At 53.5% G+C, this 50,977-nt stretch carries 52 protein-coding genes and 1 pseudogene; 18 read left to right on the top strand and 35 right to left on the bottom strand.

All coding sequences use genetic code 11. The features are described 5' to 3' along the window. Positions 1-238: pseudogene (locus ACYVRB_RS09260) on the bottom strand (hypothetical protein); the annotation flags it as partial. Between the two features lie 274 nt (positions 239-512). Here ACYVRB_RS09260 and ACYVRB_RS09265 point away from each other — a divergent pair. From ACYVRB_RS09265 to ACYVRB_RS09285, 5 genes are all read left to right on the top strand, one after another. After that, on the top strand, positions 513-845 hold the full coding sequence (locus ACYVRB_RS09265; protein WP_461214984.1) for a helix-turn-helix domain-containing protein: 333 nt from the start codon (positions 513-515) through the stop codon (positions 843-845). Beyond that, on the top strand, positions 846-1,256 hold the full coding sequence (locus ACYVRB_RS09270) for a hypothetical protein (protein ID WP_407893435.1): 411 nt from the start codon (positions 846-848) through the stop codon (positions 1,254-1,256). Between the two features lie 86 nt (positions 1,257-1,342). Further along, positions 1,343-1,744, top strand: a complete 402-nt coding sequence (locus tag ACYVRB_RS09275; protein WP_461214985.1) for a DUF4429 domain-containing protein — start codon at positions 1,343-1,345, stop codon at positions 1,742-1,744. Between the two features lie 69 nt (positions 1,745-1,813). Further along, a complete protein-coding gene (locus tag ACYVRB_RS09280) occupies positions 1,814-2,524 on the top strand; it encodes an Ltp family lipoprotein (protein WP_461214986.1) in 711 nt (236 codons plus the stop codon). Positions 2,525-2,695: 171 nt separating this feature from the next. Then, positions 2,696-3,910 (top strand): tyrosine-type recombinase/integrase, encoded by a 1,215-nt coding sequence (locus tag ACYVRB_RS09285; RefSeq protein ID WP_461214988.1) that lies wholly within the window; start codon positions 2,696-2,698, stop codon positions 3,908-3,910. Positions 3,911-3,986: 76 nt separating this feature from the next. On the opposite strand, the gene ACYVRB_RS09290 is transcribed toward ACYVRB_RS09285, so the two are convergent. The 5 genes from ACYVRB_RS09290 to ACYVRB_RS09310 form a co-directional block, all read right to left on the bottom strand. Next, positions 3,987-4,292: a hypothetical protein gene (locus ACYVRB_RS09290; RefSeq protein ID WP_461214990.1), complete on the bottom strand. Its 306-nt coding sequence runs from the start codon at positions 4,290-4,292 to the stop codon at positions 3,987-3,989. Between the two features lie 82 nt (positions 4,293-4,374). Beyond that, positions 4,375-5,238 (bottom strand): L-serine ammonia-lyase, iron-sulfur-dependent, subunit alpha, encoded by an 864-nt coding sequence (sdaAA, locus tag ACYVRB_RS09295; RefSeq protein ID WP_461214991.1) that lies wholly within the window; start codon positions 5,236-5,238, stop codon positions 4,375-4,377. A 15-nt stretch (positions 5,239-5,253) separates the two neighbouring features. Continuing rightward, positions 5,254-5,919: an L-serine ammonia-lyase, iron-sulfur-dependent subunit beta gene (gene sdaAB / locus ACYVRB_RS09300; protein ID WP_461214993.1), complete on the bottom strand. Its 666-nt coding sequence runs from the start codon at positions 5,917-5,919 to the stop codon at positions 5,254-5,256. 100 nt (positions 5,920-6,019) lie between these two features. After that, the gene (locus ACYVRB_RS09305; RefSeq protein WP_461214995.1) at positions 6,020-7,429 is read right to left on the bottom strand and encodes a C69 family dipeptidase; all 1,410 of its coding nucleotides are present in this window, start codon (positions 7,427-7,429) and stop codon (positions 6,020-6,022) included. Positions 7,430-7,517: 88 nt separating this feature from the next. Further along, complete coding sequence (locus tag ACYVRB_RS09310) at positions 7,518-9,335, bottom strand: OPT/YSL family transporter (protein WP_461214997.1); 1,818 nt, start codon at positions 9,333-9,335, stop codon at positions 7,518-7,520. A 269-nt stretch (positions 9,336-9,604) separates the two neighbouring features. Here ACYVRB_RS09310 and ACYVRB_RS09315 point away from each other — a divergent pair, with 269 nt between their 5' ends. Both ACYVRB_RS09315 and ACYVRB_RS09320 read left to right on the top strand, forming a co-directional pair. After that, entirely contained in the window at positions 9,605-10,015 is a 411-nt protein-coding gene (locus tag ACYVRB_RS09315) for a peptide deformylase (RefSeq protein WP_461214999.1), read from the top strand. An 18-nt stretch (positions 10,016-10,033) separates the two neighbouring features. Next, a complete protein-coding gene (locus ACYVRB_RS09320) occupies positions 10,034-10,570 on the top strand; it encodes a GNAT family N-acetyltransferase (protein ID WP_461215001.1) in 537 nt (178 codons plus the stop codon). Positions 10,571-10,643: 73 nt separating this feature from the next. On the opposite strand, the gene ACYVRB_RS09325 is transcribed toward ACYVRB_RS09320, so the two are convergent. The 7 genes from ACYVRB_RS09325 to ACYVRB_RS09355 all read right to left on the bottom strand — a co-directional run bounded on the left by ACYVRB_RS09325 (position 10,644) and on the right by ACYVRB_RS09355 (position 17,546). Next, positions 10,644-11,330 carry a Tim44 domain-containing protein gene (locus ACYVRB_RS09325; protein ID WP_461215003.1) on the bottom strand — a complete coding sequence of 229 codons (687 nt, stop codon included), beginning with the start codon at positions 11,328-11,330 and terminating at the stop codon, positions 10,644-10,646. A gap of 1 nt (position 11,331) precedes the next feature. After that, positions 11,332-12,318 carry a linear amide C-N hydrolase gene (locus ACYVRB_RS09330; protein ID WP_461215005.1) on the bottom strand — a complete coding sequence of 329 codons (987 nt, stop codon included), beginning with the start codon at positions 12,316-12,318 and terminating at the stop codon, positions 11,332-11,334. Beyond that, positions 12,318-12,653, bottom strand: a complete 336-nt coding sequence (locus ACYVRB_RS09335) for a thioredoxin family protein (protein ID WP_461215007.1) — start codon at positions 12,651-12,653, stop codon at positions 12,318-12,320. The genes ACYVRB_RS09330 and ACYVRB_RS09335 overlap by 1 nt, the downstream gene beginning before the upstream one ends. Before the next feature lie 264 nt (positions 12,654-12,917). After that, the gene (locus ACYVRB_RS09340; RefSeq protein ID WP_461215009.1) at positions 12,918-14,018 is read right to left on the bottom strand and encodes a cysteine desulfurase family protein; all 1,101 of its coding nucleotides are present in this window, start codon (positions 14,016-14,018) and stop codon (positions 12,918-12,920) included. Between the two features lie 11 nt (positions 14,019-14,029). Continuing rightward, positions 14,030-15,118, bottom strand: a complete 1,089-nt coding sequence (nadA, locus tag ACYVRB_RS09345) for a quinolinate synthase NadA (RefSeq protein WP_461215010.1) — start codon at positions 15,116-15,118, stop codon at positions 14,030-14,032. A 2-nt stretch (positions 15,119-15,120) separates the two neighbouring features. Next, entirely contained in the window at positions 15,121-16,575 is a 1,455-nt protein-coding gene (nadB, locus tag ACYVRB_RS09350) for an L-aspartate oxidase (protein ID WP_461215011.1), read from the bottom strand. Positions 16,576-16,853: 278 nt separating this feature from the next. After that, the gene (locus tag ACYVRB_RS09355; RefSeq protein WP_461215013.1) at positions 16,854-17,546 is read right to left on the bottom strand and encodes a 2,3-diphosphoglycerate-dependent phosphoglycerate mutase; all 693 of its coding nucleotides are present in this window, start codon (positions 17,544-17,546) and stop codon (positions 16,854-16,856) included. 126 nt (positions 17,547-17,672) lie between these two features. On the opposite strand from ACYVRB_RS09355, the gene ACYVRB_RS09360 reads away from it, so the two are divergent. Further along, positions 17,673-17,876 carry a hypothetical protein gene (locus ACYVRB_RS09360; protein WP_461215015.1) on the top strand — a complete coding sequence of 68 codons (204 nt, stop codon included), beginning with the start codon at positions 17,673-17,675 and terminating at the stop codon, positions 17,874-17,876. A 198-nt stretch (positions 17,877-18,074) separates the two neighbouring features. After that, positions 18,075-19,307 (top strand): L-lactate MFS transporter, encoded by a 1,233-nt coding sequence (locus tag ACYVRB_RS09365; protein ID WP_461215017.1) that lies wholly within the window; start codon positions 18,075-18,077, stop codon positions 19,305-19,307. A 65-nt stretch (positions 19,308-19,372) separates the two neighbouring features. On the opposite strand, the gene ACYVRB_RS09370 is transcribed toward ACYVRB_RS09365, so the two are convergent. The 10 genes from ACYVRB_RS09370 to ACYVRB_RS09415 all read right to left on the bottom strand — a co-directional run bounded on the left by ACYVRB_RS09370 (position 19,373) and on the right by ACYVRB_RS09415 (position 31,002). Continuing rightward, on the bottom strand, positions 19,373-20,341 hold the full coding sequence (locus tag ACYVRB_RS09370) for an AI-2E family transporter (protein ID WP_461215067.1): 969 nt from the start codon (positions 20,339-20,341) through the stop codon (positions 19,373-19,375). Positions 20,342-20,481: 140 nt separating this feature from the next. Beyond that, a complete protein-coding gene (locus tag ACYVRB_RS09375; protein ID WP_461215019.1) occupies positions 20,482-21,177 on the bottom strand; it encodes a class A sortase in 696 nt (231 codons plus the stop codon). Between the two features lie 33 nt (positions 21,178-21,210). Next, a complete protein-coding gene (locus ACYVRB_RS09380) occupies positions 21,211-21,915 on the bottom strand; it encodes a sortase family protein (protein WP_461215021.1) in 705 nt (234 codons plus the stop codon). Positions 21,916-22,005: 90 nt separating this feature from the next. Then, positions 22,006-22,734, bottom strand: coding sequence for a DNA/RNA nuclease SfsA (sfsA, locus tag ACYVRB_RS09385; protein ID WP_461215022.1), 729 nt, complete (start codon positions 22,732-22,734; stop codon positions 22,006-22,008). Between the two features lie 53 nt (positions 22,735-22,787). After that, a complete protein-coding gene (locus ACYVRB_RS09390) occupies positions 22,788-23,249 on the bottom strand; it encodes a universal stress protein (protein WP_461215024.1) in 462 nt (153 codons plus the stop codon). Positions 23,250-23,327: 78 nt separating this feature from the next. Then, positions 23,328-24,587, bottom strand: a complete 1,260-nt coding sequence (locus ACYVRB_RS09395) for a carboxylate--amine ligase (RefSeq protein ID WP_461215026.1) — start codon at positions 24,585-24,587, stop codon at positions 23,328-23,330. A 771-nt stretch (positions 24,588-25,358) separates the two neighbouring features. Then, on the bottom strand, positions 25,359-26,399 hold the full coding sequence (locus tag ACYVRB_RS09400) for a PTS transporter subunit IIC (RefSeq protein ID WP_461215028.1): 1,041 nt from the start codon (positions 26,397-26,399) through the stop codon (positions 25,359-25,361). Positions 26,400-26,403: 4 nt separating this feature from the next. Continuing rightward, entirely contained in the window at positions 26,404-27,396 is a 993-nt protein-coding gene (locus ACYVRB_RS09405; RefSeq protein WP_461215029.1) for a D-2-hydroxyacid dehydrogenase, read from the bottom strand. A gap of 1,589 nt (positions 27,397-28,985) precedes the next feature. After that, on the bottom strand, positions 28,986-30,077 hold the full coding sequence (locus ACYVRB_RS09410; RefSeq protein WP_461215031.1) for a metallophosphoesterase family protein: 1,092 nt from the start codon (positions 30,075-30,077) through the stop codon (positions 28,986-28,988). Positions 30,078-30,096: 19 nt separating this feature from the next. Beyond that, the gene (locus ACYVRB_RS09415) at positions 30,097-31,002 is read right to left on the bottom strand and encodes a 1,4-dihydroxy-2-naphthoate polyprenyltransferase (protein WP_461215033.1); all 906 of its coding nucleotides are present in this window, start codon (positions 31,000-31,002) and stop codon (positions 30,097-30,099) included. Between the two features lie 71 nt (positions 31,003-31,073). On the opposite strand from ACYVRB_RS09415, the gene ACYVRB_RS09420 reads away from it, so the two are divergent. Next, entirely contained in the window at positions 31,074-32,027 is a 954-nt protein-coding gene (locus ACYVRB_RS09420) for a polyprenyl synthetase family protein (protein ID WP_461215035.1), read from the top strand. Here ACYVRB_RS09420 and cydC read toward each other — a convergent pair. The 5 genes from cydC to ACYVRB_RS09445 all read right to left on the bottom strand — a co-directional run bounded on the left by cydC (position 31,995) and on the right by ACYVRB_RS09445 (position 39,306). Next, on the bottom strand, positions 31,995-33,746 hold the full coding sequence (gene cydC, locus ACYVRB_RS09425) for a thiol reductant ABC exporter subunit CydC (RefSeq protein ID WP_461215037.1): 1,752 nt from the start codon (positions 33,744-33,746) through the stop codon (positions 31,995-31,997). The two genes, ACYVRB_RS09420 and cydC, sit on opposite strands and share 33 nt — an antisense overlap. Then, positions 33,733-35,466, bottom strand: a complete 1,734-nt coding sequence (gene cydD / locus ACYVRB_RS09430; protein ID WP_461215039.1) for a thiol reductant ABC exporter subunit CydD — start codon at positions 35,464-35,466, stop codon at positions 33,733-33,735. Before cydD ends, cydC begins: the two co-directional genes overlap by 14 nt. A gap of 27 nt (positions 35,467-35,493) precedes the next feature. Beyond that, positions 35,494-36,492, bottom strand: coding sequence for a cytochrome d ubiquinol oxidase subunit II (gene cydB, locus ACYVRB_RS09435; RefSeq protein WP_461215040.1), 999 nt, complete (start codon positions 36,490-36,492; stop codon positions 35,494-35,496). Next, positions 36,489-37,907 (bottom strand): cytochrome ubiquinol oxidase subunit I, encoded by a 1,419-nt coding sequence (locus ACYVRB_RS09440; protein ID WP_461215042.1) that lies wholly within the window; start codon positions 37,905-37,907, stop codon positions 36,489-36,491. The genes cydB and ACYVRB_RS09440 overlap by 4 nt, the downstream gene beginning before the upstream one ends. A 97-nt stretch (positions 37,908-38,004) precedes the next feature. Further along, entirely contained in the window at positions 38,005-39,306 is a 1,302-nt protein-coding gene (locus ACYVRB_RS09445) for a thymidine phosphorylase (protein WP_461215043.1), read from the bottom strand. A gap of 51 nt (positions 39,307-39,357) precedes the next feature. Between ACYVRB_RS09445 and add the strand changes: the two genes are divergently transcribed. Continuing rightward, positions 39,358-40,380: an adenosine deaminase gene (gene add, locus ACYVRB_RS09450; RefSeq protein ID WP_461215045.1), complete on the top strand. Its 1,023-nt coding sequence runs from the start codon at positions 39,358-39,360 to the stop codon at positions 40,378-40,380. A 59-nt stretch (positions 40,381-40,439) separates the two neighbouring features. On the opposite strand, the gene ACYVRB_RS09455 is transcribed toward add, so the two are convergent. After that, entirely contained in the window at positions 40,440-41,606 is a 1,167-nt protein-coding gene (locus tag ACYVRB_RS09455; protein ID WP_461215047.1) for a GNAT family N-acetyltransferase, read from the bottom strand. Positions 41,607-41,793: 187 nt separating this feature from the next. Between ACYVRB_RS09455 and ACYVRB_RS09460 the strand changes: the two genes are divergently transcribed. After that, positions 41,794-42,039, top strand: a complete 246-nt coding sequence (locus tag ACYVRB_RS09460) for a hypothetical protein (protein ID WP_461215048.1) — start codon at positions 41,794-41,796, stop codon at positions 42,037-42,039. On the opposite strand, the gene ACYVRB_RS09465 is transcribed toward ACYVRB_RS09460, so the two are convergent. Then, positions 42,020-42,508 carry a hypothetical protein gene (locus ACYVRB_RS09465; protein WP_461215050.1) on the bottom strand — a complete coding sequence of 163 codons (489 nt, stop codon included), beginning with the start codon at positions 42,506-42,508 and terminating at the stop codon, positions 42,020-42,022. The two genes, ACYVRB_RS09460 and ACYVRB_RS09465, sit on opposite strands and share 20 nt — an antisense overlap. A 132-nt stretch (positions 42,509-42,640) precedes the next feature. Between ACYVRB_RS09465 and ACYVRB_RS09470 the strand changes: the two genes are divergently transcribed. Next, positions 42,641-42,814 carry a hypothetical protein gene (locus ACYVRB_RS09470; RefSeq protein ID WP_461215052.1) on the top strand — a complete coding sequence of 58 codons (174 nt, stop codon included), beginning with the start codon at positions 42,641-42,643 and terminating at the stop codon, positions 42,812-42,814. Between the two features lie 29 nt (positions 42,815-42,843). Here ACYVRB_RS09470 and ACYVRB_RS09475 read toward each other — a convergent pair whose 3' ends face one another. The 3 genes from ACYVRB_RS09475 to ACYVRB_RS09485 all read right to left on the bottom strand — a co-directional run bounded on the left by ACYVRB_RS09475 (position 42,844) and on the right by ACYVRB_RS09485 (position 44,918). Beyond that, complete coding sequence (locus ACYVRB_RS09475) at positions 42,844-43,743, bottom strand: DMT family transporter (RefSeq protein ID WP_461215053.1); 900 nt, start codon at positions 43,741-43,743, stop codon at positions 42,844-42,846. Beyond that, positions 43,733-44,305, bottom strand: a complete 573-nt coding sequence (locus ACYVRB_RS09480) for a DNA-3-methyladenine glycosylase I (protein ID WP_461215054.1) — start codon at positions 44,303-44,305, stop codon at positions 43,733-43,735. The genes ACYVRB_RS09475 and ACYVRB_RS09480 overlap by 11 nt, the downstream gene beginning before the upstream one ends. A gap of 166 nt (positions 44,306-44,471) precedes the next feature. Next, a complete protein-coding gene (locus tag ACYVRB_RS09485) occupies positions 44,472-44,918 on the bottom strand; it encodes a universal stress protein (RefSeq protein WP_461215055.1) in 447 nt (148 codons plus the stop codon). Positions 44,919-45,227: 309 nt separating this feature from the next. Here ACYVRB_RS09485 and ACYVRB_RS09490 point away from each other — a divergent pair, with 309 nt between their 5' ends. The 4 genes from ACYVRB_RS09490 (at position 45,228) to ACYVRB_RS09505 (ending at position 47,680) form a co-directional block, all read left to right on the top strand. After that, positions 45,228-45,629 carry a helix-turn-helix domain-containing protein gene (locus tag ACYVRB_RS09490; RefSeq protein WP_461215056.1) on the top strand — a complete coding sequence of 134 codons (402 nt, stop codon included), beginning with the start codon at positions 45,228-45,230 and terminating at the stop codon, positions 45,627-45,629. 112 nt (positions 45,630-45,741) lie between these two features. After that, positions 45,742-46,530 carry a tyrosine-protein phosphatase gene (locus ACYVRB_RS09495; RefSeq protein ID WP_461215057.1) on the top strand — a complete coding sequence of 263 codons (789 nt, stop codon included), beginning with the start codon at positions 45,742-45,744 and terminating at the stop codon, positions 46,528-46,530. Between the two features lie 100 nt (positions 46,531-46,630). Next, positions 46,631-46,996 carry a hypothetical protein gene (locus ACYVRB_RS09500; RefSeq protein ID WP_461215058.1) on the top strand — a complete coding sequence of 122 codons (366 nt, stop codon included), beginning with the start codon at positions 46,631-46,633 and terminating at the stop codon, positions 46,994-46,996. Between the two features lie 108 nt (positions 46,997-47,104). Continuing rightward, entirely contained in the window at positions 47,105-47,680 is a 576-nt protein-coding gene (locus tag ACYVRB_RS09505) for a class I SAM-dependent methyltransferase (RefSeq protein ID WP_461215059.1), read from the top strand. 170 nt (positions 47,681-47,850) lie between these two features. On the opposite strand, the gene ACYVRB_RS09510 is transcribed toward ACYVRB_RS09505, so the two are convergent. Both ACYVRB_RS09510 and ACYVRB_RS09515 read right to left on the bottom strand, forming a co-directional pair. Continuing rightward, positions 47,851-48,483, bottom strand: coding sequence for a type 1 glutamine amidotransferase (locus ACYVRB_RS09510; RefSeq protein ID WP_461215061.1), 633 nt, complete (start codon positions 48,481-48,483; stop codon positions 47,851-47,853). Next, positions 48,480-49,232, bottom strand: coding sequence for a TIGR02452 family protein (locus tag ACYVRB_RS09515; RefSeq protein WP_461215063.1), 753 nt, complete (start codon positions 49,230-49,232; stop codon positions 48,480-48,482). The genes ACYVRB_RS09510 and ACYVRB_RS09515 overlap by 4 nt, the downstream gene beginning before the upstream one ends. 212 nt (positions 49,233-49,444) lie before the next feature. Between ACYVRB_RS09515 and ACYVRB_RS09520 the strand changes: the two genes are divergently transcribed. Then, complete coding sequence (locus ACYVRB_RS09520; RefSeq protein ID WP_461215065.1) at positions 49,445-50,812, top strand: hemolysin family protein; 1,368 nt, start codon at positions 49,445-49,447, stop codon at positions 50,810-50,812. Positions 50,813-50,977: the final 165 nt, after the last annotated feature.

The following is a 50,977-nucleotide window of genomic DNA, read 5'->3' on the forward strand; positions in this document are numbered from 1 at the left end:
GTGATGGTTTTCGTCGACTCAACCTTAGCATATAGGCGCACCCAATGGGTGAAACACCAAAGCAGCGCAGTCCCGTGTGAATCATGGGATTGCGCTGCTTTTTTGAAATTCTATGAATAATCCAGGTTAACAATTGACGGAGATACTGGCTTGACCAGCCGAAGTGGTCAGCCACTTCTTTTTGGCTCATTTCTTTGTCAATGAGCCGCTTCTTGAAACGTTTCTCAATCAGCGTCATTCCTTGGTTCACCTACTTCCTTTTGTTAATTAAAGATTTCAGCTATTAAAGTGTTGACCTTTTTTAATCCTTAGGATAAAATCAGGGCATAGTTAAAGAACCGCGACCGCATCCTACTTTTACTCGTCTGCCAACGATTACAGGAAGTGGATTGCTTTTCTTTAACAACTTAACAACCAAGCTGATGACTAAACTATAATCTTCAGGATTATTATTGTCAATACTTTAATCTCTAAGATTATTTGTCAACAGCAGTTTTGGGAGGACAAACGCCGTGACACTGCTGTTTGAGAACACAAAAAAATATGCAAAATTACGCGGACTTAGCTTACAAGAAGTTGCGCTAAGAGCCGGATTAAGTATCAATGCCATCTACAAGTGGAACAAGACTGACTACACGCCATCAAAGCCTTCAATTCTTGCTACGGCAAAGGTCTTAGATGTCACCTATGCTGATTTAACAGGTGAAGCTGATGAAATCGAGCCAAGACAAATCGACTTGAAAGCAGCCTCTGACGATCCTGACACCATCATGTCTTGGAATGGCCGGCCTATTCCACCGGAAGAAATGGAAATGATTCGCCGTATCCTTGATGGAGGTAAGTAGATGGCTGTTAGTCTTGACCCTTTGTTGTCCTTTGCCTTCGACCATCACATAAACGTCGATGCTGGCACGCATGCACCTGATTGGATTCCGTTGGCTATTCCGTCACAAAGACTAGTTTTCATGAACCTTGGCTGGGCTCGAAAACAGGAAATTCCATTGCAGTTTGCGCATGAATTTAGCCACGTACTCGCAGATGGTACTGATAATGCTCAATACACACGCACACCAACAGACCCTGAGGAGGCTGCGGCCACCCGTGGGGCGATTGATATTTTGATGGAGTGCTATGTACCAAGCGATACGCCTCAATCAATGTTTAACATCGCCGACTTCGTTAATGAGTTTATGATTCCGATGGGTTACGAAGAAAATGTTTGGCGCGCCGCGAAACGACTTTTACCCGCAGAATAGAAAAAGCCCCCTCATCCGCGGGCACGGACAAAGGGGCTGGGTAATATGCTATCACCAAATATATATTACCATGTGGGGGAATTATTATGTTTGGAAAAAGGGATGAAAATGCACCAGAAAACACAAATATTTATCCACCGGTTGAAGGTGAAAAATCTTTCCAATTTCAAAAGAATGTGATCCGAGTTGATGATCACTTCGTTCGTATCACTCGTGGTGGAACTCTTTCAAATCTCATTTTGCAAGGACTTGACGGTGAGAAGTCAATCCGGCTTTCTACGCTTACGGGCTTTCAAATTAAGGAGCCGGGTGTGACCGTTGGGTACTTTCAGTTTGTTTACCCTGGCTCGACAGATACTAAGGCTGGCATATTCGATGCCGTCAAAGATGAGAATACTGTTACCTTCTTGAAAAAAGAGAAACCACAAGTTTTAGAGCTACGCAAGATCATTGAGCAAGCTATCGTCGACGAAGATCGTCGTAATTAACCATATAACAATACGCCCAGACCGGAACGGCGTTAAAAGCTGGGGAAAATTGAATTTGGGGGAATTATTATGGCTAAGAAACAGCTCGGAACAAAAGCTCCGAAAGTAAAGAAACCATTTTATAAGCGCGTCTGGTTTTGGGTTATCGTTGTCTTTTTTGTAATTGTCGGGGTGAACGGGATTGGGGGCTCCGGCGATGATGATTCCAGTTCCAAAGAATCCACTTCATCATCAAAAGTAGCAAAAAAATCATCGTCTTCAAAAAAATCAAGTTCATCAAATAGCGAAGCAAAAGCAACATCATCGTCTAAGAAGCCGAACGTTCCAGTAGACTATCTCAACGCGCTATTGCAAGCCAAGGGATATTCTTCAAAGATGCACATGTCAAAACAAGGAATCTATGATCAGCTTACATCCGAATATGGTGGTAACTTCGATGCGAAGGCTGCCCAGTATGCTGTTGACAACTTGAAAGCGAACTATAACGAGAACGCAATGAAAAAGGGACAAGACTACGGTGACAGCGAGTACATGTCCAAGCAAGGCATCTACGATCAGCTTTCCTCAGCTAGCGGTGAAAAGTTTACCGCAGCCGAAGCACAATATGCAGTCGACCATATTAAAGTTGACTACAACAAAAACGCGTTAGAAAAAGCTAAGAGCTATCAATCCGAACAGCAGATGTCCACTGCGGATATTCAGCAACAACTTTCTTCGTCATACGGTGAGAAATTCACTGCCGCAGAAGCGCAATATGCAGTGCAAAACTTGAATAAATAAAAATGAAAAAGCGCCCACCCCTCAACTTTGGCCGGTAGAGGGTGGACGCAATGGCAAAAAACTTACAACAGGTGTGTGCTCTTTGTGTACTCATTTTACACCTGAAAGGAGGTGATGCCCACCCTCTTGTCCTAAATTGCGTGTGCGAGCGCGAACGAAAGGACAATACAAATGACAAAATATACAAGTTACACCAAGAAAAACAACTCAAAGAAGTTTTGGCAGGTCAAGGGATACTTGGGCACAAATCAGAAAACCGGCGAAGAAAAATATTTCAACCGCCGGGGCTTCTCAACGAAGCTTGATGCTAAGGACGCTTATGAGGCCGCACAAGCCGAATTCAAGGCGCAAACGACCATCGTGAAGAAGATTACCCGTGTGCGCTTCAGCGACGTCTACGAGCAATGGTGGCCGCTGTACAAACCGAACGTCGAGCCCAGCACTTCATCTAAGGTGAAGAAGCAGTTCGAGAATCACATCCTCCCCGAACTCGGCGAGTACTTCGTCGACGCAATCACCATCATGGATGCTGAGAAGTGGACGCTAGACGTCGCCAAGCGCTTCGTGCGCTGGGATGACTTCAAGGCACGCGCCTCGCAGATCATGCGGTTCGCCGTTCGTTGCGGTTACATCCAAACTAACCCATTCGACTACATCCAGAATCCCCGCAAAGGCAAGGTGGCGAAGAAGACAATCAAGCAGAACTGGTTTGACCTCGAGGAGCTGCGGACCTTTATGGAAACTCTGCGCGCCATGTCCCAAGAAGATGTCTCACCGAATCAGCAATGGGCGATGAGCCATGCCTTTTTGTCGGTCACCGCGTCGACTGGAATGCGCCGCAGCGAAGTGCGCGCGCTTAAGTGGTCGGATATCAACTGGGAGACTGGCGAACTCAAGGTGCAGCGTGCCGTCAAATACTCGGATGAGCTCGGCGAGTACATCGGTGCCACCAAAACTGTGAGCGGCATGCGCCAGCTCCTGCTTGACGGCGATGCCATCGATGCCTTGCGGACGTGGCAAGCCGATCAGCTTCAATGGCGCCAAGATCAGGGACAGCAGATGATCACCAAGGAGAATTGGATTTTTACGTCTCAGGACGATCCAACGAACCTCATGTCTGGCGATGATCCTACTCGTTGGATGACGACGGTCTGTAAGACTGCCGGCGTACATCGAATCTCCTTACACGGTCTGCGCCACACCAAGGCGACCCTATCCAGCCAGGCCGGTGCCGACATCGCCGATATTGCGGCGGTGTTGGGACATTCCAACGGCCGGTTCACGCTCGGACACTACATCCACCAAACCAAATCTGGTGTCGTTCGCGCTGAATCTTTATTCAATAAGTATGTAGCCGGCGAGGACACCAGAAAAACAGTTAACTAGCTCAAATCTGGCCTTTTTCTGGCCTTTTTACAAAAAAAGAGCCGCTAAGGGGCTGTATCCCTTGCGGCTCTAGTGCTTAATCCATCACGCCTTTGAACATGCCTTCTTCAACCCAGGCACGCATTAAACGGACAGCAAAGGCCTGCGACTGTTCACCACCAAGCTCTGGCTTAGTGGCTTCGACCACACGCCCCAACGCCTTAGTCGTCACCGTGTGGTCTGCAATCATCTGTGTCATCATGAACTGGTTAAGCTGATCGATTTCATCTTGCGTAAAGCCAAATTCAAGGAATAAAAGCGAGCTCGAATGAATATTCAATTTTTTGTTGATCCGGCCTAACACATCCAAAATTAAGATGCGATCATTGTCTTCTTCACCCATGCCTCACGACTCCTCATCAAATTCACATTAAGTATAACATAGTTGCTGGCTGTACTATACCAGAATGCCAAATATCTGCAGATTACCCAAAAATCTCTTTCTTGAGCCGTACCGCAGTCGGTGTCGCGGCCAAGCCGCCTTCGCCGGTTTCCCGCAAGCTGCTTGGCAATTGCACGCCGACGCGACGCACAGCGTCGATCACTTCATCGGTTGGAATCACCGAGATCATCCCCGTAAGCGCCATGTCTGCTGAAATCATCGCTTGACTGGCCCCCAGCGCATTACGCTTGACGCAAGGCACCTCTACCAACCCGGCGACAGGGTCACAAACCAGCCCCATCATGTTCTGAAGCGTAATGGCAACAGCCGCACTCGCCTGCTCAACGCTGCCACCTTTGGCCAGCACCAGAGCGGCTGCCGCCATCGCCGCGGCCGAGCCGACTTCTTCTTGACAGCCGCCTTCAGCCCCAGCGATGCCGGCGTTGTTGGCGATGACCAACCCGAATGCGCCGGCACTAAACAAGAAATCGATCTGTTGGTCGCGAGTCAACTTCAGACGATCGCGCGTCGCTGTTAACACACCAGCCAACACGCCGGCGGAACCGGCGGTCGGCGTCGCGCAGATCAGACCCATTTTGGCGTTGACCTCATTAACCGCAACCGCGTTACGGACTGCTTCGAGGATCGGTTGACCGGACAAGAAATCGCCTGCTTGAATATAGGCGTCCATTTTTTTGGCCTCGCCGCCGGTCAAACCGGTGCGCGACTTTACGCCGGCAACCCCTTCTTTGACAGACTGTTCCATGACCTCTAGGTTCCGTGCCATCATGTTGCGCACCTGTTCGCGCGTCCGAGTTGTGTTGTCCAATTCTGTCGCGATCATCAGCTCCGCGACAGAGGGATAATGGTGTGCTTGTTCGACTAATTCACTGATCGTATAAAACATGTTTGTCTCCTCTTCCTATTCGAAGAACGTCACGTTGACCATGTGCGGCAAGTCGCGCAACCGCGCCAAGATCTCTGGTTCATAAGCATCGACTTCGATGATCATGATCGCCCGTTCACCTTTGGCTTCCCGCGTGACCGTCATCGTGCCGATATTGATCGTCGCTTCAGAGAAGATCTGAGTGACCGCGGCGATCATCCCGGGCACGTCGTCGTGGATCGTGATATAAGTCGGGGTCCCCATCGACAAGGAGATCTTAAACCCGTTCAACTCGGTGATCCGGATATTCCCACCGCCGATCGACTCGCCCAAAACGGTCAGCTTATGCTCGCCTTTTTGCAACGCGATTCGCGCAGAGTTAGGATGGTCGACTTTGTCCGACTTAGGCACGAAAGTCACTTTGATGCCTTGCTCATGAGCGATCTTCAACGAGTCCGGCAAGCGCGCGTCATCTGGCGCCATGCCCAACAACCCGCCGACAATGGCGACGTCGGTACCGTGGCCGCGATACGTCTTGGCAAACGATTCATACAAATACACATCGATACGCTCAGGCGCTTCACCAAAAATTTCACGGACGACACGCCCGATCCGGGCCGCGCCGGCGGTATGCGAAGAGCTTGGACCGACCATGACCGGGCCGATGATATCAAAAACACTGTGAAACCGTACTTCTGGCATAATTTTTCTCCATCCGTTTTGATAGTTACACGGTAACACGATTACCCATGTTAGTCGAGCACCGCGGCCCAGCAAAAAAGCGGCCGCAGCCGCTTGCCACTCACAGGTTGGGATCCATCTTGAAAGTCAAGGCCGACAATTCCGTGCCTTGCGCGATCAAGTCGAACAAGAAGTCTTGGGTGACTTGGTTGTAATGGGCGACGATCTCCTGGTTTTGCGCCGTCAGATACGCCGTCAAAGCCTCACCGTCTAACTTGTCTGCTTCCGCAGCGACTGCCGCAAGCTTGCGGCGGGCCCATTCGCCCAGTTCTTTTTGGTAATCCAGATCGGCCTGAATGAAGTCTGCGTAGTGGCTTTCGACCACCATCGCTAAGGCCTCATACAACCAGTAGGCTGACTTCAAGTCGAGCTTTTCTGGGACGTACGCATACGAGTCATCGATGGCGTTGGCATTGGTGAACATCGGCACGTGTGGGCAGAAGGTCGGAACGCCAAAGCCGACCCATTGCACACCTTTCAACCCATCGGGCCGCATCTGCAAAATATGAGAATTGGCCGTCCGCGACAGGCTGATGGCACGATACGTCAGCTTATCGTGGTCGCTGCCGCCGCCTAACGGATCGTATTGGGTCTCATCAAAATGTGACTTCAACACATATTGAATGTCTTCGATACTCAGCTTGCGGCTAGGCTTGCGGATGAACGGCAGCTCTGCAGATTCCGGGTCCTGGCCTTGGTCTTCAGGATTGAAATACCGTTGGGCAAACCAGACGCGTGGGGTGTTGTAATGATGATCTTTTTCCGTGTCGGTCCCGAAAATGTGCCGGAAATTGAATCCTTCAAAATCCGGATTGAGGTGGTGTTCCGCCACAAACTCGCGGATACCAGGTGCCCACATGTAGTTATCCGGATCATCAAAATCGATCTGCTGGATCGCGACTTGGTTGGCCGCCACTGCGTAACAATCATCAGGGATCCGCACGGCAACCCACATGTGGCCGGTGACGATTTCCATGTACCACACGTCGTTTTCATCGCTAAACTGCACGCCGTTACCCTCAGCGGAACCATATTTTGCCACCAGTTCGCCTAAGTATTGCACGCCGTCTTTTGCGGAATCGATAAACGGCAACACCAAGGTGGTCAAGGCGTCTTCTGCCAGCCCGTTGGTGACGTAGGGATCGTGCGCTAACACGCGCTGGTTGGCATAAACCGATTCTGTCGCAGATTCGCCGACGTTCATGCTGTTGAAGCCGTCTTCTTCGTTGGGGCCGGCGCTTTGATCAGCGTCTGGGGTGGCGGTATAACGATACCCGGTTGCCGGCAGCGGCACGGTCAGCCCGTTATAAGCAGAAACGAACGTCTGGTCCCGACCTGACACTGCCGGTTGCACGATCACACGCTTGCGATGAATGGCCTTAAGCCGATCTTCATTGCGTGAGATGTAAGTCGCCCCTTCTAGCGTTGCGGCCTTACCAACCATAATCGAGGTACATGCAGAACGGATCATGAATGAATTCCTCCTTGTTTGACAACGATCTAATCGCTTGTTTCCTGGCAGCGTCTGTACGCGGTCAATTCACTGCCTTACTATTATCCTACCCACGCCGGCTTTTGACCAGCGGCAACACGATCGCCAGCACCAGAATGACCAAAAGGCTAACGGTTGGCCACACGCCGCTGGGATGCCCTGGCGTCAAAACGCCGCTGACCTGCAACCCGATCCCGATCAAGCCAATCAAAGAGCCGCCAGCGATCAGCCCGCTGGCGAGACTGACGCCAGAGTTGGCGCGTTGTTCTGCCAGCGCTGGTGTCTTCGCCGAAGCCGTGACCACCCAGCGCAAAAGCGCACCCACCAAAATGATGCTGGTCGTTGCCATCGGCAGGTAAAAACCCAACGCGACCGTCATGATCGGCAGACGCAGCAAGCCGCAGACAAGCGCCAAAACGACGCCGATGATGATCATGATCCAAGGCAGTTCACCCGACATGATCCCGGCGGTCAGCGTTGCGATCAGGTTCGCTTGTGGTAACCCGAATGGTGGATTGGCACCGGTTTTCGCCAGCTGGGGCGCCAACAGGCTCGTGGTGGCGATGACGACCACGACCCCGATCAACGCCGCAGTGATAAACCACTTGCGCAGCTGCCGCCGCTGGCCTTGCACCAAGAAGTTGACTTTTTGCGTCTGGGTATACGCGCCTCCAACGGAGATTGCCGTGACGATAAAGACCCCAAACAATAGCAGCCATTGCGTGTGCTGATTATCCGACCAGCCCATGATGACAAACACCAAAGTCATCACCACGAGACTGGCAATCGTCATCCCCGACACCGGCGCGTTGGAACAACCGATCGTCCCAGCCATGCGGGCAGACACGATGACAAACAACAACGCCAAGACCAACGCCAAAACGGTGGCAATCACTGCCAGCAACAAGTTGTTGGCAACCAACAGGCCAACGGCGAACAACCCGACGGCAGCAATGCCTAAACCAAACAGTCCTAACAAGTCACGCTTGTTGCCCGAAGACGCGCCGAGGGTTTGTTGCAAGCTGATTTTGATGACCGGTATCAGCTTAATTGCCCCGATCAACCCCCCGCAAAGCATCATGCCGGCCCCAATATATTTGGAATACGCGCCAGCCAAGGCGTCGATGGACAGCGTGTTGACCGCCGCTTCGGCGTTCCACACCGTTGCGCTGTCGTGCGCCATCGCCGCAAAATATGCCACCAACGGCGTGATGCCAAAGTTGGCGAGAAGCGATCCGGCAAACATCGTCACCGACACTTCCATGCCCACTACAAAGCCGATGCCGGCCAACATCGGGTTGACCTCTAAGGCAAACTTCCAGCGATAGTGATTGTTCCCAAAAAACGTCATCGTCGTGTTGATCCACCCGAGCACTTGCGTCGACAAGGCAGTCAACAGCCCTCCGATGCCAAAGCCCCACGCCATCTGTGCGAGACTGTCAGTCTTGGTTTCACCGGCTTTTAGTGCCGTGGCGATCGCTTGTGATTCTGGATATTGCAGATGGCCGTCTTCTTCAACCACCATGTAATGCTCGACCAGAGACGCCACCCCGACGGCAAACAACACCGCCAAGGCGCCGACAGTAATCCCTGCCCAAAAATTCACCCGGCCACCGATCAAGATGATTGCCGGCACCACGTAGATCATCCCCGAAGCGATCGATTCCCCTCCACTCGACATCCCTTGAATCAAGTTTTTGCCCTGCATGCCTTGCGCCTTGGCGAACGCTTGCACCAGCCCGGAACCGATGATCGCACCGGGAATGCCAGCTGCTACGGTCAAGCCTGCCTTCATCCCCGAATAGGCGGTACTTGCCGCAAAAATCGCCGCCAACACCACCCCCACCATGATCACGAAGCCACTTGCTCTGCCTTGCTTTTCCATGAATGCCTCCTTAGAATCTATGTGTCTGCATGGTAGAACAGTCGTAAAGGAGGCGCAATCATTCTGAATAAGCTCTCACAAGGTCGTTTGCAGTCGCCATTTAGCGAATAAAATTGCGAGTAATATTTGAAATCTTTCGGTATTATCGGATGTCGCCGTTGACAGGCCTCTGTCCGATTAATATCTTTATTTTTACTTGAATGAGGAAACTTTCTTTTTCTCATCGGGTTCTTGTGTCTATAATTGACCTATCACTGAGGAGGATTTCTATGATTCGGCCAATCAACTACGACCAACTAACACTTGCCCAGCCATCGCGCACGGCGACAAAAGCAGATCTCGGCATCGTCAATGATCTACGCGATACCTTAACCGCCAACGCAGATCGGTGTGTCGGGATGGCGGCTAATATGATCGGCGTCAACGTCCGCATCATCATCGCCGCAACCGGACCGCTACAACTGATTTTGATTAATCCCCAGATCACTGCCAAACAGCGCCCTTTCACCGCGCAAGAAGGCTGCCTGTCGCTGCGCGGTGAGCGGTCTGCCAATCGTTTTGAGACGATCACGGTTCATTATCGTGACGCCCAATGGCAGATCCACACGCAAACGTTCACCGGCTTTTTAGCCCAAATCATTCAACATGAGATCGACCATTGCAACGGCATTTTGATCTGACCTCGGAAAGAAGATATCATGTTCACATTCCGCATCGATGATGAAGTCAGCTTAGCACTACCACGGCCGCAAGCAGATGCCACGCCTTTGTTTGACTTGATCACAAACGATCGCCAGGCGCTGGCGCAGCATTTTACTTGGGTCCCACGCATCCAAACCGCCGCTGCCGAGCAGGCCTGGTTACAGCAAGCGTTGTTCGCCAACGCCTCTGATCAGGCGCGCCATTACGTCATCCATTATTGTGACGAGATTGCCGGCATGATCGCGTTCACAGATCTCGATGCGGTCAATCACAGCGCCAACATCGCCTTTTGGCTCGGGGCTGAGTACCGCGGCCAAAAGATCATGACCCGCGCGTTGGCTGGCATGTGCGCGTTGGCCTTCACAGATTATCCTTACCACCGATTGTGCATTCGCACGGCAGTCGTCAATCAAGCGGCCAACCGCGTCGCCAAACACGCCGGCTTTACGCTTGAGGCGAGTTGTCGCGATGCCCTGTTACGCCAAGACGGCTATCAAGATGCTAACCAATATGTACGCTTAAAAACAGACTGAGATTGCCGCCATCAAAAAAACATCGAGACAGCCTCCAATAGGCAAACTGTCTCGATGCTTTTTCACTACTCGTTCATTGGCGGATCTTGGCAACCAATAGCCGCCCGTCTTCGGCGTAGGCCAGCTCCCACACCTCGGTGAAGCGCGCCAGCAACGCCTGGTCGCGCCGTGCCTGGTTGACTGCCGCTGGTTGGTTCAAGGCTTCGATGTAATCGCGCGCCTGAGCGGTCACCACAACATGGGGATGATCGGCATCGCTACGCTCTTGGGCGGTAGCGATGATGACGACGTCTTCAAGCCGGTTGCGCTTGCCTTGTTTCTCCCAGCGATCGAGGATCGCTTTTTGATGCTTATAAAATTTTGCGGTCATCAACGTGGCCAAGGTGGCTTGGTCGTTATCCGACCAGGCTTTTTCAACATGATAAAAAAGCGGCTCGAACGCCTTGGCCAAGTCGGCGTCGATAGGCTCGCTTGACGTCGACGTCACCCTTGAAGCTGCGGGACGACGCCGGCGGGCTAGTGCCAGGCCGATCACGACCACGAAGACGATCAGCCCTGCACCACCCATATAGACCCCACGCCCGATGCCGCGGTGCAGGCCACGCCCACCGTAGATCGAACGTCCGATGCCGGTGCTGCGACCAGTCGTCACATGAACATGGCCGCCACCGATCACACCACCGGCACGCGCTTGCACGGAAACCGTTGGTGCGGCGATCAAAGCCAATCCTAACATGAGTGTCACCAATATTTTTTTCATCTTAATCCTCGAATCGAACGTCTCGCACTTCGAAGCGGTCGGCCACCGGGAAAAACTGGGGCGTCGTTGCCTGCAACAGGTCATCGGTCAATGTGAGACACACCGGCTGAACTTGGTGATAGGCCTGAAAATAATACCGCCGCGATTCAGCAACCATCACCGACCGGTACACAGAATAAGTCCGCTGATGCTCAGAAGACTTGGGCACGCTGACACCATCCAACAACCGCCATGCCGTCAACACAGCGTCATCAGCAGCCACCGGCTGATCGACGCGTTCCTTCATATAAGCAGCCCTCACGAACCGACCGCCTGGTGAATACGAGCCCGACGGCACCTGCTTGCCCGACAGACGCCCGGTCGTCACCCGCGGCGTGTTTAACGGCACCCGGCCGGCGAGAAAAGCCGGCGTAAATTCGACATAGGCCTGTAGCCGCCGCAACTGCTCGTCAAAATCTGGACTGTTGGTAACCACACCCAAGGGATTGGCGCGGAGCCGCAACGGCGTTGTTGTCGGCTCTAACACCGCGATCGCCCCTGTGGGATCACTCAGCGCAAAATGAAGCTCCGGATAACCATACGGCGTATCGCTTTGGGCATCGGCCATCAGCTCAATTTCCGGCAGGCGTGCCTGCACGTCAGCCACCGAGCGACAGTTGCCCAACAACCAGAAACTCAGCTCAAAAGGCGCCAGCTGGATGCGATCGCTACGCCGCTGTGTCTGCAAGTTGGCGCCGTTGGCGAAGGTGAGTTTTTGCACACACAGCCCGTATTCGTTGACCCCGTCTGAGATATCAATACGCAAAGCGGTTGGCGTCCCGCCACCAACCATGGCGTAGCGGTTGGCGTACGCGCGATGATCAAACGGACTGTGCCATTGGTACCCGCGCGGCACAAACACCGGCGCCACGTCCAGTTGTGGCCAGTCCATCGTTCTTGCCAACACATGAGTCAGGTCCTTGGCAACGAGATGGATACTCGTACACATCAGCCGACCGCCTTGGGCAGATACCGTTGCAACACGGTCTCAACTTTGCGTTGGGGCTGGGCGCCAAAGAAATGGGCAACGATTTGGCCGTCTTGTTTGACCAAAACCGTTGGCGCACTTTGCACCCCGATCGCTTCTGCCACGCGGAAATCTTGATTGATCGACAGCGCCACAAAGCGGGCCTGTCCCCGGTAGGTTTGGGCCAAGCGATTCAACACAAAATCCATCCGCTCACACCCAGGGCAAAAGTCCATCCGGAAGTCGACCACCACTAATCCAGTTGCCGTGGCCTGAGCATAATCTTCATCATGGATCAATTCGATCGCTTGTCGCATGCCTGACACCATCCTTATCGTTTTGTGGTTCATTATAGCATGTCACCCAAATCAGTGAACGAGACATCGATCCAAATTGGCGCATTGTCACCTTTTTCAAATAAACAAGCGAACAAGCTAAAATTAGCATTCACGAAATCACCACGATGATTACAGCGATGTACGAGCCATCAAGCATCACATTAGCGTCGAAAGGCCCTGCCAAGCAAATCCTAAGTTTGGGATTTACTCGTCAGGGCCCTTCGACACGATACTAAACCCGCTTTATGCATAGCGTTCATTCAATACCTGTAACACGCGTGCAACTTCATCGGCGGTATTCGTCGGCCCCAGCGACAGCCGAAGATACCGCGCCGCTTGGTCTTCCGTCAGCCCAAGGGCTTGCAACGTCTTGTCCGGGCGCGGATCCTTGATGCTGCAGGCGCTGACCGTTGACAAGCAGATATCGTGCTGGCCCAGCCAAGTGGCGGCTTCTTGGCCTTGGGTATGCGGCAACAACAAGCCGATGATCCCAGGGAACCCGCCATCCGGCACGACCGGCATGATCGTGTCTGCCAACCCAGCCAACAGTTGCTTGCGCAATGCGCTAAGCTGTTTCAAGCTGGCGTCGCGTCCGGCCATGGCCGCTTCTAACGCCGTTTCCGAACTGACGATGCCAGGCACGTCCATTGTTCCAGGCAGGTACCCGTTTTGTTGGAAAACGTTGTGAAACCGCGGCTGAGAAGGCACCGCAGGCGACAGGTACAAAAAGCCACAACTCTTGGGTCCGTTGAACTTATGCGCGCTGACCGAAAAGCCTGCCAAGTCTGTCAACACCAGCGGCACCTTGGCCACGCCTTGCACGGCATCGACAAACAGCGGCACCTTTTGTGCTTGAGCGACGGCATTCAGCGCGGTCACATCCTGAACGATACCGGTGATGGCGTTGACGGCCTGGACAACCACCAACCCCGTCTGGTCACTCAGTTCAGCAGTGAGGGCGTCAGGGGTGACATGCCCTGATTCATCGACCGGCAGTTCCCGGATCGTGAAGTCTTGCATGCGCGCCAGACGATCCAAAATCTCATACACCGACGAATGCTCCAAGGGGCTGACAAGGATCTCGCGCCTGTCGCTACCAGTCGCCAACGCTTCGATTCCCAGCTGATTGGCCTCGGTACCGCCGCTGGTGAAAATCAGTCCGTCTGCCGGTACGCCAAGTTGGCGAGCCACTTGCAAGCGTGCGTCTTGCACCAGTTGCCCGGCTTCATTGCCTGCACGATGCAGGCTTTCGCTGTTGGCATAAAAATGTTTGGCGACTTCCGTATACGCGTCTAACGCCGCAGGACTCATCGGCGTTGTGGCGGCGTGATCAAAATAGATCATGACTCTCCCTCCTAGCTCAAGGCCAGCATGCGGTTCAACGCGACTTTTGCCCAGTGAGCGGTCTTATCATCCACTGTGATCACATTGGCCTCGCGACCGGCACGCAGCTCATCCATCGTCCAGGCCAGATGCGGCAAGTCGATGCGATTCATCAAGATGCAGGCACAAGAATAAGGATTGAGGTACATGACTTTTTGGTTCGTGTACGTCTTGATCAGCCGGCCAACCAAGTTGTTGTCCGTCCCCACCGCGATACGGGTGCCAACCGTGGCGTTTTGGATGTAGTGAATGATGTCACCGGTCGACCCCGACGCATCGGCGGCCTCGACGACTTCATGTTTGCATTCAGAATGCACGATGATCTTGATATCAGGATACTTGGCACGCAGCTGCGTGATCTGGTCAACGGCAAACTGCTGGTGGACCGAACAATACCCGTTCCACAACACGACGCGGTAATCGCCGGGTTGGGCCAGCTTGCCGGCTTGTTGATCCCACAACCCGATTTGGGCTTCTGGGACGCCCAGCGCCATGGCGGTATTGCGTCCAAGGTATTGATCCGGCAAGAACAGCAGATGTCGGGCTTGGCTCAACGCCCAGCTAACGATTTTTTTGGCGTTGCCGCTGGTGACGACGATGCCGCCGTGTTCGCCCACAAACGCCTTGATGGCCGCCGTCGAGTTCACATAGGTGACTGGGATAATGCTGTCACCATATTGCGCCGTCAAACTCTGCCAAGCGGCGTTAAGCTGGTAGGTGTTGGCCATATCCGCCATGGAACAGCCGGCCATCGGATCTGGTAAAACGACGTCTTGGTTGGCGCCGGTCAAGATGTCAGCCGTTTCAGCCATGAAGTGGACGCCACAGAAGACGATTTTTTGTGCGGTATGGTTATTGGCCGCGATCTGGGCGAGTTTCAGCGAATCACCGGTGGCGTCAGCAAATTGCACCACCTCGTCTTTTTGATAATGATGGGCGACAAGCAACAGGCGCTCGCCAAACGATTCCTTGATCGCCTTGATTCGAGCGATCTGCTCTGCTGGGTCTTCATCATAATAGCGGCTGAACGCCTGCTTTTGTTTCAATTCGGTCAATAACATGACTAGGCCTCCTTCAAGTAATGTGCCCCTAAGCTCTTCGGCTCTGCAAGGGCGGCTTCGGCGATCAGTTGACTGCACAGACACAAGTTGGCGACAGTCAATTCTTCAGCCGACCAGGTCAACACATCGACCTGCGCGTAATTGAACTGGTGCAGCCAATTCAAAAACGCGTGCAGCTGTTCATGCGTCCGCTCAACGCCCAGATCTTTCCAGGCGCGGTGTTGCAGGGTCGCAAGCGTCGGCAATTGCGCCGCGCGCTTCGTGCTGGCTGGCAGTGGCAATTCTGGCAGTGTCGCCGCTGGCAAGGCCGCGATCGCGTCAGCGGCTTTTTGCCCGCTGACGAGACAATCGAGCAAGGAGTTGCTGGCAAGGCGGTTGGCGCCGTGGACGCCATTGCAGGCGACTTCGCCGACCGCCCACAACCGCGAGATCGACGTTTGGGCGTTGAGATCCGTGTCGACGCCGCCCATCATAAAGTGCGCGCCAGGCTGGATCGGGATACGCTTCGTTTCGCGAAACGGGACTTGATGCTTGTCGAGGTTGGCGGTGACGCCTGGAAAATGCAGTTCAAAATCCTGGACAGCCGAGATATCCAGAAACAGCTGGTGTCCCTTGGCTTGCCATGCGGTGAGATGCCGAGCCACCACGTCACGTGGCGCGAGATCCGCACGCGGCACGCCGGCCATGATCCGGTGGTCGTTTTCATCGACCAGCACCGCACCGGCACCGCGAATGGCTTCTGTGATCAGCCCATAACAGCGGTGGTTCAGGCTCAACAGCGTCGGGTGAAACTGGACAAACGCCATGTCGGCCAGACGCGCACCGGCACGCTTAGCCAGCGCAATCCCATCGCCGGTGACGGTATGATCGTTAGTGGTGAAATCAAACAAGTTTCCAAGGCCCCCTGTTGCCAACACCACCGCGTCTGCAGCCAAGGTTTCCTGACGTCCATCTTTGAGATGCCGCACCACGACACCTTGGCAACGATTGTCAGAAACCGCAAGTGCCAGCGCCTCTGTGTACGTCTCCCAGGTCACACGGTGCAACAGGCTTTGCACAAAGCTGGTCAAGGCCTCGCCGGTACGATCCCCGTTGGCGTGTAAGATGCGGTGAAAACTGTGTGCGCCTTCAAGGCCAAAACTCAAGCTACCATCAGGCCGCCGATCGAACGGCATCCCCTCTTTGATCAATTGTGCCAGTAATTGTGGGCCGGTGGTGACAAGCTGTTTCACTGCTCGTTCACGGTTGTGATAAACCCCGGCTTTCATCGTGTCGGCCTCGTGGGCTTCTGGACTGTCGCCAGGATCCAATGATGCGGCAATTCCTCCTTGGGCCAGCATCGAATTGCTGGCACGTTGATCGCCTTTGGTGACAATTACGACATCACAAGTGTCTTGTAATTGTGTTGCCAGGTAACACCCGGCCAAACCGCCGCCTAAAATGATCACTTTTTTCATGAAAGATTGCCTCCTGCGTGCCATATCTACTATTTAGTCAAAATTACTTTTATTCAGGAAATTAAAAAAGGTGACCTGACACCTTGATGTCATTTGTACACCTTCCTGTAAAGACACGCAACTTTTACGCCTCGGAATTGGCAATCCCGCGGATTGGCACAACGTTGATTGTGCAATTCTATGTCACACGATCAGTCACGCCCATTCCGCTCATCCACATGCTTAAAGTCAAAAAAATACGCCTGCATCTCTGCAGACGTATCAGTGGTTTTTATAAATTACTTGCCGAGCTTAGTCTTGTCTTGAACTTCCAACTTGTCGTTGAAGGTGTAGACAACTGGTTCGCCGGTAGCCATTTCCAAGTTGATAATGTCTTCGTCGGAAATGTTTTCGATGTACTTGGTCAAGGCACGCAGGGAGTTACCATGCGCTGCGATGATAACGTTCTTGCCAGCTAACAGATCTGGGGCAATATGGTCTTCCCAGAATGGGATAACCCGTTCCAGAGTGACCTTAAGGTTTTCACCACCAGGAACGATGCGTGGGTCCAGGTTAGCGTAACGACGGTCTTGGGCTGCAGAGCCTTCGTCGTCAGCGCTCAACAGAGGAGGCAGGGTGTCGTAAGAACGACGCCAGATGTGCACTTGTTCGTCGCCCCACTTTTTAGCAGCTTCAGCCTTGTTTTGGCCTTGCAAAGCACCGTAATGGCGTTCGTTCAGGCGCCAGGTCTTGGTTTCTGGGATCCAAAGTTGGTCGGATTCTTCGAGTGCAAAGTGCAACGTCTTGATCGCACGGGTCAAAACGGAGGTGTAAGCTTGGTCGAATTCAAGGCCAGCTTCTTTGATCTTGCGACCAGCCGCCTTTGCTTCTTCAACACCTTTGTCGCTTAAGTTAACGTCGACCCAGCCAGTGAACTGGTTAGACAGGTTCCATTCACTTTGACCGTGACGGATAAGCACTAATTTAGCCATCTAGAGATTACCTCGCTTAATATTTTTAGTATCATCTTATAATACCGCATTTTTCTGAAAAACGCGACGCCTAAACAAAAGTTTGCTATGATGTAAGCGGACACTTTGAACCAATCAGGAGAGCTTATGCGTAAAATTTGGCTTACTGTACTCGGCTTATGGTTGCTGAGCGTTGTTTACTTCGTGGTTTACGTCAATGCCCCCAGCCTGCGCACGCTTGTCGACACCTCCGCTGTTTGGGGTGGCGTGCATATTGCGGCAGACCTCATCTTGTTTGCCGGCGGCTTGGCCTTGATCTTACATCTCATCAGCCGGCTCAGGCGACATTGACAACACTGACTCGATTTTCGAGTCAGTTTTTTTGTGGCTAACTGTGCAATTTTTTGCCTGCTACTGACAATTATAGAAATTCGTGTTTTTAAGCATACTCGGCGGGTTGCACAAAATATATGAACCAATTACACTCAAAACACGCACCTTTTTAAAACGTCGCTATATTTTATTCGCAAATAGGAGGACCTGACGATTTTGAAAACTAATCGCTATGTTGTTGCCGTTGCCGGTGTGATCTTCCATCTGATGATTGGCTCTGTCTATGCCTGGAGCGTGTACACCCAAGCCATTCAGGCCGCAACGCCATGGTCTGAAGCGGCGATCTCGTTTGCTTTTAGCCTGGCGATCTTCTTTTTGGGTATGTCGGCAGCCTTTGCCGGTCGCTTAGTCGAACGGTTTGGCCCGCATGTGACCGGCACCATTGCCAGTTTCTGTTACGGGGCTGGCATGGTGCTCACTGGTGTCGCCGTGCACACCCAGCAACTCTGGTTGTTGTATCTGGGCTATGGCGTCATCGGCGGCAAGGGTCTCGGATTCGGCTATGTCACGCCAGTGTCAACGATTATCAAGTGGTTTCCGAAACACCGTGGCATGGCCACCGGCTGTGCGATCATGGGCTTCGGATTCGCTGCCATGTTGACCAGTCCGGTCGCGCACCAACTACTTTCGACCGTTGGTGTCGAGCAAACCTTTTTCACGCTTGGTGGCGTGTACTTCGTGGTCATGGTGATTGCCGCACAGTTCATCCGCCCGCCAAAGACTGTCGCCACAACTGATCACGGTCAAGTTAACGGCGTTAGCCTGACCGGCGGCGCGCAGTTGACCGCCAATCAAGCCGTGCGCACCCGCGAATTCCGCCTGCTTTGGCTCATGTTGTTCATCAACATCACTTGTGGCATCGGACTGGTGGCTGCAGCTTCCCCGATGGCCCAGGCCAACACCGCGATGACTGCCGCCACCGCGGCTTTAATGGTCGGGATCATCGGTGTGTTCAACGGGCTTGGCCGTTTGCTTTGGGCAAGCGCCTCGGATTGGCTCGGGCGACCAAACACCTTCAGCTTAGTTTTTGCGATCATGACCGCATTGCTCTTGGCACTTTTGGTCATTCATTCCCCCGTTATCTTCACCATCGTGTTTTGTATCATTCTTTCCGGTTATGGCGCAGGTTTCTCTGTCATCCCCGCCTACCTCAGCGACGTGTTCGGGACCAAGGAACTTGGCGCCATTCACGGCTATGTTTTGACCGCTTGGGGCATCGCCGGACTGGTCGGACCAGTGATCTTGTCTGTTGTCCATGAAGTCACCCACAGCTATCACACCACCCTGATCGTCTTTGGGATGCTGGAACTGGTTGCCTTGACCATCTCTTTCACCATTCGCCGCGCCTTTGTCAAAACCGCGGCTACCCAAAAGCTCCCCACAGATTAAACCAGCCAAAAACAAGGACGAGCCGTGAAATACCGGTTCGTCCTTGTTTTTGGACGCGACTAAATTCAGTCGTCTTCGATTTTTTTAACGCCAATAATGTCTAACAAGAACGTGAAGATCGGGATCCCGACAATCAACCCCCAAGTGCCGAACAATTCTTCACCGACCAACAACACGACGAAGGTGAAAAACACCGGTAGCTTGGTTCGACTCGACATGAACTTGGGGTTGAGGACATAAGCCTCCAAAGCGTGGATCACCAAAATCATGATGATGATCGTGATGACGCCTTGAGTCCCGTCGACGGTATAGGCAATAGCCGCCAACGGCACCGATGAGATGAACGCCCCTGCTACTGGCACCAGCGATAAGATGAACACCATGATCGCCAACGTTGGAATATTAGGCATCTTCATAAACACCAAGGTAATCGTGGTGATGACCGTGTTGACCGCCGCGATCACGATCTGTGCTTCGATCACGACGCCAAAGGTATCGATGAATTTGTCTGCGAAAAACTTCAGGTCCGCAAAATACCAGCCCAACGGGGAACGTAAAAATTGCTTGCCAAATTTTTTCAACGTATCGATTTCAACCGTGAAGAAAAAACTCAGCAACAACGACAAGACAAACGTCACGCCCATCGCCCCGATCGAGCCGGCGTATTGCAAGATCGTGGTCAGCCACTTCTGCAAGGTCGTCTTCAGGTTCATCTGATTGATCGACTGCAAGAGCCACTGGATCGTTTCGTTGTGGTCAAAATGGCCGCTGTTGTAAAACTCTAACACCGAGTTGAACAGGTTCACAGATTGCTTGATGATCTCTGGGACGTAATGGATCGCCGCATAGCTCACACCCGCGACGACTAATAAGTACAGCGGCGCCACCACCGCGACCGCCCTGACATGCGCATGCCGGCGGACGGCATTGATCGCTCTTGTCACCAAAAAAGAGAAGATAAACGTCAGCAAGATCGTGCTCATGATACTCCTAGAAAACCAGAGCACCAAGATCACAGACGCCAACACCACCATCCGCCGCAACGGCGTATTTCGTAAGAATTTCTCGTATGTCACCCGCAAACCACCTCCATGTGGCCTTCATTATAACAAACTTTGCAAACAAAAACGCCGACGGTAGCCGACGTCTTCGCTGATTAAACTGTCCGTACCGGTTAATTGAAGACTCGCAGGGCCGCACTGGTCGCCTTGGTGCTGGTCACCAAACTACCTTGAACGACGATCCGATTGGTTTCGCCTTCTGTAGCGGATGCACAGGTGATCAAAGTGACCAGCTTCTTGCCAGCGACATCATTGATCCATTGCACCTGGGTCTGATCGACCGTGGTTTTGGTGGTTACCTTATACGTGTAGACTTTGGCCATGTCCGTCAAGTAGACCTTATCGCCTAGCTGGACGTTCTTCAACGGCGAAAACAAGATCCCTTTGTCGGTCATATAATGGCCAGCCAATGCATAGTTGCCGCTACCCATGGTTTGATCGGGCTTCATCGTGCCGGCACCAGTCGACAGGTTCTCGTTGGCCAAGCCCTTCATAATCGGCAAGGCCATGTTGACACTAGGAACGGCGAGCTTACCGATCGCGTTGCGTTGGTTGGCCGTCGTTGCGGCTTTGGCAACGTGTTGCACATCGAGCGCCTTGACGGCATTGAAGTCAAAGTTACCCTTTGTTTTCTCGTTGTGCTGCACCGTCTTCTTGTCGATTGTTTGCATCGTATGCTCGCTGAGATGATCGACAACATACAATTTGATTTGTTCATTAAAAACTAGCGCCAAACCCACGATTAGACCCAGCGTCAGAATTCCCCGCCAGGCCCATACGCGCCAGCGGTGTTGCGGATGTTTTGCCATCGGCTCACCTCCTTGGTGCCTATTTTACACGGTTCAGCGCGCGAACACCACCAGCTTCTGTTGCGCGTTCACGGAGCTTTGCAAGACGATCCGCTCCGTCGTGCCACGGCTGGCAATATCGCTATAAAGATCAGCGCCAGAAGCCGTATAACCCAGCGCGTTCACCACCGCGGTACTGTAAACGTGATAAGTGAACGCCCGGTTTTTCGCGTCGGTGACCTTGATGACATCCCCGACACGAAGCAGCTTATTTTGAACAAACACGCCTGGGTTATGCCCGATAAAGTGCGTGTTTTGCTTGTCGGTTCCAGAAAATACCGGATTGCCGCCCCAGGTCTGGGCGGTCAGCGCCGGTGCGGTTTTCACCCAGGTGCCGCCGCGAATATAAGGCACCGCGCTTTGACGGAAATAGATCATGTTTGCGCGCTGCTTGAGCTTCGAGTTGGCAACCACATTCAGCGTCAGTTGCTTTTGGGCCGTCGTGCCGTCTTTAGCGGTGACTTTGACCGTTATCACCTGTTTTTGCGGCGCGGCGAGAACCGGCTGCGTGCCAACGATCTGGATAAGCCGGATCGCACTGGTTGCGTAAGTTGTCTTTACGCTCGCCAGATTCACCGGGACATCAACTTTTGTCGTCAACGACGTGGTGATGATCTTCGGTGCTGCAGCGACCGGCTGTACCGGCCGCAACCCAAGCCATACCAATCCGATGGCGATTGCCAGTAATCCTTTCTTCATTGCTGACCCCTCCCCAATGAGATCTGCTATACCACCACGCGGTCATTATACTGCGATTGAAATAAATTGCCAGCAATTTAATTGTAAAATTTACGATTCCGGGGTCACTTCGGCAAATGCGAGGGTCTCATCAAACGGAAGCGGCTCGGCCAACGCAATGAAGTCTGCCCCTGTCCGGCAACCGAGCGCCAAAACCTGCACGCCGGCGTGCTTGGCTGCGGTGATCGCCGGTGCCAGCTCCGGGAAGCGTTCATGATAGATCGTGACGTGGTGGATATCAGGTAACTGCACAACAAAGATCAGATAGGTCACATAGCCTTCGCCTTGCGCGGCTTGAAGCGTATGGACGTGTTTGAGGCCTCTGGTCGTCGGCGCGTCTGGAAACGCCGCTAAGTCGCCGTTGGCCAGCGTCACACCTTTGGTTTCCGCAAAAAATTCTTGGCCCGTTGCATCAACCCCGGCAAAATCCAACCGTGAATCTCGCCAGGTCGTTTCCGGCTTGACCTGTAGCGGCTCGCGACAGCCTGGTAGCACCAGCTCCCCTGAGCGCAACGCGGCGTTGACCAATCGGTTGGGGGCAAGACTATCGATATTGATCCACCTGCCATCACGACGCACCGCGATCACATCATAAGGCGTTTTGCGTGCGGGATTGGCCGCTTTTTTGATTGAAATCTTGTGGCCGGCGACGAGCAACTCCTTGTTGCGTCCGGTGTTGGACAGATGGGCCAAAACAATGGTTTCTCCTAACGCGACTTGCACCGTGAACCGACTGATACGCGCAATGACTTTGCCGACGGTAACTTGCTCATACTGCATTGATTTGCCTCTTTCAAATAAAAAAGGCCTCAGATGATCTGAGACCTTAGTGCTTAACGTACGATAATCACCGATGCCGATGCCTCGCGAACAACTTCGCCGGCAACATGCCCGATGTGATTCTTACCTCGACGTGTGTGTGACCCCAATATGATCAGATCCGGCTTAAACGCCGGGACGATTTCTTCTAGGATCACGTGTGCCGGCTTACCTTCGCCGATCAAAGGTTGCACATCTTGGGCACCGAAGGCTTCAGCCTTGTCGACGTAGGTGTTGAGGTTGGCCGCGATTTCGCTGCGGCGGTCGCTCAACAGATCCGGTGACAGCGACTGATAAATATTCAAGTCTCCCGTTTCAAGGATCGAAACGATCCCCAACGGAATCCCATAGATCTTCGCCAAAGTGCAGGCATAATTGAACGCCTTGCGCGAAGAGTCATCGTCATCATCGTCTACTGCCAACAACAATCGGTTGTAATGCATGGATTCAACTTCGAAATCGTCTTCAGTTGCCAAGGTAACCCCTCCTATTGATAAACGCTACGCTTACATTATACCGCGTAACGCTTACGGACGCGAACAATTGCCCAACGCTTAGGCGTCACCCTTATTTTCGGCGAAAAATTGCTTGTAGCGGCCAACATAGTTATGGAACATGTACTTCATCAAGACCCAGCGCTTCAACGACATATCCTTGTCATAGAAAACCGTGGTCGCATAGCGCTTGGCGGCGATCAACTTGAGCGCCTCTTGCTTGTACGGATTGTCTTTGGCGTATGTCTTAAACACAGACTTCGGCACGCCCAACCATAGCTGGTGCTTGCTTTCGTCTTGGTTGCCATAGACTGTCGGTTGATCGTCCAAGGTCCCGGTAACATAATCCAACACCGGCCATTGCGCCAAGTTGTAGCCGTTCAAGGTCACAAAAAAGCTCGAGCGCCCTTGGCGGATATTGATTTCAAACAGCTTGAACGTGTTGTCGCGCTCGTCGTATTTCATATCGAAGTTCGCAAACCCAGTGAATTTGATGTCTTCCAAGAACTTTTGCATCTTGGTGTACAGGTCTTGATTATACTCCGGCAAGATCGCGACATAATTCCCGATCGCAGCTGGTGTCGGGTCTTCCAAAAGCGGATGCCCGAGGCACATCATTTTGACATGGTGCTGCTGATCGACATAAGCGTTCAACACCCGCATGTGCGAGTCGTCACCTGGCACAAAGTCTTGCAAGATCAAATCGCTGGTATAACCGTTGTCGTAGATCTTGGCAATGATCGTGTTGAGTTCGACTTGTGAATGGATCGTGAAGGCCTTCTTGCGCCCTTCAAAATGGATCAACAGCCATTCAACCGAGTTGGTCGGCTTCAACGCCACCGGAAAGGCAAACGGCGTGGAGATCTGAGCGCCTGATTCATACATGGCCTTGGTAATGATCTTCGTCTTCGGATACGGCAGATCGTATTCATCACAGACTTGGTAGAAGCTTTCCTTAGAGTTCAAGCGCTTCAACAGATCATAGTCGACATACGGGCAGACGAATGTTTTGCTGAGTTCTTCTTTGTGCTTCGAAACCAACTCTGCATAGCCATCCCCACAAGCGATCAAGATGACCTTGCCGTCATAGTTGGCATATTTTGCTGCGACTTGCCGCATGTGCTCGATGAAGGTCGGATCAGCGTCAAAATCATCAATCAAATGCACATTAACGATCTTAGAAAAACGCGTCGGTGCCAGCTGAACCTTGGCATACACATCGACAACTTGCCCGGTGAGCTCATGAAACGAACGTGCCATACCGTACACGTTCATGTCACTACCTAACAGCACTGGGGTAAATTCTGGAATCTCTGACATTATTCTCTCCTAATCATCACGCCACTTACGGCGGTTTCAATGCGCATTATACCACAACCCGTTCTTCCGCTGAAATTCGCCCATGAAAACGACATGCCATCTTAAACTCTACTGCTGTCCGGCAACGTAAGTGTGTTTAGGTTGGTGGGTGGGATAGTAGTATAGGTCCGGACGGGGTGCACTCCAGACAGATATGGCTGGAACGGTGCGCGGCGCTCGGGAGCTAACTCTTCGCTGCGCTACGAGTGGATCTCCCTCGACGCCGTTGTTGTAGGTGGCAAGCCACCAACAACAATGTCGCGCCTGAGCCATATCTGTCTTCCGCGCACCCCGTCCTTACATTTGCGTTCTAAATATCCTAAGTGGCAATTTCCGAGGCTGGAAAAATTGGATAGCGGCTGACAAGATATTTGTTACACCGCATTCATAGCGAGAGATAACCCGCTTGTCCGTTACACGATACTATCCTAATGCGTGGAATCCAGGGTGTGGGCGAAAGTGACGGAAGCAGGTCAATCTGACGTGGTGAGATTGCTGTTAGCGACTTGTCGCTTACAGCAAAGCGCAGGTGGAGATCCACTCAGCAAAGCTGAGTTAGCTCCGCCGAGCACCCTCTCCACGACAGATTGAAACCTGCTGGAGTTGCTTTCGCCCGCACCCGACAGCTTACTGGTCTCCCACACCCCAAATGCTTACGTTGCCGGACAGCTGTAGCAAAAAAGAAGGCAAACCATATTGGTCGGCCTTCTTTTGCGTTATGGTTTCTGAAATTTAAGCATAATTTAATGCGTAGTCGCTGGATTCTTGATAGTGCCACAGCTTGGTGAAAAGCAGATGGCTGATCAATGCGAGCACGACTGGAATAATCAAGAAGATCAAGGTCACTTCGATAATGCTGCCAGTAGTCGTGTGGCCGATGCCATTCAGCGCGGCAAGCGGTCCGATCAAGCCGGCAAAGCCAAAGCCGGCGCTCATTGGGGTGCCTTGAATGTTGAAAATGGCCCCGATGCCGCCCATAATGCCGGCATTGATCAGAATCGGCAAGAAGAGCTTTGGACGGGAGAAAATGTTTGCCATCTGCATTTTTGGTGAACCCAGGAAGTGTGCGATCGACGTACCAAAGGAATTTGCGGACCAACCGTAAACAGTCAGGGCAAACTGCGCGCCGACAACGCCGAGGTTGGCACTCCCGGCTCCGATGCCGGCCAATGAAATCGCAGTCGCAATCCCAACGGTTGAAATGGGGCTGACGATCAACAACCCGAACGCGATCCCCATCAAGATGCCCATTAACAAAGGTTGTACCGTCGTGACGTCTTTGATGACACCACCGATCGCCTGCGTGAATGCAGACACCGGCCCGAGCGTCAGGTGCCCGATCCCACCGGCGACCAGCAACAAGATGCTCGGCATCAGCAAGATCGTGTAAGCCTTCAACGCGTTGCCCAGCCACTTGATCAAGATATACCCGATTGCCAAGGTGATCCCGGTGTTGATGATATCGCCTGTCCCGGCAATGTTATAGCCGGCTTTGGCCACCTGAATGTTCCCGGCACCGACCAGCGCCGCCAAGGCCAATGAGGTCGTTTGAATCGGGGTGAATTTAGCCAGCATCCCCACGCAGACCGCTGACAACAGCGGCATCATGGTTTGGGCTGCGCCTGTAAAGGCGGTGATGAATGCCAACTTCGGGAAGCTGGGGATCAATGCGCCGATCAATGAATTGAAAATGGCGCCAGGAATCAACGCAACAATGATCCCGATGGACAAGCCGTTGAGGATGTTCATGGTGCCGGTTTTAACAGATTTCATGTGGTTACCCCTTTATTTCGTGTTCTGATACGCCACCCTTGGCGATCGTATCTGCATCGTGCAACGCGATAGCGACCATGTTTGCCACCGCTGGCCGGGTGTAAAACGCCATGTGTGAGCTGAGGGAAACGTTGCTCATCTGCTGAAGCTTTAACAAGCGCGGATTCGGGACATTTTTTCCGGTCAGGTTATCCCCGAAGATACCATTTTCATCTTCGATCGAATCGATCCCGGCGGCGGCGATCGTCTTGTTTTCCAACGCCGCGATCAGCGCATCTGTGTCGACGATCGGGCCACGCGCGCAGTTGAGCAAGATCGCGGTCGGCTTCATTGCTGCCAACGCGTCCGCATCGATCAAATGATGGGTGGTTTCATCAAGTGGCGTGTGTACCGTGACGATATCTGCAGTCTTGAGTAACTCGTCTTTATCCACATAAGTCAAAATGTCGCTGAGCTCTGGCCGATGGATCGGATCGTTGGCGATGATGGTCGCCCCTAACGCGTAGAACAGGCGCGCCACCGCGGAGCCGATCTTGCCGACCCCGATAATGCCAACGGTTAACGTATGGATCTCATCGGCTTCCAAGCCACCCCAGGAATAATCTCCGGCCGCCATGCGCGCTTTGGCTTCATTAAGGTGGCGAACCAAAAGCATGGCATGTGTCAGCGTCATTTCCCCGACCGAACGTGGTGAATAAGCTGGTACGTTTGTAATTTTGATGTCGTTATCCGCTGCCGCCTTCAAATCGATGATGTCGTAGCCCGTGATCCGCAACGCGATGTGATGGATACCAGCGGCTGCAATCTTGGCATAGTCTTCTGGGGTCCCGATCGCACCGTGTTGGGCCAAGCACAAGACGTCGTAGCCTTGCAAGTTGGCGATGTCTGCCGGGGTAAAGTCATGGCTGACCGTGTCGACGGTGCAACCGATCTGCGCTGAGTTGCTGGCAATTGCTTCTTTTTCATCGGGACGGACTGAGTACATTTGAACTTTCATGAATAATTCCTCCTATGTAATCGACATTCGGTTCTGACACAAAATAAAAACCCTCGCGAGCCAAGCGGCTGCGAGGGTGTCATGAGACGGTTCTCCGTCCAATTCAGCCACGCAGTCGAGGTCGATCTGCGTGGTGTGATAAGCTCACGTCAATGAGCCTCGCGCCAGACAGATCACTGTCTAAACGCGAAGCTAAACGCATGAAGCTTAACCACAAGAGTCTGAATCATAATGAGAACCTCCTAAGAATTTGATTAACATTAGGTTACCACGATATCGAAGAAAGTCAACCCAATTTTTAAGCCAAAAAAATAGGTCCCATTTCACTTACTTCGCGAAATGGAACCCTTAAGTTAAGGTAGGTTGCGGCGCTACTTGACAACTTAATGTGACTAATATACTGCGACACCTCGAAATTCTGCTAACTGCTTATTCACTTGTACGGTTCAATGAGTTACAACGGCTTGATGTTGCCAAATAACCTGGCAAAGTTTGGTGGTAAATACGCACCCGATAAACATCTATTTAAGAACTCATCGTTCCGCTTGGATCGTAAAGTCTTGTTATTAGACTCGCGCCTCCATGTGTTATCTAGGATACGGTTCTGACTACTGGTACTCTGGTGGTGGCACAGCATTAACTGTACCTTGCTCTAATCGTTTTGCAGCTCCGACTGGCCGTTGCGGCCGCCGGTTTCTAAACTTGTTAAACCTTCAAGTTCTTGAAATTTCTTGCCTCGACATTGAGATAACCATTCGCATCATCTTCGGGTTCTGGCACCTGCAAGCTACTCAACAGGGTGGTGATTGTTACGTTGTGTTGAACTGCATATTGCACTTTCGAGCCGGTTTAACGAAATCTTCCTGCCGCTAACCTCTTCCTTAACTCTGACTAAAGTATAGCATGACTTTTGAATTCTTGCAACCGCTTCCGAAAAAATTATTTCGTTATTTTTGCGAAAAAAGAAAGCCGCAATTACTCGCGACTTTCTACGATTAAATGACACTTAAGCTGTCCGGCAGCATAAGCCTTCTTTGGGATGTGTTGGGAATAGTGGTATAGGTCGGGTTTGGTATGTTCCGGCCCTTGAGATGGCTGGAACGGTGCGAGGCGCTCGGAAGCTAACTCTCCGCTTCGCTACGAGTGGATCTTCCTCGACGCCTTTGTTGTAAGCGGCTCAGCCGCTAACAACAATGCCGCGCCTGAGCCATCTCGGGCCTCCACACCCCAAACCCTGACGTTAGCGTCCATCATCCCCAGAAGTGGCAATTTCTAAGTGAGTAGAAATGGATTAGTGGCGACCAACGAGTTGACCCGTCTGTCCATGACACCAAACTATCCTGATACGCAGAATCCAGGGTGCGGGCGAAAGTGACGGAAGCAGGTCAATCTGACGTGGTGAGATGGCTGTTGGCGACTTGTCGCCTACAGCCAAGCGCAGGTGGAGATCCACTTCGTCGCAGACGAAGTTAGCTCCACCGAGCACCCTCTCCACGACAGATTGATCCTGCTGGAGTCGCTTTCCCCCGCACCCGGCAGTCAAACCGGTCTACCCAACACCAAAGACTTACGCTGCCGGACAACGACAGCTAATACGCAAACACCCGCTTAGGCGTTGCGGCGCCATAGCCGAAGAGACGCAGGCGTCGGGCGGTCGTGTCGATGCTCAAGACATAGCCGGCATATTCGCTTGGCTGATTGAGTCGGCGGCGCCAGCGGCGGTTATAGCGCGTAGTCAGCCCGTGCGTCCAGCCCATCAAGGCGCTGTTATTCAACAACGCATAATGTAGCCCGTTGACGCTGAAGTCTTCTTCCACGTGCCAATGTCCTGCAACATACGCAATGATCTTGCCGGAATTGTGGCTGAAATCAAACGCGACCTGCCCGCCAAAGTCGACGTGCGTTCCACAATCAAGGGTGCCGCTGAGATGTTCATTGAACGCGCGAAGCAACTCGTGCAACTGCCGGCCGTTAAACCGCAAACCCGGCTTGTTCGGGCGCGTCATCGCTGGCGCGTGGGCCATGATCAAAACATCGCGACCGCCGGCATCGGCCAAAGCATCCGCCAGCTCTTGCAGTTGATCTGCGGTGACGGCCAACGTTTTTTTGATGTCATAATTTTTGCGGCCGCCGATCCAGCGCACAGGCACGTCTGACGTGTTCAAGGTGATCGTGCGAATATTCCCGTGGTCAAAAACGCTCAAGCCATGCCTGGTGACGCTGGGTCCGCCAACTTGCTGCGCCATTTTCTCCCAGACCAGATCATGATAGACCCAAGGATGGAAACTGCCGGCAAAGCGACGATTGCGCTCGGCATATTTGTCGTTATCGTCGTGGTTGCCACGAGCGATCACAAATGGCAACTCACTGGCCTGGTAATCATTGACGATATTGCGCAAGCGCCACATCGTCAACACTGAAGGCTCGGAACCGTCGACAATATCACCGAGATGGACCCGCCAATCGATCGGCAACTCACCACACAGCCAGTGCTGCTCTTGCACGTGCCAATAACCGTTTGGCCCGTAAAACGAGCGGCTAAGCTGGGTCCGATCATGGGTATCTGTGATGATTGCAAGATTCAACGCCGCCCCAGTAATCTGCGGCCGCACCGCCTGGGCAAAAGCCTCCAGGTCTCGTTTTGCAAAACGTCGAATCGAAATATTATGTCGATATCGCATGTTGCCTCCTTAATGGCGTCTAGACGCCGAACGCCACCCCCAATGCCATGGTCACACATTCAGTGGCGGTGATGATCAGTAAGTTTTGGATTGCGAAGACGAACGTTTCACGCTTGACCGGATGCTTGAGAAAGCCGCGGACCTTGATGCTGACAGGAATCGCCGTCAACAGTGTCAACAAGCACAGCTTCGGCAACCACCCTGCCCATACCGCGGCGATCTGGCTGATGTAGCCACAGGCATACAAAGCGCCAAACAACCATGACGCGCGCCTTCTGCCTAAATAATACACGATTGTGTGGCGCTTGAGGGCAATATCCTCATCTTCATCTGCGATATTATTGGCCAGCAGCAACGCCGCGATCGCCCCTTGAACCAAGCCGCTGCTCCAATAAACCCGCCAACACAAGGCCCAGTCAAGGTGTCCCAGTGACACATAGATTGCGATCAGCCAGATGACAAAGCCCATGGTGAAGCCAGAGAAAAGTTCCCCAAACGGCGTCGACGACAGCGGCCGCGGGCCACCAGAATACCCGAAGCCGACCGCAAAGCTGAAGAGTCCCAAGATCAACAAAGGCCAGCCAGTCCGACTGGTCAGCCATAACCCGATCAGCGCACTCACACTGGTTAAGCCAATAATCAACCATCTAACCGTGGTGAGGCTGAGATGCTCACGACCGATGATATTGGTCTTCAAGCGATAATGGAAGGCTTGGGTATTGCTGGCGCGAAGGTAATCTTGATAATTGTCATCGACGTCAACTGCCATGTTAAACAAAACGACGGCTATAAAACAAATTATAAGTTCAAGTGGACGAAAACGTTGGTAATGATACCAGCTATATAGCCCGCCTAACAAAAACGGAAAGATCGAGGCCGTTTTGGCCTTGATCTCAATGATTTCAAGGAAAGTTCTGAGTGTCATATCGTCCTCCCTATTGACGTAGAAAACGGCTTCAAGTATCCTGATTTTAACAGCGAAAAAGGGGTGTCGAGATGGGAGCGTCATTGTGGCAAGGGTATCCAGAGGTGCAAGCACAACTACAGGCAACAACAAAGTTACTGAAAGCGCGCACCCAACTGCACGTGACGCCGGTCAACAAGTTGATCTTAGGGCAACTCCAGGCCGGCGGTAAAATGCTCCGTAGCGGCTTGTTATTCATGTTTTCGCGTTTTGGCACCAGCGACGAACGGCGGCTGGTTTATGCGGCCGCTGCGATCGAAACGCTTCATCTCGCCACCTTGGTGCACGACGACGTGCTTGACGCCGCTCCGACCAGGCGCGGTGTGGCCACGATCCACCCCACCGCCGGCAATCGCGCGGCGATCTATGCCGGCGACTATCTTTTCGCGGTGTATTTCGACCTGCTCGCAGACGCGGTTCCAGATGTCGCCAACGTGGGCATCAACGCCCGTGTCATGCGCCGGATCTTACTCGGCGAGCTCGATCAAAACGGCCGCCCTGCCCACCAGATCCCGACGATCCATCAATACCTGCGCCAGATTGGCGGCAAAACCGCGGCGCTTTTTGGTCTCGCCACCTATCAAGGCGCCTATTTGAGCCACTGCTCGCCAGAACTATGCCGCCGTGCTTATCGCTACGGACGGCTGTTGGGCATGAGCTTCCAGATGGTCGATGACCTGCTGGACTTGACGACGACCCAGCAAACCAGCGGCAAACCACCGCTGCAAGACCTGCGCCACGGCATCTACACCCTGCCGACGCTTTTTGCCTTACAACACGACCCGCAGCTGGCGGCGTTGCTCAACGATCCCGCCCAACTAGAAAAGGCCGCCGCCCGCATCCGCCAGGCCGGCGTCCCTGAAGCACGGGCGCTGGCCGCCCGCTACAGCGACAAGGCTCGCGCCACGCTAGATCTTCTGCCGGCAGGCACCCCGCGCGACGAGCTGATCGCGTTAACGTCCCAGCTTCTCGGCCGCGTCCGCTGATGTCCAGCCTGCATCAAGCGCCAACAGCTGGCGGTACCGCGCATTGGTCGCGGCAAGCTGTGCCGGCGCCCCTTGCATCGTGAACCGGCCGTCTTCCAAGAAATACACCTGGTCACACCGCGCGACGCCTTGAAGGTGGTGGGTGATCCACACCAGGGTCTTATCGGCCAGCGTGGTAAACATCGTCTCGATCAATTCCTGTTCGATCAGCGGATCTAGACCCACAGTCGGCTCGTCGAGCACCACGATTGGCGCGTCTTGCAACAAGATCCGCGCCAAGGCCAGCCGCTGACGTTCACCGCCGGAGAAATTCAATCCCGCTTCTGCCACCGGGGTCTCAAGCCCTTGCGGTAAGTTGGCGATCAGCTCGGTGAGCTGGACTTTAGCGATGACATCTGCGATCTGAGCATCTGTCGCCGCTAGATTGCCTAACCGAATATTATTCTTGATCGATGTGTTAAACAAGTGGGGTTGCTGTTCAAGCACTGCAAACAAGTCTTGGCGATGGGTCTGATACGCACTGATCGCCGTTTCATCCAACAACACGGCCCCGCTATCTGGCTTAAGGTCGCCCATCAATAAATCAATGATCGTCGTCTTGCCCATGCCACTTGGCCCGAGCAAGGCGATTTTTTTGCCTTTGGGTACCTCAAGGTCAAGGTGCGTCAACAACGCTGTCGGCGTGTGCGGATATGTAAACGTGACGTCGTCTAGACGCAAGCAACCAAAATCAGCCGGTACCGGCTGTTGCTCTGGCAGATTGACCGCTGGCGGCTGCAAAGCGTTCAGCCGCTTGAGTGACGCCTGGTGGGTCGGCCATTCCGCGATACCGGTAGAAAGGCTTGCAAAGGCCTGCTCCAGCGGGAAAATCGTCAGCACGATCGCGCCGACCCAATTGGCGGCACTGGCAGTCGCGGTAAACCGCAGCGCGCTCCACCACAGCAAAACGATGGGCAACAATCCAAACGCCAGGCGCGCGATAAATATCCGCAGGTGTAAACTGCGATTGCTCTGGCTTTGGGAAGCGGAAAGTGCCTTCCAGTCAGTCGTCGTGCGGTCAAGAAAATCTTTGCGGCGCCGCGCCAAGACCCAGTCGCCTAACCCCAAGACATGGTCGGTGACGGTGACATAAGCGTTGTGCGTGAGCGCTTTTTGCTGGCGCTTGCGGGCCGCCTCGACGCCTAAGCGCCAAAACGGGATCAGCGCGATCTGACACAGCAACAACAACCCGATGACGATGGCAAAGCGCCAATCAAAAATCCCCACCGCCAGTGTGCAGACCAAAGTCAGCCCGCCGGCAACGATCGTTGGGAAAAGCGTCCGCAGATACAGATTCTGGACGTGCCCGATGTCGTCTGCCAACAGCCCGATCACATCTCCGGTTTGGGGCATGGTGTCGGTGTCATCGGCTTTTTGAGCGAGCAACAGGTATAACCGGCGGCGCATGTGACTGGTGATTTTGAAGACCCAGTTATGGCTGGTCAGGCGTTGCAGATATTGAAAAACCGGTCGGCCTAACCCGAACGCACGCGTCAACACCACCGGCACGTAGATCGCCGCAAACAGCGGCATGCGCGCAGAGAAATCGATCAGATACCCCGACGTGAACATCAGCGCTCCGGCGCAAACGAACGTCAGCCCGCCAAACACCAGCGACCACACCAGCAAGCCGCGATATCGTTTTAGATCTGGGCGGACCCAGTGATCATTTTGCCACATTGAACTCACCTCGCATCTGATTGGTCAACCGCTTGAAGGCTGCCGAATGCGCTTGCAGGTCTTCAGGCGTGCCTTGCGCGACGATTTGGCCACCGGCCATAACCAATACCCAGTCCATCGCTTCAAGCCAGTGCAGGCGATGGGTCGCCATCACCACCAACTTGTCTGCAAACAGCGGCTGCATCGTCGCCTTCAGCCGGGCTTCGGTTTCGATGTCCAGATGGGCAGTCGGTTCGTCGAACAGCCACACATCGCGACGGTCGTCGAGCAGCGTCCGCGCCAGCGCGATCCGTTGGGCTTGCCCGCCAGAAAGCGCGCGGCCGCCTTCACCGATCGTCGTTTGCAGCCCTTCTGGTAGCTGGTCGATCCAAGCGGCTAACCCTGCCGCTTGGACCGCGGCTGCCACCTCTTCAGACGTGGCATCGGGGCGATAGAGCCGGACATTGGCCGCGATCGTCGCGGCAAACAAATACGGGGTTTGCGGGATGTAGCTGAGGTGTTGCTGCCAGTCTGCCTGCCGTAGCGTCGCCAAGGGCGTCCCGTTCAGCGTGAACGGCGTCCCGGCATCGGGGGCAAAGTTGCCGGCCAACAGATTCAACACCGTTGATTTGCCGGCGCCGCTGGTACCGATGATGCCAATCGTTTGATGCCCGCGCAACTCAAAATCAAGGTCTTGCACCCCGGCTTGCTGGTCGTAATGGTAACTCAGCGTCTGGACCTTCAAGCGGCTATGGGCATCCCAAGTATAGTTTGGCAAAGCCGGTGCCACCACTGGCTTTGGCTGGTCAAGGAGCTGCCAAACCGCCGCCAAAGCGTTTTTGCCGTTCAGCGTGGCGTGGTAGTCGTTGCCAAATTCTCGGATCGGCATGAAATATTCCGGCGCCAGGATCAACGCGAGCAGCGCAGGAAAAAGGACCTGCGTCCCGTTCAACAAGTCGATCCCTAAAAACACGGCGACGATGGCGATGGCGATCGTCGAGAAGAAATCCATCGCAAAACTCGACAGCATGGCGGTGCGCAACACGACCATGGTCTGTTTGCGATAGGTCTCAGACACAGAATACACATTTTGCGCATAGTCATGGGACAAACCAAGAAAGCGCAAGGTTTTCAGGCCACGCAGCGTATCTGTGAAGTGATTGGCCAGCTGCACGAAGCCGGCGTATTGGCGCTTAGATTGGTCACGCGCCGCCAGACCTAAGATTACCATGAATAAAATGATTACCGGAAATAAGACCAGCAAGGCGATCCCCGCCTTGACGCTTTGCAACGCGATCGCGATCAACACCACAACCGGAATAATCATCATGTCCAGCATTTTGCCGACAATCAACTCGAGGTAAGTCTGCACCTCGATGATGCCATCGAGGCCGACCGTTACCAATTCCCCGACGCCGTTGGCCAACATCACCTGCGGCCCGAGTTCATATAACTTGGCCATCAACTGCTCATGAAAATCATCCGCCAGATGTCGTGCGAAACGGCTGGCGATCATATCGCGCGCATAGCTGATCAGCTGCCGCACGGCATACATCAACGCAAATCCTGCGACCAGCGGCCACAGCGTCGAAAGCGCTTGTTGGTGCCACAGATGCACGATCGCGGCGGTCAGAAAATAGGCCTGACCAACTATCACGGCGGCTTGCACAAAGGTTAAAACGCCTAACCCCACCATCACCTTTCTGACCTGGGGCAGGCGCATTAAACGAGCATCGATCATAACGACTCCTATCCAAGCGGCCGGCGCCTATTGCGCCGGTACCCGCTTGCGAAACACAACATAAGCCCAGATGAAATACGCCAACGCGATCGGAAGCAACACACAAGTCACCACCGTCATGATTGTTAACGTCAATGGACTCGCAGACGCTTGCGTGATCAACAACGAATGCGCGGCGTCTTGGCCGATCAATACCCGTGGGAACAGCCCGTTGAAAATCAAGATCACGACCAGCGCCAAGCCGGCGGCACTGCCGACAAACGACAGGCCTTCACGATCCTGGCGCACGCCGAGGTGTTGCACCACCGCCGCGGCCACGATCAACACGACGATCACCGCTGTGCTGATCGGCCGCTTGGCAAAGAAGTCCGTCTGGAACCAGACCAATGCGGCAAACACAACTTCACCGGCATATAAAACCCACGACAGGACTTGGTTAAACTGCCGCGCACGCTGGCGTAGCGGACCGGTGGTTTTCAACCGGATGAAGTTCAGCCCGTGCATGAGACACATCAGCACCACCGCGACGCCACCGACGATCGTCAAGAAGTTGACCTGGTTCAAAAAGCCGGCATAAATGTCCATGTGAGCATCGATCGGTAGCGGCTGGATGATTGCGGTGAAGATCATCCCCAAGAAAAACGGCGGGATGATGCTACCCAAAAACAGCGCCCAGCGCCAGATCTGCCGTTGCTTCGGCGTTTCTGCATGGGCTGCAAATTCGAACGAGACCCCCCGCACGATCAGCCCAAACAACACGAGGAAAAACAGCACGTAGAAGCCGGAAAACAGGCTCGCGTACCACAGCGGATAAGACGCAAACATCGCCCCGCCTGCCGTGATCAGCCACACTTCGTTGCCATCCCAGTGCGGCCCGATCGTCGCAACCAGTTGCGTCCGCTCAGACTCGTTGCGGGCCAGCAGACGCGTTGCCATGCCAACCCCAAAGTCGAACCCTTCCAAAACGAAGAAGCCAATAAACAAAACCGCCAACAAACAAAACCACAGTAATTGCAACCCGCTCATCGTTCAAACGCCTCCTTGCTAAATGGATCCTTGGTTACCGCGTAGTCTGTGCGCAGATCCGCATCCGGACCGTGCAACAAGGTGTGTCTGCTGTAATAAACCATGACGCCGCCCAGCAGCGTGAAGATCAAACCGTACATGATGTTGCTGAACCACAACTGGCCGGCCGTCGTCGTGGCGCTGATCGAATCGGCGATCGTGTATAAGCCATAGACGGTCCAAGGGTAACGCCCGAGTTCGGTAATCAACCAGCCTGCGGTATTAACGATAAACGGTAGCCACAAAGCAAACCCTAACAGGCGCAACAGCCAGCGTTTTTGCAACAGCGTGTCATGCCGCTTGCGGCTGAACCACAAGCCCAAGATGCCCAACAGCGCCAAAAGCACCCCGCCGCCAGACATCACCCGAAACGACCAGAACAGTGTTTTGACCGGAACATAATAATCTTTGTCCTTGCCATATTTCTGCTGCAATTCGGTATTGACCGTCTCCATGCCTTTGACGGCGCCTGACGGTTTGTGGTAAGACAGCAAACTAAGCAGATAAGGCACTTCAACATTGGCTTTAGTTTCATGATTTTTGGTATCGATCAACGACACGACCGTCCACGACGCCGGATCACCGGTGTCTTTATAAATGCCTTCGGTCGCGGCAAACTTCATCGGTTGGTCTTTGATGATGAATTGCGTCTGCAAATCCCCAACGCCAATGGCTCCGATCGACGCGATCACGCCGATCGCCAGGCCGACACGGAGACTGCGCAGGTGGAATTCTTCATGGTCGTGCTTCAGCAGCCGCCAAGCGGCCATGCCGGCAACAGCAAACCCGGCCGTCGTGAAGGCCCCGAAGATCACATGCGGAAACTCGACCCACAGCTGCGGGTTGGTGATTACCGCGCCAAAATCCACCAGCCGTACCCGTCCGGTGGCATGGCTGATCGCAAACCCGGTCGGATGTTGCATGAACGCGTTGGCGCTCAAAATCCAGATTGCAGACAACGTGGTACCCAACCACACCAGCCAGATCATCGCCGCGTGTAGTGCCGGCTTGAAGCAATCCCAAGTGAACATCCACAACCCGATGAATGTTGACTCCATGAAAAACGCCAGCAGCGCTTCAATCGCCAGTGGTGCCCCGAAGATGTCGCCCATGAACCGGGAATAATTCGACCAGTTCATGCCAAACTGGAATTCTTGAATGATCCCGGTCACGACCCCGACGGCAAAACTAAGTAAGAAGATCTTGCCCCAAAAAAGCGTCATCTTCTTGTAGATCTGTTGATGCGTGCGGACAAACAGTGTTTCCATGATGGCGGTGGTCAACGCCATGCCGATCGAAAATGGCACGAAGAAAAAATGAAACACCGTCGTCATGGCAAACTGGAACCGCGCCAACTCTAAGACAGTTACTCCCATTATGATACCCTCCTAGCTACGAATGATAGCGGATACACCCTTGATACCATAATCATACCGCGCTCCGAATCTGGAACACGGCAACAATCGTAAAAAATTAACGTAAAATTTGGTGGATCAGCTTGGGCATCGTCGGTGCCGTTGGCGTGATATGGTAAGCCTCGAGTACCGCCGGGGCTACCGCGGCGGGATCTGCAGTACTGCCATAGGCGACCGCCAGCGTTTCACCGACCGCCACCGGCGTCCCGAGTTTCTTATGTAACACCAAGCCGGCGGTCAGATCCAGCGTTGCGTCTTGGGTCGCGCGGCCACCACCGAGTTGCATCACCGCCACCCCGAGGGCCCTGGTGTCGATCTCGCCAACAAAACCGGCAGTCGTGGCCTTGATGGCAAACTTCTGGCTGGCTTGCGGCAGTTTTCTGGGATCATCGACGACGCGCGCGTCACCACCTTGCGCGGTGATCAATTGCTTGAATGCACGCAAGGCCCGCCCGTCGCGCAAAGCGTCTTCTGCCATCCCTTGAGCGATTTCCAGCGTCTGCGCCCGGCCGCCAAGCACCAGCATCTGGCCGGCTTGGGCGATCAAGAGTCCATGAACGTCTTTGGGCCCGCGACCTTTAAGCACAGCGATGCTTTCGGCTACCTCGAGGCTATTGCCAATGGTGATTCCCAACGGCTGGTTCATATCGGTAATCATCGCCACAGCTTTGACGTCGGCATCTTTTGCGATCGCGATCAAGGCCTTGGCCAAGGCGGTTGCGTCAGCGTCGTTGGTCATGAAGGCGCCGTTGCCACTTTTGACGTCGAACAACAGCGCGTCAGTACCTGATGCCAGCTTTTTGGACATGATCGAACTGGCGATCAGCGGCTTAGAGGCGACGGTCCCGGTGACATCGCGCAAGGCATACAGCCGTTTATCTGCTGGGGCCAAGTCGGCTGAAGCCGCCGTGATCGCCTGATGGATCGTTTGCACCTGCGAGATGAACTGTGCCGTCGTCAGGTTCACGTTGAAGCCGGGGATGCTTTCCAACTTATCCAAGGTGCCGCCGGTGAAACCCAACCCGCGTCCGGAAACCATCGGCACCGGTACACCTAGGCTGGCCATCAGCGGCAACAACGGTAGGCTGAGCTTATCGCCGACGCCACCGGTCGAATGCTTGTCCACCTTGATGCCTGCGATCTCGTGTAGATCCAGCCGCTTTCCTGACGCCAGCATGGCTTGAGCCAGCGCGCTTTGTTCTGTGTCGGTCATCCCGTTAAAATAAATCGCCATCAGCATCGCGCTCATCTGATAATCCGGTATTTTTTCGGCTACATATTGTTGAATCAGCCATTGAATTTCGTCCGCCGTTAAAGCCCCGCGATCGCGCTTTTTTGCGATCAGGTCTACCATCCGCATACTATCGCTCCTTTAGGTTGTGTTACACTCAATTTGATTGGAGGGATCCCCATGCATTCATTGTATCACCACCTCGCCAAAATCGAGTTGCATTGCCATCTCGACGGCTCGATCTCCTTAGCGACCATCCGCCGGCTCGCGGCCATGGCCAAGATCTCGGTGCCAGCAAGCGATGACGCCTTGACCGCCTTGGTGCAAGCGCCAGCAGACGCCAAGACGCTGCTAGATTATCTGCGGCCGTTTGATTTCATGCGTCCTTTGTTGCAGACGACCCAAGCGCTCCAGCTCGCCGCGTTTGACGTTGCGCACCAAGCGGCACAAGAAAACGTGCGCTACATCGAGGTCCGTTTTGCTCCTGAATTTTCGCTCGACGCCGGCTTGAGCGTTGCTTCGGCGATCGATGCCGTGGTGGCGGGCCTGCACCAGGCGATGCAACAAGACGACATTCAAGCGACCGCCTTGGTGTGCGGCATGCGGCAATCCGCGCCTGCCACCAACGCCCAAATTTTCGATTTGGCCGCGCCTCTCGTTGGCCACGGCCTGGTCGGCTTTGACTTTGCTGGCAACGAAGCCGACTTTCCCACCAGCGTCTTGACCCCCACGATTCGCCACGCGCAAGCGCTGGGTGTGCCGCTGACACTGCACGCAGGCGAATGCCATTGTGTGCAAAATATCGTCGAAGCCGTTCGGTTGGGCATCCCCCGAATCGGCCACGCCACCGCCTTATACAACGAACCAGCCGCCTTGCAACAATTTGTCGCCGCGGGCGCAACGGCAGAACTCTGTCTCACCAGCAACCTGCAAACCAAAGCCGCGGCGAGCCTGGCCACTTATCCTTACGCACAGCTGATGGAAGCGGGGGCTAAAATCACGATTAACACGGATAACCGGACCGTTTCCAACACGACTTTGACCCAAGAATACGAGCGCTTCACCACAGCCTTTGGGACCCGCGTCAGCGACTTCTACCAGTTCAACCTCAACGCCGCAGCCGCCAGTTTCTTGCCCCCAGATGCCCGCGAAGCACTCAAAGCTCGCATCCAACACGACTACGCGCCATATCGAGATGTCTAGCACTTAAAAACGCCGGTACCGCGCCCATACGGGTGGCGGCACCGGCGCTTTGGCTTGTGCTAGAAATAATCATAGAGCTGCGTTTGGTGGTTGATAAAAATATCAGAAATCGCGGCGATCGTGTAGGCGTCTCCGTCGATCAAGCCAAGGCTGTAGGCGTCTCTGAGGGAGCGCACGCCAAAGGTGGCTTTGACCAATTGCTGCTCGCTTAACTTCACAGCCGGCGTTCCTTCAGTGACGGCCTTGAAACCGACCTTGCCGTCATCGATCGCCAGCTGCCACAACCCGCTGTTTTCCGGGATGAAATCATCCGAGATGGCAAAGATCAGCGGCGCCAAATCACTGACTTGGTAAGGATAGCGTTGCATGAAATCCTGCACGTCAACGATGCGGGCCATCATGTACGGCGCCACCGTCGTTTTCAACACGCCTGGTTCTGGAAACAGATCGTGGAGCGATTCGGGGTTACCGGTGGTATAGACAAATTGTGCAAAAGCTGACCGGTGCGCGCTAACGAAGCGGCCCAAGGCAATCAGCGCGGTCAGATCGTCGTAAAAGACCTCGTGCAGGATAAAGGTGTCTCCGGCCCGCTCATACACCAGGTATCCAATCGGCCGCTCACCCATCATCGCCACAGCCACCTCACGTGCGGGATAATGATCGGCCATGTTCAGCCACCACCAGTCCGCACGCAAGACGCCGCCGCGGGTCGCGACTTTGTTGCGGCCATAGATCGCTTGCATCGCCGGAATGGCGGCGGCAAAACGGCGCCGTTGAACATGGATGGCCGCATTAGTCCTGGGCAGTTTTGGCATATCCCGTGCCGCCAGGCTGTGGGTCACCTGATCAAAGGCACCTTCGTAACCAAACCGCCGGTAAAACGTCGCGGAAAATGGCGCCAGGTAAGACAAGGTCTCGCCGTTTTTCCGCATCTGCGCAAACGCTTCGTGCATGATCGCCGTGATCCCGCCGTTGCCACCGGCCTCTGGATAGCTGGCGACATACCCGATCCCGCTCATCTTGTAGGTCACACCGGAAAAATCCACGGCAAAATGGGTGCTCAAGAGGCCGCTTTGGAGCGGCTCCCCGATCCCCCAAGCGTCTGAATGGGCAAACAAACTCGCAAAGGCCGCATCGCGGTGTGGTGACTGCGGCTTATTGAAGGCATATCTTGCCAGCGCGTAAAATTCCTGTTCCTGATCGTGCGTCAATCGTTTCACCGTCATTGTCATGACTCCCATCTGTTGAAGTTATGGTCGTTGGCACAACCGCTTTCAATATTAGTATAGACCAATCGGCATCGCTTTGCATCCTTTAGTCATTCGCAAGGAAGGCTTCACAAAATCATCACGAATCATCAAGGTTTCCCCCACATTTGCACGGTATGGTTAGTTTATCGAAAGGATGAGGACGATGTTACTTAATGAAACCAACATGCTGACCGCACAATTAGAAGCGATCACCTACCCCACGATTTATGCCCACACAGAAACAGGCGCTGAAATCGTCATCGAAACCAATCAAAAACAGCGCGAAGACCCTGCCTTTTGGCAAAGTATCCGCGCGATCTTAAAAGCACAATTGTGGGTCCCTGTGTCCAAGCGCCTGCACCAGTTGGTTGACTCCGACTGGCTTCAGCCTACGCCTGCCACTGTTTGAAGCGATGAGCGGCGACCACTAAGGTCACCATGGCATCAGGCGATAACACCTCAGACGCCGTTGCCAAACTACCGGTCGTCGCCACGGCCCCGATCACTTCAAGGCCAAATTTGACGAGGTTAAGATCCTTCTTGGGTTGATAACCGCCTTCAAAAACAGGTTCGTGGTTGTAAGTGAAGTTGATATTATTTTCGGTGATCGAACCATCGACATGGTTGACCATGATGCGATCTTCCAGATCTGCCAGCGGCGCCTTGTCGGCTAACAAGTTCAGCTTGTGGTCAGATTCGTGGCGATCGTAGTGTCCTTGAAGCGTGTCCAGGTAGGTGCTAGCGGGGTGCTTGAGCACCTTCAAGTAGTCGACTGCAGCCTGCACTTTTTCTTCTGGGAATGCTTGGGCCTTGCCCAACAACGCATCCGACTGGGCTTCAAGCCAGTCGGCTAATTCGCTAATGCCATATTGATCCATGGTGACCTCCAGTTATCTCGTGTCTAGTCTTATTGTATCATTTTCCCCGCAGACTGTAACCAAGCAGTAACCAATGTCATCTCAAAACGACTATAATATAGTTAGTGTCAGGAGTTTCGAGGAGGGATGATCATGTCCGAAACTAACCATCAACTACCAATGTTCGATGCCTTCGGTCAGCCGACGACCTTAAAGCCAAAAATCACATATAAGCTACGCGTCAAGAATGGCTACATCCTCGCTTTGTTACCCGATCAACATCAACGGCGCCTGCCGAACCTACTGACCCAGCATCAACATCGTTAATCAAAAAAACCGCCGTGATGGCGGTTTTTTCATCCCGGATGCTTGGATTCCGTGAAGCTCATCAAAATCACGGTGATAATGATGATCAACCCACCAAGTAATTCCGCGCGACCCAGGCGAAACCCGAGAAATAAAACGGCGGTCAGCGTCGCCCCGAGTGGCTCGAACGCGTCGAGCAAGCTGACTGCCGTGACGCTTATGTACTGCATCGCCATCAAGTAAAACAGATAAGCGATGATCGTCCCGCCGATGACAACAAAAGCGTAGACCCACCACAGCGTGGCATTCAGATGCGGCGGCGCCAGCCAAAACGGACGCACCCCTGTCATTATCACGCCGCCGAGCAACTGCGCCCAGGCTGTGATCGTCAGCGGTGAATAAGTCTCTAGTAACGTTGCTGGCAAGATCGCGTAACTCGCCGCGGCCAGCGCCGCCAGCAAGCCCCAAAACAACGCTTGCGGACTGATCGCCAACTGGGTCAGATGGCCTTTAGTCACCACCAACAACGTCCCAAACAACGCCATGGCGATGATGATGACATCGATCCGACGCGGCAATTGGCGCGTCTTCAAGGCAACATAGATCAGCACCACCACCGGCGACAAAAACTGCAAGATCGTCGCCGTTGGGGCGTTGGCGACCGCGACGGCCTTGAAATAAATATACTGCATCGCGATCATACCGAACACGATAAACGCAATCAGTTGCCAAGCCGCAGTGCGGTCGCGCCACGGTGCCATGACCTTGCCGTGATCGACTTTCAGCGCGATCGCCATGGTGGCAATGCCTGCGATCAGCATCTTGGAGCTGATCAGCCAAGACACCGACATGTGCGCGTCAAACAGCAACTCGCTGGCCGGCCCTGCAATTCCCCAAAGCAAGGCGGCCAGCATCCCCAAGCCGATACCCAACAAGCGTTTACTGCGCATCCCGACCATCCTTTGGTATCTGCCACCCCATCAGGTGATCGTCGATCAAACCGGCGCCTTCAAAATAACTGTAGATAATCACCGGTCCGACAAACTTGAAGCCGCGTTGTTTCATGTCTTTGGCGACCCGCACAGAAAGCGGGGTCTGGGTGGGGATATCCACTTCTGTTTGCGGGTGGTTGACGATCGGCCGGCCGCCCACGAACGCCCATAAATACTGATCCAAGCTCCCAAATTCTTGTTGCACCCGCAAAATCGCCTGGGCATTGGCCACGACGGCATGCAACTTCTGGCGATTGCGGATCAAGTTGGGATCAGCCTGCAGACGCGCGAGATCAGCATCACCCATCCGCGCCACGCGCGCAATGTCAAAATCATAAAATGCCGCCTTGATCGCCGCACGTTTTTTCAACACCATCAACCAGTTCAAGCCTGCCTGAAACCCTTCCAGGCTCAACAGTTCAAACAAGGCGCGGTCATCATGGAGCGGCCTTCCCCATTCATTATCGTGGTAAGCCTGCAACAAAGGGTCTTGTTGGGCCCAAGCCATGCGCGTTTGCATCGTCATTCCTCCTTGGTTATTGCTCACGATAACATATTACGCGAAAACAGCGTAAAAAAAAGCCCTGGCACCAAATTCCACCGCCGTGCCAGCCCCCAACAAAAAAACGCCGCCACACCGCGATTCAAATCATCGTGGTACGGAGGCGTTAACGTCATGAATAAGCTTAAGCCGTCTTGACGATCAAAACATCACAAGGCGCGGTCCGGTTGACGTATTCGGTGACAGAGCCGACTAAGACCCGTTCCATCGCGTTCAACCCGGTTGCGCCGATCATGATCAGATCGGTCTTATGGTCGTGAGGGAAATCCGTGGCGATGACCGTCTTGGGATTGCCAAAACGAACGTGGATCGCAACGTCTTCCAGTCCGGCCTTCTTGGCGCGCTCTGCTAACCCGTTCAAGTAATTTTCAGCGTCTTGCGTCAGCTGATACACCGCATCTCCAGAAATCATGCCACCGTAGCCGCCGATGAATTGCTTTGTATCGAGCACGTTAAGAATATCCAGATGCGCGTGGTTTTTAACCGCAACCTTGACCGCTTTTTGGAAGGCGAGCTCCGCTTCATCTGAACCGTCAACTGGTACTAACAGCGTGTTATACTCCTGATCCATCTGATCACTTCCTTAATAGTCGAGCGCGATCTGATGACCACGCCCTGTTCTTATATTATAAGCGTAAGCCATTGACGCAGGGAAAACAAGTGTGAGCGTGAATTTTCGCAACCGCTTCCCATTGCTGGGGTTATCACCGTTATCACCAAGTGAGTACAAACCCGAACATCTCTCATGCAGTAATAAAAAAATCGATAAATCCCCATCTTAAAGATTGCATTTTGCGCCACTAAAAGTTAAATTATTAGATGTACCCGATCTGGGTGTCAAGTAGACCTATCAATTAATTAGAATCGTGGTGAAAATAACATGACAGAAACTGTTGGGAGTGCATTGCGCCAAATCCGCAAGAATCGTGGCGAATCGATCGTCGAAGTTGCCAAAGCTACCCACACGTCTCCTGCTAGCTTCACGAAGTGGGAAAATGACCAAACCGTGCCAAGCGAACGGAGTATCCGTAAGCTTGCCGACTACTACGATAGTGATCCTTTGGATGTTTTAGCGTTAGCCTATCCGGATAAATACGCTAAGGATAAAAAGAACAAGCCTGATATTGAAGGTAAAACCGTTGTTCGCGTCGAAGACTTGCTGAGTGAAGGCACGATCTTGACCTATAACGATGAGGTGCTGTCTTCTGCTAAAAAAGAACTCGTCGCCAGCTTTGCCGCCGGTTTGATCATCGCCGGTACACCAAGCGATAACGCCGAGTGATTGAAAACCGTCTCCGGACGGTTTTTTTATTTGCAGTCGCAACCAATTGCGGCTTTGGGTATACTAAAAGGCGAACACCGTCACAAACTAGATTGGATTAGGGGGATTTCTTGTGCCACAACTTCTCAACATTCACCACGGTTTCAACTTTCGCGACCTCGGCGGTTATCAGACGAAGGCCGGTCAAACGCTTCGCATGCATAAATTGATTCGCTCGGGACGTTTGAGCGACCTGTCTGCACGCGATCAACAATACCTTGTCGATTACGGCGTCCGCGTCGACGTTGACTTCCGGTCGCCTCAAGAGCGTGCCGACGCCCCAGATCGCATCTTGGCGCCGGTGACCTATCATTTTGATCCCGTCTTGGCGGTGGATGAAACCAAAGTCTCCGCCAACGCCGAACAGCTCCGGCGCCAGGCAATGGCCAAAGATCCCCTCGGCGGCTTCCGCAACATGATTGCCACTTATGCAGACATCGTCTTGCAGCCCCACTCTCAAAAGGCCTACCGGGAATTTTTTGACCTGTTGCTGGCCAATTCAAAGCCCGATGCCGCGCTACTTTTCCACTGTACCGCCGGCAAAGACCGCACCGGCATGGGCGCGGTGTATTTGCTCACCGCACTGGGCGTTGACCCGGTCACGATCCGGCAAGACTATCTGGCTTCAAACCAATATCTTGGCACGGAAAGCGAACGCATGGTCAAAGCGGCACGACGCGCCGGTGCCAGTCCGGCGTTGATTGCATCGACGCGGTCGCTGGGTGGCGTCGCCAACGAATATCTTGACTCGGCATTGATGACGATCAACGCCCAGTTTGGGTCGTTAGACGACTATCTCACTAACGTCTTAAAGCTCACCGCTGAACAACGCCGCGACCTGCGGAGCATCTATCTGCAATAATTGCCATAATGGGCGTATAATGAAGTTGGTGTAAGGTCGCAATACGGCCTTGCAAACAACCGCACAACCCACATTTGTGGCAATCGAAGGAGTGAGTGCTATGAAATTATATCAAGGGTTAACCCAAGTTCAAGTCGACGACAAGATGATCGATGATGACCAAAACTTCACGATCACCACCGAGTTGACCAAGCCGTTGCACTACAGCCCCAGCCTCTTGTATCGGTACATCGACGCTGTCTTGAAAACTGGCAGTCGTCATGATCAAAACAATCTCCGCTTCGTCTCGGACCCGGCTTTCATCGGGGAAAACTACGATTTTAAAAGCAACGCCCAAACGGCATCGATCACCGACTTCGAAGATAAGATGACCTTTGCCCGCAACGTTGTCGCCGACCTCAACCGTCACGTTGCCGTCAATGTCGACACAAAAAATCAGCAATTCGAACTGATCTTCGTCGACTGATTCTTGGCCGATCCTCAGTGTCTTCACGGGATCGGTTTTTTGATTGGCGTGGGTCAGTGCATTCTCACCAGATTTCCCCTATACTAATATTGAAAGGACGTGTGACCAATGGAAGACACTTATCCCAAGATGCGCCCAGACAAGCCTCAGCAGTTGCCGACCAACACCGGCGATCGCCAACCGTTGTGGCAGGCGCTGGCCAAACAAGCCCCGGCATTGGGCGGCAAACGGGTCTTGGCGATTCACGCCGGCGACGGCTGGTTTTGCCGCTACGCGATCAATCACGGCGCCATCGCCGTCTTAGGTGTCGATAACGACGCCGCCGCGATCAGCGCCGCGCGCGCAACGGCAAGCTCCGACCGGCTTCGTTATCGGATCATGCCAGACACGGCATTGGGCCTGCTCACTGGTCCTTATGACCTGATCGTCGGCACCTTCAACCTCGCGCACGATGACGTGCACGCCATCAGCCGCTCGTTGTCTGGAATTCTCAGACACAATGGCCAATTTCTTGCGGCGGTAACCACCCCGCTAGCGGCGGCAACGCCTAAAGAAGGCCTCAAACTCAACGCGGTGTTCACCTCTAAGCTCACGATCGATTCCCTTTATCAGGTGACCGACACGCGCCTGGCGACCCGTGAACAAGTTCACTTCGTCTTCAGCAGTCGCGGCGGCCACTCCTAACAACGCGATACCAACGCGTTCACGAAATGAACGCAACGATTACTGAGATGTCCGAGCCATATGTATTCACGCAAAAGCGCCTTGACCAGCACACCCTAAGATTAGGGATTTACTGGTCAGGGCGCTTTTGTGCAATGCGACGACTGCATGTAGCTCAACTGCTTTTGCGATTATAAGAAAGTAGCGTTGAGCAACTGGTTGAGCTCGGCATAAGCTTGGGTCTCTTCATCGTCTGAGAGGTGTGGCAAGTCGCTGAACTCGCTGGCGTCAATCATCGCTTTTTGCATCGCCAAGGTTGCTTCCAGATGAAACTGAATGCCACAGATGCGGTGATGATACGTAAAGCCTTGCGTTGCGGCGGCTTGGTTGCGGTAACTGACGGTGCTACCAGGCAGATCCCCGATCGCCATGTGATGCCACTGGAAAACCGGCATTTCGCTGCCATCAGCGCGTTGCACTAACCCGCGACCGAGTTCCGGTAAATTCATCTGCAAAACCGGGGCGCCAAACGCCCGGGCGATTTGTTGGGCGCCAAAATCGATCCCGAACACCGGCCGCCCGATCTTGTCCATACTCCGTACCAGGATGCGCTCAGCGGCCATCCACGTTTCGCCATCCCCGATCTGTTGCGGGCCGCCTAACAAGATCACCCCATCAAGGTCATGGGCGTTCAACGGCGTCAGGTTCTCGCCAGTGTCTGGCCGGTGAATGATTAGCTTGATGTCATTTGCTACCGCCCAATCGGTGATCAAGCCGGGATTTTGCTCGTCTGCGTGTTGAAAAACGTGAATCTCCATGCTCATTGCTTCTGCTCCTTTGTCTTCAGTCCGGTGATAAACGCTCGATAAGTTTCGCCGGTGGGATCATACACCGCAAAAACGACTTCATCCCAAGCCCCATTGAACTCCTTGCGCCGCAATGCCTGGGCAAAAAGCCGTGCCACCGCGGTGGGATCGTTGCCAAACACGCCACAGCCAAAGGCCCCGAGGATAGGGCGGCGGACCCCGTGATTTTTGAACGCACGCAGGGTCTGCAAGATCTTGCTGGCGATATCAACGAGCGCTTTTTGGGCGTCGAGGTCCGGATAGCGGCGGCGGTTAGGCGCCGCCACGGTGACGATATCCAGGTAGCGGCCGTCGAGACGGTTGCCTTCATGGTCGAACAACTGCCGCACATGCTCGGAGTAGATCAAATTAGGCGTGTTCAAGCCGTCGTTGGGCTGGGCGCGGTTGACGGTGTAGTAGCTACTTTCAAATTGGCGCAACGCCGGCATCAGATACGTGCCCTTGGCGATCGATTCTTCTTGGGCATGCGCGCCAAATTCCACGCCGCCACCAGGATTGGTGGGGCTGGCAAAATTCATCACGCCAATGTGATCGGCTTCTTCACTCATCACAGCAAACACATCCGCGTTGATCACCCGCCATGCCGCTTGCCGGCGTCCAAGCGGTGCCGTTTCTGTTAACGGTTCCGTGATCAAGGAGCTCTTCGGCCATTCAGGGTTTTCCTTGAATGTCGCCATTGTCGCCCGAAACATTTGAATCTGATTCATGGCAAATCCTCCACACGTTTTCGCTGCGCACGTCAAATTTTGCGTGCGACGTTTTGTTAAGCATAGCACACTTCACCATTTTAACGGAACCGGACTGCTTTTTTCGTGATCGTCACGCAAAATCCACTGTGTGTCATGAACATCCTGCGCTTACCCCTGTCAGCTGTGGTAAAATAGAAGGTAATTATCGATATGAAATGGGGAATGTTTGAATGGACAGTGGCCAAGTCGCCTCTAATCTGCTGGTGATGGTCGTCACCTTCTTATTCGCTGCTTTTTTTGTCGCCAGTGAATTTGCATTGGTTCAAAGCCGACCAAGCGCGTTAGAGGAACTGTTGGAGGAAGGAACCGGCAACCGCAAAAAGTTACGCCGGGCACTGAAGATGGTCCACAATCTGAATGAATACTTGTCAACCACCCAAGTTGGGGTTTCCGTCGCCGGGATCATCCTTGGGTGGATTGGGGAAGAAACGGTCGAATTTTTACTCTTAGACCTGCTTGACCTCACGCATCTTCAGTTACCAGACGGTAGCCTCCACATGATCGGCGCGATTTTCGGGGTCATCATCTTGACCTACTTAGAAGTCGTGCTCACTGAAATCGTTCCCAAAAATGTCGCCATCGACCTGCCGATTAAATCGTTGATGTTTGTGGTGACCCCGCTCCATTACTTCCATGTCATCTTTTACCCCTTCGTGTGGTTGCTGAATGTTTCTGCCACCGGGATCGTGCGGATGATCGGGATGAAACCGGCCGATGAAGGCAATGAGGTCTTCACCCAAGCCGAGATCCTCAGTCTGTCTAAAGCGGCGGTCGACACCGGCGAAATGGATCAAAACGACGTGACCTACATGCAACGCGCCTTTGACCTTAACGACAAGGAAGCCCGCGACGTCATGGTCGACCGGACCAGCCTGGTCGTCATCGACATCGAAACCACCGTCAAAGAAGTCATCAAAGATTACCTGACGGAAGGCTATTCGCGCTTTCCTGTCGTTGCAGACGGGGACAAAGATAAGATTTTGGGTTACGTCTACATCTACGACTTGGTGCGCCAAGCTCGCGTTGACGATTCGGTACGTGTTTCCAAGATCTTGCGGACCATCGTCACCGTTCCTGAAGGCATGCCGATCCACAACATCTTGCAACAGATGATCAGAAAGCAGACCCCAATCGTCGTGGTCGTCGACGAATACGGCGGTACTAGCGGCATCGTCACCGATAAAGATATCTATGAAGAGCTGTTTGGAACCGTCAAAGACGAGATCGATGATGTCTCTGATGAATACATCATTAAAACCGACAAGCCTGACATCTTCAAGGTCAGCGGCAAAACCACACTTTACGATTTTGAACGTTTCTTCCGCACCAAGCTCAAGCCCTTCCAGGAATCAGATATTGTCACGATCGCGGGGTTTTTGACCGAAGAACATCCAAACCTCAAACTCCATGACACCGTGGTACTCGACCGCTACACGTTCACGGTCACCGACTTTTCCCGCGGTTTCGCCAACTGGTTTGAAGTCACCGTTGGCCCGGAAGTAACCCCTGATGACGAAGAAGACGAAGACAACAATTAGTTTCAGCCAAACACCGGTGTGTGACCCCGGTGTTTTTGTGGCTCTGCGTCAACTGGTGTTGAAGAATAAATTTATCTTTTAGGAAAGTCTCCATGATAGGAGGCTTTTTGTTATTTTAGGCAGTTAATTGGTAGATGCGATTGAAGAAATTGGTTTGATTGCGAA

It is taken from the genome of Lacticaseibacillus boliensis, assembly GCF_054784775.1.

Bases quoted from the DNA above. Each gene is read 5' to 3' on its own strand.
- ACYVRB_RS09375 (WP_461215019.1), bottom strand. From the start codon at position 21,177: ATGGCAAAACATCCGCAACACCGCTGGCGCGTATGGGCCTGGCGGGGA.
- ACYVRB_RS09455 (WP_461215047.1), bottom strand. From the start codon at position 41,606: ATGACGGTGAAACGATTGACGCACGATCAGGAACAGGAATTTTACGCG.
- ACYVRB_RS09460 (WP_461215048.1), top strand. From the start codon at position 41,794: ATGTTACTTAATGAAACCAACATGCTGACCGCACAATTAGAAGCGATC.
- sfsA (WP_461215022.1), bottom strand. From the start codon at position 22,734: ATGCAGTATGAGCAAGTTACCGTCGGCAAAGTCATTGCGCGTATCAGT.
- ACYVRB_RS09325 (WP_461215003.1), bottom strand. From the start codon at position 11,330: ATGAAAAAAATATTGGTGACACTCATGTTAGGATTGGCTTTGATCGCC.
- ACYVRB_RS09310 (WP_461214997.1), bottom strand. From the start codon at position 9,335: ATGGAAAAGCAAGGCAGAGCAAGTGGCTTCGTGATCATGGTGGGGGTG.
- ACYVRB_RS09440 (WP_461215042.1), bottom strand. From the start codon at position 37,907: ATGGGAGTAACTGTCTTAGAGTTGGCGCGGTTCCAGTTTGCCATGACG.
- ACYVRB_RS09415 (WP_461215033.1), bottom strand. From the start codon at position 31,002: ATGACACTCAGAACTTTCCTTGAAATCATTGAGATCAAGGCCAAAACG.
- ACYVRB_RS09475 (WP_461215053.1), bottom strand. From the start codon at position 43,743: ATGCGCAGTAAACGCTTGTTGGGTATCGGCTTGGGGATGCTGGCCGCC.
- ACYVRB_RS09500 (WP_461215058.1), top strand. From the start codon at position 46,631: ATGAAATTATATCAAGGGTTAACCCAAGTTCAAGTCGACGACAAGATG.
- ACYVRB_RS09485 (WP_461215055.1), bottom strand. From the start codon at position 44,918: ATGGATCAGGAGTATAACACGCTGTTAGTACCAGTTGACGGTTCAGAT.
- ACYVRB_RS09285 (WP_461214988.1), top strand. From the start codon at position 2,696: ATGACAAAATATACAAGTTACACCAAGAAAAACAACTCAAAGAAGTTT.
- sdaAA (WP_461214991.1), bottom strand. From the start codon at position 5,238: ATGTTTTATACGATCAGTGAATTAGTCGAACAAGCACACCATTATCCC.
- ACYVRB_RS09380 (WP_461215021.1), bottom strand. From the start codon at position 21,915: ATGAAGAAAGGATTACTGGCAATCGCCATCGGATTGGTATGGCTTGGG.
- ACYVRB_RS09520 (WP_461215065.1), top strand. From the start codon at position 49,445: ATGGACAGTGGCCAAGTCGCCTCTAATCTGCTGGTGATGGTCGTCACC.
- ACYVRB_RS09410 (WP_461215031.1), bottom strand. From the start codon at position 30,077: ATGCGATATCGACATAATATTTCGATTCGACGTTTTGCAAAACGAGAC.
- ACYVRB_RS09395 (WP_461215026.1), bottom strand. From the start codon at position 24,587: ATGTCAGAGATTCCAGAATTTACCCCAGTGCTGTTAGGTAGTGACATG.
- add (WP_461215045.1), top strand. From the start codon at position 39,358: ATGCATTCATTGTATCACCACCTCGCCAAAATCGAGTTGCATTGCCAT.
- ACYVRB_RS09315 (WP_461214999.1), top strand. From the start codon at position 9,605: ATGATTCGGCCAATCAACTACGACCAACTAACACTTGCCCAGCCATCG.
- ACYVRB_RS09280 (WP_461214986.1), top strand. From the start codon at position 1,814: ATGGCTAAGAAACAGCTCGGAACAAAAGCTCCGAAAGTAAAGAAACCA.
- ACYVRB_RS09320 (WP_461215001.1), top strand. From the start codon at position 10,034: ATGTTCACATTCCGCATCGATGATGAAGTCAGCTTAGCACTACCACGG.
- ACYVRB_RS09490 (WP_461215056.1), top strand. From the start codon at position 45,228: ATGACAGAAACTGTTGGGAGTGCATTGCGCCAAATCCGCAAGAATCGT.
- ACYVRB_RS09515 (WP_461215063.1), bottom strand. From the start codon at position 49,232: ATGAATCAGATTCAAATGTTTCGGGCGACAATGGCGACATTCAAGGAA.
- ACYVRB_RS09275 (WP_461214985.1), top strand. From the start codon at position 1,343: ATGTTTGGAAAAAGGGATGAAAATGCACCAGAAAACACAAATATTTAT.
- ACYVRB_RS09405 (WP_461215029.1), bottom strand. From the start codon at position 27,396: ATGAAAGTTCAAATGTACTCAGTCCGTCCCGATGAAAAAGAAGCAATT.
- sdaAB (WP_461214993.1), bottom strand. From the start codon at position 5,919: ATGCCAGAAGTACGGTTTCACAGTGTTTTTGATATCATCGGCCCGGTC.
- ACYVRB_RS09465 (WP_461215050.1), bottom strand. From the start codon at position 42,508: ATGGATCAATATGGCATTAGCGAATTAGCCGACTGGCTTGAAGCCCAG.
- ACYVRB_RS09505 (WP_461215059.1), top strand. From the start codon at position 47,105: ATGGAAGACACTTATCCCAAGATGCGCCCAGACAAGCCTCAGCAGTTG.
- cydD (WP_461215039.1), bottom strand. From the start codon at position 35,466: ATGATCGATGCTCGTTTAATGCGCCTGCCCCAGGTCAGAAAGGTGATG.
- ACYVRB_RS09335 (WP_461215007.1), bottom strand. From the start codon at position 12,653: ATGCGACAAGCGATCGAATTGATCCATGATGAAGATTATGCTCAGGCC.
- ACYVRB_RS09480 (WP_461215054.1), bottom strand. From the start codon at position 44,305: ATGCAAACGCGCATGGCTTGGGCCCAACAAGACCCTTTGTTGCAGGCT.
- ACYVRB_RS09290 (WP_461214990.1), bottom strand. From the start codon at position 4,292: ATGGGTGAAGAAGACAATGATCGCATCTTAATTTTGGATGTGTTAGGC.
- ACYVRB_RS09470 (WP_461215052.1), top strand. From the start codon at position 42,641: ATGTCCGAAACTAACCATCAACTACCAATGTTCGATGCCTTCGGTCAG.
- ACYVRB_RS09360 (WP_461215015.1), top strand. From the start codon at position 17,673: ATGCGTAAAATTTGGCTTACTGTACTCGGCTTATGGTTGCTGAGCGTT.
- ACYVRB_RS09445 (WP_461215043.1), bottom strand. From the start codon at position 39,306: ATGCGGATGGTAGACCTGATCGCAAAAAAGCGCGATCGCGGGGCTTTA.
- cydC (WP_461215037.1), bottom strand. From the start codon at position 33,746: ATGTGGCAAAATGATCACTGGGTCCGCCCAGATCTAAAACGATATCGC.
- ACYVRB_RS09270 (WP_407893435.1), top strand. From the start codon at position 846: ATGGCTGTTAGTCTTGACCCTTTGTTGTCCTTTGCCTTCGACCATCAC.
- nadA (WP_461215010.1), bottom strand. From the start codon at position 15,118: ATGTTATTGACCGAATTGAAACAAAAGCAGGCGTTCAGCCGCTATTAT.
- ACYVRB_RS09400 (WP_461215028.1), bottom strand. From the start codon at position 26,399: ATGAAATCTGTTAAAACCGGCACCATGAACATCCTCAACGGCTTGTCC.
- ACYVRB_RS09340 (WP_461215009.1), bottom strand. From the start codon at position 14,018: ATGATCTATTTTGATCACGCCGCCACAACGCCGATGAGTCCTGCGGCG.
- cydB (WP_461215040.1), bottom strand. From the start codon at position 36,492: ATGAGCGGGTTGCAATTACTGTGGTTTTGTTTGTTGGCGGTTTTGTTT.
- ACYVRB_RS09370 (WP_461215067.1), bottom strand. From the start codon at position 20,341: ATGGTGGTGTTGGCGTCTGTGATCTTGGTGCTCTGGTTTTCTAGGAGT.
- ACYVRB_RS09305 (WP_461214995.1), bottom strand. From the start codon at position 7,429: ATGATCCGTTCTGCATGTACCTCGATTATGGTTGGTAAGGCCGCAACG.
- ACYVRB_RS09355 (WP_461215013.1), bottom strand. From the start codon at position 17,546: ATGGCTAAATTAGTGCTTATCCGTCACGGTCAAAGTGAATGGAACCTG.
- ACYVRB_RS09420 (WP_461215035.1), top strand. From the start codon at position 31,074: ATGGGAGCGTCATTGTGGCAAGGGTATCCAGAGGTGCAAGCACAACTA.
- nadB (WP_461215011.1), bottom strand. From the start codon at position 16,575: ATGAAAAAAGTGATCATTTTAGGCGGCGGTTTGGCCGGGTGTTACCTG.
- ACYVRB_RS09510 (WP_461215061.1), bottom strand. From the start codon at position 48,483: ATGAGCATGGAGATTCACGTTTTTCAACACGCAGACGAGCAAAATCCC.
- ACYVRB_RS09330 (WP_461215005.1), bottom strand. From the start codon at position 12,318: ATGTGTACGAGTATCCATCTCGTTGCCAAGGACCTGACTCATGTGTTG.